47 protein-coding genes and 2 tRNA genes (1 of these 49 running past the window's edge) are annotated in these 57,671 nt (G+C 72.5%); 32 read left to right on the forward strand and 17 right to left on the reverse strand.

Translation table 11 applies throughout. The features are described from left to right. Positions 1-60: 60 nt before the first annotated feature. Together ACFTZC_RS33905 and ACFTZC_RS33910 are read right to left on the reverse strand one after the other, a co-directional pair. On the reverse strand, positions 61-1,677 hold the full coding sequence (locus ACFTZC_RS33905; protein WP_382896473.1) for an alpha/beta hydrolase: 1,617 nt from the start codon (positions 1,675-1,677) through the stop codon (positions 61-63). A gap of 207 nt (positions 1,678-1,884) precedes the next feature. Further along, positions 1,885-4,677 carry a lysylphosphatidylglycerol synthase domain-containing protein gene (locus ACFTZC_RS33910; protein ID WP_382896314.1) on the reverse strand — a complete coding sequence of 931 codons (2,793 nt, stop codon included), beginning with the start codon at positions 4,675-4,677 and terminating at the stop codon, positions 1,885-1,887. Between the two features lie 173 nt (positions 4,678-4,850). On the opposite strand from ACFTZC_RS33910, the gene ACFTZC_RS33915 reads away from it, so the two are divergent. From ACFTZC_RS33915 to nudC, 5 genes are all read left to right on the forward strand, one after another. Beyond that, positions 4,851-5,309, forward strand: a complete 459-nt coding sequence (locus ACFTZC_RS33915; protein ID WP_382896315.1) for an MGMT family protein — start codon at positions 4,851-4,853, stop codon at positions 5,307-5,309. Positions 5,310-5,647: 338 nt separating this feature from the next. Further along, positions 5,648-9,031, forward strand: coding sequence for an ATP-dependent helicase (locus ACFTZC_RS33920; protein WP_382896317.1), 3,384 nt, complete (start codon positions 5,648-5,650; stop codon positions 9,029-9,031). A 149-nt stretch (positions 9,032-9,180) separates the two neighbouring features. Further along, a complete protein-coding gene (locus tag ACFTZC_RS33925; RefSeq protein WP_382896319.1) occupies positions 9,181-12,978 on the forward strand; it encodes a UvrD-helicase domain-containing protein in 3,798 nt (1,265 codons plus the stop codon). 10 nt (positions 12,979-12,988) lie between these two features. Further along, positions 12,989-14,383 carry a dipeptidase gene (locus ACFTZC_RS33930; protein WP_382896321.1) on the forward strand — a complete coding sequence of 465 codons (1,395 nt, stop codon included), beginning with the start codon at positions 12,989-12,991 and terminating at the stop codon, positions 14,381-14,383. A 131-nt stretch (positions 14,384-14,514) separates the two neighbouring features. After that, positions 14,515-15,459, forward strand: a complete 945-nt coding sequence (nudC, locus tag ACFTZC_RS33935; RefSeq protein WP_382896323.1) for an NAD(+) diphosphatase — start codon at positions 14,515-14,517, stop codon at positions 15,457-15,459. 136 nt (positions 15,460-15,595) lie between these two features. On the opposite strand, the gene ACFTZC_RS33940 is transcribed toward nudC, so the two are convergent. Beyond that, positions 15,596-15,853, reverse strand: coding sequence for a mycoredoxin (locus ACFTZC_RS33940; RefSeq protein ID WP_382896326.1), 258 nt, complete (start codon positions 15,851-15,853; stop codon positions 15,596-15,598). Positions 15,854-16,059: 206 nt separating this feature from the next. Between ACFTZC_RS33940 and ACFTZC_RS33945 the strand changes: the two genes are divergently transcribed. From ACFTZC_RS33945 to ACFTZC_RS33960, 4 genes are all read left to right on the forward strand, one after another. Then, complete coding sequence (locus ACFTZC_RS33945; RefSeq protein WP_382896329.1) at positions 16,060-18,291, forward strand: ATP-dependent DNA helicase UvrD2; 2,232 nt, start codon at positions 16,060-16,062, stop codon at positions 18,289-18,291. A gap of 183 nt (positions 18,292-18,474) precedes the next feature. Continuing rightward, positions 18,475-18,810, forward strand: a complete 336-nt coding sequence (locus tag ACFTZC_RS33950) for a hypothetical protein (RefSeq protein WP_382896331.1) — start codon at positions 18,475-18,477, stop codon at positions 18,808-18,810. 172 nt (positions 18,811-18,982) lie between these two features. After that, positions 18,983-19,351 (forward strand): WhiB family transcriptional regulator, encoded by a 369-nt coding sequence (locus ACFTZC_RS33955; protein WP_365812136.1) that lies wholly within the window; start codon positions 18,983-18,985, stop codon positions 19,349-19,351. Further along, complete coding sequence (locus ACFTZC_RS33960; RefSeq protein ID WP_382896334.1) at positions 19,348-19,671, forward strand: hypothetical protein; 324 nt, start codon at positions 19,348-19,350, stop codon at positions 19,669-19,671. Before ACFTZC_RS33955 ends, ACFTZC_RS33960 begins: the two co-directional genes overlap by 4 nt. A gap of 174 nt (positions 19,672-19,845) precedes the next feature. Here ACFTZC_RS33960 and ACFTZC_RS33965 read toward each other — a convergent pair whose 3' ends face one another. Both ACFTZC_RS33965 and ACFTZC_RS33970 read right to left on the reverse strand, forming a co-directional pair. Then, a complete protein-coding gene (locus tag ACFTZC_RS33965; protein ID WP_382896337.1) occupies positions 19,846-21,336 on the reverse strand; it encodes an ABC1 kinase family protein in 1,491 nt (496 codons plus the stop codon). Between the two features lie 42 nt (positions 21,337-21,378). After that, complete coding sequence (locus ACFTZC_RS33970; RefSeq protein WP_382896340.1) at positions 21,379-22,524, reverse strand: ThiF family adenylyltransferase; 1,146 nt, start codon at positions 22,522-22,524, stop codon at positions 21,379-21,381. A 223-nt stretch (positions 22,525-22,747) separates the two neighbouring features. Here ACFTZC_RS33970 and ACFTZC_RS33975 point away from each other — a divergent pair, with 223 nt between their 5' ends. The 4 genes from ACFTZC_RS33975 (at position 22,748) to ACFTZC_RS33990 (ending at position 26,638) form a co-directional block, all read left to right on the forward strand. Further along, positions 22,748-23,380, forward strand: coding sequence for a M48 family metallopeptidase (locus ACFTZC_RS33975; protein ID WP_382896344.1), 633 nt, complete (start codon positions 22,748-22,750; stop codon positions 23,378-23,380). A gap of 175 nt (positions 23,381-23,555) precedes the next feature. Then, positions 23,556-25,169 carry a TerD family protein gene (locus ACFTZC_RS33980; RefSeq protein ID WP_382896347.1) on the forward strand — a complete coding sequence of 538 codons (1,614 nt, stop codon included), beginning with the start codon at positions 23,556-23,558 and terminating at the stop codon, positions 25,167-25,169. A 13-nt stretch (positions 25,170-25,182) separates the two neighbouring features. Continuing rightward, positions 25,183-25,863 (forward strand): AIM24 family protein, encoded by a 681-nt coding sequence (locus ACFTZC_RS33985; protein WP_382896350.1) that lies wholly within the window; start codon positions 25,183-25,185, stop codon positions 25,861-25,863. Positions 25,864-25,879: 16 nt separating this feature from the next. Beyond that, a complete protein-coding gene (locus ACFTZC_RS33990; protein WP_382896352.1) occupies positions 25,880-26,638 on the forward strand; it encodes an AIM24 family protein in 759 nt (252 codons plus the stop codon). 49 nt (positions 26,639-26,687) lie between these two features. Here ACFTZC_RS33990 and ACFTZC_RS33995 read toward each other — a convergent pair whose 3' ends face one another. Together ACFTZC_RS33995 and ACFTZC_RS34000 are read right to left on the reverse strand one after the other, a co-directional pair. Beyond that, positions 26,688-27,236 carry an NUDIX hydrolase gene (locus ACFTZC_RS33995; protein WP_382896355.1) on the reverse strand — a complete coding sequence of 183 codons (549 nt, stop codon included), beginning with the start codon at positions 27,234-27,236 and terminating at the stop codon, positions 26,688-26,690. After that, positions 27,233-28,729, reverse strand: coding sequence for a zinc-dependent metalloprotease (locus tag ACFTZC_RS34000; protein ID WP_382896359.1), 1,497 nt, complete (start codon positions 28,727-28,729; stop codon positions 27,233-27,235). The genes ACFTZC_RS33995 and ACFTZC_RS34000 overlap by 4 nt, the downstream gene beginning before the upstream one ends. A gap of 238 nt (positions 28,730-28,967) precedes the next feature. On the opposite strand from ACFTZC_RS34000, the gene ACFTZC_RS34005 reads away from it, so the two are divergent. From ACFTZC_RS34005 to ACFTZC_RS34020, 4 genes are all read left to right on the forward strand, one after another. Next, positions 28,968-30,080: an SDR family oxidoreductase gene (locus ACFTZC_RS34005; protein WP_365812154.1), complete on the forward strand. Its 1,113-nt coding sequence runs from the start codon at positions 28,968-28,970 to the stop codon at positions 30,078-30,080. Between the two features lie 75 nt (positions 30,081-30,155). Beyond that, positions 30,156-30,614, forward strand: coding sequence for a molybdenum cofactor biosynthesis protein MoaE (locus tag ACFTZC_RS34010; RefSeq protein WP_382896363.1), 459 nt, complete (start codon positions 30,156-30,158; stop codon positions 30,612-30,614). Between the two features lie 186 nt (positions 30,615-30,800). Further along, complete coding sequence (locus ACFTZC_RS34015; RefSeq protein ID WP_365812158.1) at positions 30,801-30,971, forward strand: hypothetical protein; 171 nt, start codon at positions 30,801-30,803, stop codon at positions 30,969-30,971. A gap of 103 nt (positions 30,972-31,074) precedes the next feature. Continuing rightward, positions 31,075-32,163, forward strand: coding sequence for a PDZ domain-containing protein (locus ACFTZC_RS34020; RefSeq protein WP_382896365.1), 1,089 nt, complete (start codon positions 31,075-31,077; stop codon positions 32,161-32,163). A 24-nt stretch (positions 32,164-32,187) separates the two neighbouring features. Here ACFTZC_RS34020 and ACFTZC_RS34025 read toward each other — a convergent pair whose 3' ends face one another. Then, entirely contained in the window at positions 32,188-32,748 is a 561-nt protein-coding gene (locus ACFTZC_RS34025) for a PPA1309 family protein (RefSeq protein ID WP_382896367.1), read from the reverse strand. Positions 32,749-32,873: 125 nt separating this feature from the next. On the opposite strand from ACFTZC_RS34025, the gene ACFTZC_RS34030 reads away from it, so the two are divergent. From ACFTZC_RS34030 to ACFTZC_RS34045, 4 genes are all read left to right on the forward strand, one after another. Next, positions 32,874-35,885, forward strand: a complete 3,012-nt coding sequence (locus ACFTZC_RS34030; RefSeq protein ID WP_382896476.1) for a UPF0182 family protein — start codon at positions 32,874-32,876, stop codon at positions 35,883-35,885. A 43-nt stretch (positions 35,886-35,928) separates the two neighbouring features. After that, positions 35,929-36,002, forward strand: a tRNA-Met gene (locus tag ACFTZC_RS34035). A gap of 194 nt (positions 36,003-36,196) precedes the next feature. Beyond that, positions 36,197-38,254, forward strand: a complete 2,058-nt coding sequence (locus ACFTZC_RS34040) for a tetratricopeptide repeat protein (protein ID WP_382896369.1) — start codon at positions 36,197-36,199, stop codon at positions 38,252-38,254. A 78-nt stretch (positions 38,255-38,332) separates the two neighbouring features. Then, positions 38,333-38,406: transfer RNA gene (locus tag ACFTZC_RS34045), tRNA-Met, on the forward strand. 107 nt (positions 38,407-38,513) lie between these two features. Here ACFTZC_RS34045 and ACFTZC_RS34050 read toward each other — a convergent pair. The 3 genes from ACFTZC_RS34050 to hisN all read right to left on the reverse strand — a co-directional run bounded on the left by ACFTZC_RS34050 (position 38,514) and on the right by hisN (position 40,529). Continuing rightward, entirely contained in the window at positions 38,514-38,930 is a 417-nt protein-coding gene (locus tag ACFTZC_RS34050; protein ID WP_382896372.1) for a Fur family transcriptional regulator, read from the reverse strand. A 198-nt stretch (positions 38,931-39,128) separates the two neighbouring features. Further along, positions 39,129-39,530, reverse strand: coding sequence for a cyclic nucleotide-binding/CBS domain-containing protein (locus ACFTZC_RS34055; RefSeq protein ID WP_382896375.1), 402 nt, complete (start codon positions 39,528-39,530; stop codon positions 39,129-39,131). Positions 39,531-39,728: 198 nt separating this feature from the next. After that, complete coding sequence (gene hisN / locus ACFTZC_RS34060; RefSeq protein ID WP_382896378.1) at positions 39,729-40,529, reverse strand: histidinol-phosphatase; 801 nt, start codon at positions 40,527-40,529, stop codon at positions 39,729-39,731. 136 nt (positions 40,530-40,665) lie between these two features. Between hisN and ACFTZC_RS34065 the strand changes: the two genes are divergently transcribed. Beyond that, positions 40,666-41,403, forward strand: a complete 738-nt coding sequence (locus tag ACFTZC_RS34065; protein ID WP_382896381.1) for a TetR/AcrR family transcriptional regulator — start codon at positions 40,666-40,668, stop codon at positions 41,401-41,403. On the opposite strand, the gene ACFTZC_RS34070 is transcribed toward ACFTZC_RS34065, so the two are convergent. The 4 genes from ACFTZC_RS34070 to ACFTZC_RS34085 all read right to left on the reverse strand — a co-directional run bounded on the left by ACFTZC_RS34070 (position 41,369) and on the right by ACFTZC_RS34085 (position 45,035). Then, positions 41,369-41,692 (reverse strand): multidrug efflux SMR transporter, encoded by a 324-nt coding sequence (locus tag ACFTZC_RS34070; protein WP_365812171.1) that lies wholly within the window; start codon positions 41,690-41,692, stop codon positions 41,369-41,371. The genes ACFTZC_RS34065 and ACFTZC_RS34070 overlap by 35 nt on opposite strands. A gap of 150 nt (positions 41,693-41,842) precedes the next feature. Beyond that, on the reverse strand, positions 41,843-42,853 hold the full coding sequence (rsgA, locus tag ACFTZC_RS34075; protein ID WP_382896479.1) for a ribosome small subunit-dependent GTPase A: 1,011 nt from the start codon (positions 42,851-42,853) through the stop codon (positions 41,843-41,845). 4 nt (positions 42,854-42,857) lie between these two features. After that, on the reverse strand, positions 42,858-44,207 hold the full coding sequence (gene aroA / locus ACFTZC_RS34080) for a 3-phosphoshikimate 1-carboxyvinyltransferase (protein ID WP_382896384.1): 1,350 nt from the start codon (positions 44,205-44,207) through the stop codon (positions 42,858-42,860). A gap of 114 nt (positions 44,208-44,321) precedes the next feature. Continuing rightward, positions 44,322-45,035 carry a M50 family metallopeptidase gene (locus tag ACFTZC_RS34085; RefSeq protein WP_382896482.1) on the reverse strand — a complete coding sequence of 238 codons (714 nt, stop codon included), beginning with the start codon at positions 45,033-45,035 and terminating at the stop codon, positions 44,322-44,324. A 149-nt stretch (positions 45,036-45,184) separates the two neighbouring features. Here ACFTZC_RS34085 and ACFTZC_RS34090 point away from each other — a divergent pair, with 149 nt between their 5' ends. The 8 genes from ACFTZC_RS34090 (at position 45,185) to def (ending at position 53,160) form a co-directional block, all read left to right on the forward strand. Next, positions 45,185-46,000 carry an SOS response-associated peptidase gene (locus ACFTZC_RS34090; protein WP_382896387.1) on the forward strand — a complete coding sequence of 272 codons (816 nt, stop codon included), beginning with the start codon at positions 45,185-45,187 and terminating at the stop codon, positions 45,998-46,000. A 123-nt stretch (positions 46,001-46,123) separates the two neighbouring features. Next, entirely contained in the window at positions 46,124-46,855 is a 732-nt protein-coding gene (locus ACFTZC_RS34095; protein WP_382896390.1) for an alpha/beta family hydrolase, read from the forward strand. Between the two features lie 249 nt (positions 46,856-47,104). After that, on the forward strand, positions 47,105-47,764 hold the full coding sequence (locus ACFTZC_RS34100) for a sigma-70 family RNA polymerase sigma factor (RefSeq protein WP_365812177.1): 660 nt from the start codon (positions 47,105-47,107) through the stop codon (positions 47,762-47,764). Beyond that, positions 47,761-48,117 carry a mycothiol system anti-sigma-R factor gene (rsrA, locus tag ACFTZC_RS34105; RefSeq protein ID WP_382896393.1) on the forward strand — a complete coding sequence of 119 codons (357 nt, stop codon included), beginning with the start codon at positions 47,761-47,763 and terminating at the stop codon, positions 48,115-48,117. Before ACFTZC_RS34100 ends, rsrA begins: the two co-directional genes overlap by 4 nt. Before the next feature lie 256 nt (positions 48,118-48,373). Beyond that, positions 48,374-49,912: an HD-GYP domain-containing protein gene (locus tag ACFTZC_RS34110; protein ID WP_382896396.1), complete on the forward strand. Its 1,539-nt coding sequence runs from the start codon at positions 48,374-48,376 to the stop codon at positions 49,910-49,912. Beyond that, complete coding sequence (locus tag ACFTZC_RS34115) at positions 49,909-51,207, forward strand: HD-GYP domain-containing protein (RefSeq protein ID WP_382896399.1); 1,299 nt, start codon at positions 49,909-49,911, stop codon at positions 51,205-51,207. Before ACFTZC_RS34110 ends, ACFTZC_RS34115 begins: the two co-directional genes overlap by 4 nt. A gap of 107 nt (positions 51,208-51,314) precedes the next feature. Beyond that, positions 51,315-52,319: a tetratricopeptide repeat protein gene (locus tag ACFTZC_RS34120; RefSeq protein WP_382896402.1), complete on the forward strand. Its 1,005-nt coding sequence runs from the start codon at positions 51,315-51,317 to the stop codon at positions 52,317-52,319. Positions 52,320-52,503: 184 nt separating this feature from the next. Beyond that, positions 52,504-53,160 (forward strand): peptide deformylase, encoded by a 657-nt coding sequence (def, locus tag ACFTZC_RS34125; protein WP_382896405.1) that lies wholly within the window; start codon positions 52,504-52,506, stop codon positions 53,158-53,160. Here def and ACFTZC_RS34130 read toward each other — a convergent pair. Further along, a complete protein-coding gene (locus ACFTZC_RS34130) occupies positions 53,136-55,424 on the reverse strand; it encodes a transglycosylase domain-containing protein (RefSeq protein ID WP_382896408.1) in 2,289 nt (762 codons plus the stop codon). The two genes, def and ACFTZC_RS34130, sit on opposite strands and share 25 nt — an antisense overlap. Positions 55,425-55,615: 191 nt before the next feature. Further along, positions 55,616-56,581: a helix-turn-helix domain-containing protein gene (locus ACFTZC_RS34135; protein WP_382896411.1), complete on the reverse strand. Its 966-nt coding sequence runs from the start codon at positions 56,579-56,581 to the stop codon at positions 55,616-55,618. A 92-nt stretch (positions 56,582-56,673) separates the two neighbouring features. Between ACFTZC_RS34135 and ACFTZC_RS34140 the strand changes: the two genes are divergently transcribed. Next, positions 56,674-56,976 carry a hypothetical protein gene (locus ACFTZC_RS34140; protein WP_382896414.1) on the forward strand — a complete coding sequence of 101 codons (303 nt, stop codon included), beginning with the start codon at positions 56,674-56,676 and terminating at the stop codon, positions 56,974-56,976. Positions 56,977-57,025: 49 nt separating this feature from the next. Further along, on the forward strand, positions 57,026-57,671 hold the 5' portion of the coding sequence (prcB, locus tag ACFTZC_RS34145) for a proteasome subunit beta (RefSeq protein WP_382896416.1). 209 nt of this gene lie beyond the right edge of the window; the window shows 646 of its 855 coding nt (coding positions 1-646); its start codon is at positions 57,026-57,028; its stop codon lies beyond the right edge, outside the window.

Genomic DNA, 57,671 nt, shown 5'->3' on the forward strand with positions numbered 1-57,671 from the left:
CGCGTGACGCGCGGTCCGGCCCCTCTCCGTTCTCCGCCTACTTGCAGACCCGTTCTCCGCCTACTTGCAGACCGTGCCCGCCGCCGGGACCTTCCCGTCCAGCAGATAGCCGTTCACCGCGTTCTGCACGCACCGGTCGCCGCTGTCGTACGAGCCGTGCCCCTGCCCGTGGTACGTCAGCTCGACCCCGACACCCTTGCCCAGCGCCGTCGCCATCGCCTTCGCGCCCGCGTACGGCGTCGCCGGGTCACCGGTGTTGCCGACGACCAGGATCGGCGCCGAGCCGGGCGCGCTCACGTCCGGCGTACGCCACTGCCCCTTCACCGGCCACCGGGAGCAGCTCATCAGCCCCCAGCCCAGGTAGTCCCCGAAGACGGGCGACGCCTTGCGGAACGCCGGCAGCCTCTCCTTGGTCTGCGCCAGGGTGTAGCGCTCCTTGGAGTCCGCGCAGTTGACGGCCACATTGGCGGCCTGGAGGTTGCTGTACTGACCGTTCTGGTCGCGCCCGTTCAGCGAGTCGGAGAGCGCGAGCAGCAGCGCGCCGTTGCCGCCGTCCGCCTCGTCGAGGCCCTGCTCCAGATAGGGCCAGAAGTCCTTCGAGTAGAGCGCCTGCGCCACCCCGTTGGTGGCCTGCGTCCCGGTCAGCTTCCGGGCGCCGATCCCCGGGATGGGATGCTTCTCGATCCGGTTGAGCAGATCGATGATGAACGTCTGGATCTCCTTCGGCGTCGAGCCGGGCAGCCGGCAGGCGGCGCCGCGCGCCAGACAGTCCTTCTCGAAGTTGTCGAGGGCGAGCTGGAACCCCTTCGCCTGGCCGAGCGAGCCCTGCTCGGAGTTCTGCGTCGGGTCGACGACGGCGTCGAAGACCGCCCGGCCGACGGACTTCGGGTACAGGTGGGCGTAGACGCCGCCCAGCTCGGTGCCGTACGAGATCCCGAAGTAGTACAGCTTCTTGTCGCCGAGGACCTGCCGCATCAGCTCCATGTCACGCGCGGCGTTGGTCGTACCGACGTACGGGAGGATCCTGCCGGAGTTCTTCTCGCAGGCCGCCGCGAAGTCGGCGAGCCCCTTCGTGAAGGTCTTCTCCTGGGCGGGCGTGGTGGGCGTGGCATCCTGGGCGAAGTACGCGTCGAGCTGCTTGGCGTTCTCGCACCGGACGCCGTCGCTGAGGCCGACCCCGCGCGGGTCGAAGCTCACCAGGTCGTAGCGGGAGCGCAGCTTCTCGTAGTCCTTGGCGAAGGCCGGCAGCCCGGTGATGCCGGAGCCGCCGGGGCCGCCGAAGTTGAAGATGAGCGAGCCGATCCGGTGCTTGGTGTCCCGCGCCCTGGCCCGGATGAGGGCGAGGTCGATCGTGGCACCGCCCGGCTTGGCGTAGTCGAGCGGCGCCTTCATCGTGGCGCACTGCCACCGTGTGCCGCCGGGCAGCGGCGAGGGTGCCGTACCGCCGCCCTCGGAGGCCGACGGGGCCCGGCACGCCTTCCACCGCAGATGCTGGGTGGTCAGGTCGCCGGGGATGCTCGTGGCCCGGGCGTTCCCGCCGGCCGGATTCCCGAGGGCGGCGTCCGAGGCGTCCGCCCGGTCGGAGCCCGGGGTGCTGGAGCATCCGGAGGCGGCCAGCAGGGCGACGGCGGTGACGGCGGCGAGGGCCGCGGACCGCCGTTCGGGGGAGAGGGACATGGCCCCATCGTGCGCCGGGTCGGCCCGCGCCGCGCGGGGCCGCGGTCCATGCGGGTGGCGGCGGCCTCCCGCGGCGGACTCCACGGCGCCCTCCGCGGCGGACTCCACCGCGCCCTCCGCGGCGGACTCCACGGGGCCGCTCCCGGTGCGGCGGGCCGTGGAGCCGCCCCCGCGGCGTGGACGGCCGGCCGCCGTGCGGTGCCGCTCCTACAGGGCGCCCTTGCGCGTGAGGTGGCTGAAGCTCAGCCACCCGGGCAGCACGGGCAGCCAGAGCGTCAGCAGCCGGTAGAGCAGCACCGCGGGCGCCGCCACCTCCTTGGGCAGGCCGACCGCGATCAGACCCAGCGTCAGCGCGCCCTCGACCGCGCCGACCCCGCCCGGGGTGGGCGCCGCCGAGCCCAGCGCGTTGCCCGCCAGGAAGACCACCGCGATGCTCGCGTAGCTGAGCTGCTGGTTGCCGTTGTCGAACGCCCGGATCGAGGCGTCCAGGCACATCACGAACACGCCCGTCAGCAGCAGCATCCCGCCGATGCCGGTGAGCAGCTTCAGCGGCCGCTGGAGCACGTCCAGCATGCGCGGCACCACCCCGGCGAACAGCGAGCGCAGCCGCGTCGCCACGAACTTCCGCAGGAACGGGATGGCGGTCACGACCAGGACCAGCACGGCGACGGTCAGCAGCCCCGCGATCACCGTCCTGGACGGGGTGAGCGACGCGGTCTTCTCCGTGCCGGTCAGATAACCGAAGGAGAGCAGCAGCAGGATGTGCGCGCCGAGCCCGAAGAGCTGGGACGCGCCGACGCTCGCCACCGCGAGCCCCGGCCGTACCCCCGCGCGCTGGAGGAAGCGGGTGTTCAGGGCGACCCCGCCGACCGCCGCCGGGGCGACGACCTTGACGAAGGACCCGGCGACCTGCGCCATGACCGTCCGCCCGAACGGCACCCGCTCCGGTACGAAGCCGAGCAGGCTCATCGCCGCCGCCACATAGCTCAGCGCCGAGAACACCAGCGCCGCGAGCACCCAACCCCAGTGCGCGTCGCTGACGACGGTGGCGAAGTCCACCTGGGTGAGCTGTGTCAGCAGGAAGTATCCGGCGACGGCCCCGGCGATGAAGCTGAGGAGCGTCCGCGGTTTGATCCGCTCCAGCTGGACCGGTTCGACCGGCGCCTGCGGCCTGATCAGCAGCACCTGCTGCCGCATCTGGGAGAGCAGGTCTTCTTCGCGGGCCTCGTCCAGCGCGTCGTCTATGGCCCGCTTCTCGGCCTGTTTCTCGGCGCGCAGGGACTTCCGTACGGCCTTGCGGTCGCCGCCCCTGTCGAGGGCTGCCACCTCCGCCGCCTTGGCCCGCTTGGTCCGCTCGGAGGCCGCGAGGACCGCCTCGCGTTCGCGCTGCGAGCGCTCACGGGCGAGCCTGCGCAGCGTCGCGCGGGAGGACCGGCTCAGCGCGATCGGCTGGAGCAGCGGCAGACAGTCGGCGATCGCGTCCGGTCCCAGCACCTCCACCGCCGCGGCGACGGAGCGCTCCGCGCCCACCCGCAGCCCCATGGTGGTGAGCATCTGCGCGGTGTCCATCCGCAGCACCAGATCGCCCGCCGCGATCTCGCCGCCGCGCAGCTCCGTCAGGATCACCTGGCCGGAACGATCCACCAGCAGGGCGTCGCCGGTGAGCCTGCGGTGCGCGATACGCCGCGACTGGAGCGCCTTGACCTGCCGCCAGGCCTCCCGTACCAGCTCGTCGGTGATCTCCTCGTCCGGCAGCGAGTCCAGCGACCGGCCGCCCAGGTGCTCGTAGACGAGCATGACGGCGTCGGGGCCCAGCTCGGAGGTGGCGATCAGCTTGGGCGCGTTGGCCCCGGCGGCGATGGCCGCGTACGCGAGCAGCGCCTCCTGTTCGAGGGCCTGGCGCAGGGAGGGGATGGATCTGCGGGTGGTGATGGAGCGCAGCGTGAGCTGGCGCCAGACCCGGTAGAAGAAGCCCTGCGCCTGCTGCTCGCGGTCGACGACGGTGACGTCGAGGGGCGGGCCGTCCTCCAGGGTGACCAGATAGCGCCGCCCCCGGTCGCCCTGTTCGGTCGCGTCGGCGGCGTCCTCGGCGCGCATCGCGTTGACGGGGCGGAAGCCGACATGGCGCAGACCCGCCATCAGGGTCTGCCCGGTCGGCCGTACGTTGGGCGAACCGACCGCGTAGAGCGTGCCGTACGCGACGGTCCAGCCGATCAGCACGGTCAGCATGATCGAGAACGGTGTGGTGTACCCGGCGACCAGCATCGCGAAGGCGTCGAGCAGCAGCACCACCCACAGGACCACCCGCCAGCGTGGTCTTCGGGCCATCCCCACGGCGGTCATGTAGGCGATGACGGGAGCGAGGTAGCCGTGGACGGGGTCGGTGGAACCGGCGCCGAGCTGGGGCCGCGTCAGGGCGTCCGTGATCGACTCGGGCGCGGCCCTGGCGACCCAGAGGTCGGTGGCGAGGGTGACGCCGTGCGCCAGTACGGCGGCGAGGACGCCGTCCGCGATGCGCAGCCCGTCCCGTTTGATCAGCCGCTCGATCGCGAAGGCGACCGGGACGAGCAGCACGGCGATGCTGGAGACCAGCCCGGCCAGCTTGACGATCAGGTCGGGGGCCTGGCCGGTGCCCTTGCTGATGTCCTGTTCCAGGCCGGAGGTGGTGCCGTGGGCGAAGGCGGAGAGGCCGAGGACGAGGGCGATGGCCAGCACGCCGATGAGCAGCCGCAGCAGGTCGGAGGGGCGGTGGACGCGGGCGGCGAGCAGCGGTTCGTCACCGGAGACGCGGTCGGCCCGGGTGGCGCCGCCGTCGGTGTCGTCGCCGTTGCCGTCGCCCTCCTGGTCGGTGCCGGTGCCGGGGGCGGCGTCCGGGCCGTTGTCCCGACCGGCGTCCGATCGTCCGGTGTCCTGATCGCTCTCCGGACCGGAGGACGAGGGCCCACCGGCCTCCGGGCGCGGCTCAGCGCCGGAGGTGTGTGCCGCCGCGGGATGCCGCACGGCCCCCTCCTCTGCCGAATCCGTGTCTTCTTGATCTCGTATCACCAGTCACCGCCCGGATGATGGTGGCACGAGCATCCGACAGAGGGGGGCATCAGGGTGCATTGCGGGGGCATCCGGTGCGCGGGTCCGGGGCGCCGCCGATGTCGGTGGCGTGCGGCAGGATGGTCCGGATGAGGAGCGAGGAACCCGAGGACCCCACGGCGCCCGACGGGTCCGGGCCGCCTGACCTGCCCGGACCGCCCGGACCGCCCGGCCCCCCGAGACTGCCGGAGTACGCGGAGCGGGTGCTGGACGTCGCCGAGCTGATCCCACCCGGCCGGGTGATGACCTACGGCGATGTCGCGGAGTGGCTCGGCGACGGCGGGCCGCGCCAGGTGGGCCGGGCGATGGCGCTCTACGGCTCCGCGGTGCCCTGGTGGCGCGTGGTCCGTTCCGACGGCGTGCTGCTGCCCGGGCACGAACTGCGCGCCCTGGCCCACTACCGCGAGGAGGGCACCCCGCTGCGCGAGGCCGCGCGGAGCGCCGAGGGCCATGTGCCCCGCCTGGACATGAGGCGGGCGCGCTGGGACGGCGAGGGCGGCGCGGGGCCGGGCACGGACACGGACACGGGCGATGTGACTCACAGATGACAGCTTCCGCCATCGGGGCGCGCGGCGGGCGATCCGGAGTCCGGCCCGCCCGCCGTACGGAGGACTCCACCGGCTGCTCCACAGCCCACGGGGCGGGAGCGGTGGAAGGGGCGGAAGCGATGCCCGCGACGGAAGCTCTCCCGGAGCGCGCGACGGAAGCCACACCGGAGCGTGCGCGTCCGGGCGGTCCGACGGCGTAGCGTCGACGGGACGCGCCCGCGGCGTCCCAGGCGTTCCGTACGCTCCATGCGTCCCCCGGGTCCCCAGGGTCTCCAGCGACCCGCGTAACCAGGCCAGCCCCGTCACCACCAGCACCTCCTCCAGGACCGGCGAACCACGTGAGCTCCTCCTCTTCCACCGGACGTACCCCGCACCGGCGGGTACGGCAGCGGCCCCCCGGCGGGTACCGGCTGCTGCGTACGCCGCCCGTGCCGGTGACCCCTCCTGTGCTGGACGCAGCGCAGCGCGCCGTGGTTGACCACCGGAGGGGGCCGCTCCTGGTGCTGGCGGGCCCCGGCACCGGCAAGACGACGACGCTGGTGGAGTCGGTGGCCGAGCGGGTCGCCCGGGGCACCGCCCCCGAACGGATCCTGGTGCTCACCTTCAGCCGCAAGGCGGCGGTGGAACTGCGGGACCGTACGGCGGTACGGCTCGGCGGCACCCGGGGCCCGCAGGCGACCACCTTCCACTCGTTCAGCTACGCCCTGATCCGCGCGCACCAGGAGGGCGAACTCTTCACGGAGCCGCTGCGGCTGCTCTCCGGGCCCGAACAGGACGTCGCCGTACGGGACCTGCTCGCCGGCGAGATCGAGCTGGCCCGCGACGGCCGGGGGCGCGTCCGCTGGCCCGACGAACTGCGCGCCTGCCTGACCACGCGGGGCTTCGCCGACGAGGTCCGCGCGGTGCTCGCGCGCAGCCGCGAACTGGGCCTCGGCCCTCGCTCGCTGGCCGCCTTCGCGCGCCGTACGGGCCGCCCCGACTGGTCGGCCGCCGCGTCCTTCCTCGCCGAGTACCTGGACGTCCTGGACATGCAGGGGGTGCTCGACTACGCGGAGCTGGTGCACCGCGCGGACCTGCTCGCCCGGCGTCCGGAGGTCGCGGAGAAGCTGCGGGCGCGGTACGACGCGGTGTTCGTCGACGAGTACCAGGACACCGACCCGGCGCAGGTACGGCTGCTGGACGCACTGGCCGGCGGGGGGCGCACGCTGGTCGCCTTCGGCGATCCGGACCAGTCGATCTACGCCTTCCGGGGCGCCGATGTGAACGGCATCCTCGACTTCCCGCACGCCTTCCCCCGTACGGACGGCACTCCGGCGCCGGTCGAGGTCCTGACCACCTCCCGCCGCTCGGGCGCCGGCCTGCTGGCCGCCACCCGGCTGCTGACGCGCCGTATGCCGTTGAACCGGCTGCCGGCGGAGAAGGTACGGGCCCACCGTGAGCTGGCGGCGGTACGGGAGGGCGGGCGGATCGAGACGTACACCTTCCCGACCCCGTCCACGGAGCTGGACAACATCGCCGACATCCTGCGCCGCGCGCATCTGGAGGACGGCGTGCCCTGGCAGGACATGGCGGTCCTGGTCCGGGCGGGAGGCCGCACGATCCCCTCGATCCGCCGCGCCCTGACCTCGGCGGGCGTCCCCCTGGAGGTGGACGGCGACGACGTACCACTGCGCCACGAACCGGCCGTCGCCCCCCTGCTGACGGCGCTGCGGGCGGTGGCGACGGCGTCGATCACCCCGCCGGAGGAGCCCCCCGAGCCCGTGGCGGAGCCCGCGCCCCTCTCCGAGCCTGTCCCCGAGCCCGCGCCCGAGCCGGTACCCACCCCCATCGCTGACCCCGCGCCCGCCACCTGGCTCGACGTGGAGACCGCGCTCACCCTCCTCGCCTCGCCCCTCGGCGGCATGGACGCCGCCGATCTGCGCCGCCTCGGCCGGGCCCTGCGGGACGAGGAACGGGCCGGCGGGACCCGGGTCCCGGCCGCCTCCGACGTGCTGCTCGCCCGCGCGCTCGCCGAGCCCGAGCGGCTGGTGGCGCACGACCCCGCGTACGCCCGGGGCGCGCAGCGGCTCGGCGCGCTGCTGCGCAAGGCGCGCGAGCTGCTGGCCGGCGGCGGCACCGCGGAGGAGGCGCTCTGGGAGCTGTGGGACGGCACGCCCTGGCCCGCGCGGCTCGAACGCTCCGCCCTGCGCGGCGGCGCCGGCGGCCGCAACGCCGACCGCGATCTCGACGCCGTGTGCGCCCTGTTCGACGCCGCGGCCCGCGCCGAGGAACGTACCGGCGGCCGGGGCGCGCTCAACTTCCTGGAGGAACTGGACGCCCAGGACATCGCCGCCGACACGCTCAGCCGCCGCGCCGTACGCCCCGACGCCGTGCGGCTGATGACGGCACACCGCGCCAAGGGGCTCGAATGGGGCCTGGTGGTCGTCGCGGGCGTACAGGAGGGCCTGTGGCCCGATCTGCGGCGCCGGGGCTCGCTCCTGGAAGCCGACCGGATCGGCCGCGACGGGCTCGCGGAACCGCTCACCCCGGGGGCCCTGCTGACGGAGGAGCGCCGCCTGTTCTACGTGGCGGCCACCCGGGCGCGCGACCGGCTCGTCGTCACCGCGGTCAAGGCCCCCGCCGACGACGGCGACCAGCCCTCCCGCTTCCTCCCCGAGCTGGGCGTCGAGCCCAGGGACGTCACCGGCCGCCCGCGCCGCCCGCTCGCCGTCGCCGCGCTCGTCGCCGAACTGCGCGCGACCACCGTCGACCCGGCCGCCTCCCCGGGCCTGCGCGACGCCGCGGCCCGCCGCCTCGCCCGGCTCGCGGCCCTCAGCGACGAGGAGGGCCAGGCGCTCGTCCCGGCCGCCCATCCGCACCGCTGGTGGGGCCTGTACGAGCCGACCCGCAGCGCGGTCCCGCTGCGCGACCGGGAGCAGCCCGTCGCGCTCTCAGGGAGCGCCCTGGACCAACTGGCGAACACCTGCGCCCTCCAGTGGTTCCTGGGCCGCGAGGTGAAGGCGGACGCGCCCGCCACCGCCGCCCAGGGGTTCGGCAACGTCGTCCACGTGCTGGCCGACGAGGTGGCCTCCGGCCGTACCCCCGCCGATCTCGCCGTCCTCATGGAGCGGCTGGACTCCGTATGGGACGCCCTCGCCTTCGACGCCCCGTGGAAGTCCCAGCAGGAGAAGACGCAGGCGCGGGCGGCTCTCGAACGCTTTCTGCGCTGGCATGTCACGGACCGCGGCGGCCGCACCCCCGCCGCCACCGAGCACGGCTTCGACGTGACGCTGGAGGCGGGCGCCTACGAGGTACGGATCCGCGGCTCCATGGACCGCGTCGAACAGGACGCACAGGGGCGGGCCTATGTCGTCGACTTCAAGACCGGCAAACAGGCCCCCTCCAAGGACGAGGTCGCCCACCACCCCCAGCTCGCCGTCTACCAGCTCGCGGTCCGCGCGGGCGCCCTGGACGAGGTCTTCGACGGCCACCGCCCCGAACCGGGCGGCGCCGAACTCGTCCAGCTCCGCCAGCCCGCGCCGAAGAAGGAAGGCGGCGACGCGCTCCCCAGGATCCAGGCACAGGAACCGCTCACGGGGGAGTGGGTCGGCGAACTGCTCACCACGGCGGCCGGCCGCGTCCTCGACGAACGCTTCACCCCCACCACGGGCCAGCACTGCGGCCACTGCGCCTTCCGCGCCTCGTGCAGCGCGCAGCCGGAGGGCCGCCAGGTCGTGGAATGAGACACCGGATCGACGGGTGACACCAGATCGACGGGTGGCACCGGATCGACAGGTGACACCGGTACGGACGGTGGTCCGGGCGGCCTGATCCGGCAGCCGCGGAACGGCCCCCGCCCGCGATGTCGGTGGGGCCGGATAGCCTTCCTGAGGTGTCCGTGCATCTCACCGATCCCGAGCAGCTCAAGGAGTTGCTGGGCATCCCCTTCACCCCGGAGCAGATGGCGTGCGTCACCGCGCCGCCCGCCCCGCAGGTCATCGTGGCCGGGGCCGGGTCGGGGAAGACGACGGTGATGGCCGCCCGGGTGGTCTGGCTGGTCGGCAGCGGACAGGTCGCGCCCGAGCAGGTCCTCGGGCTCACGTTCACCAACAAGGCCGCCGGCGAGCTCGCCGAGCGCGTCCGCAAGGCGCTGGTGCGGGCCGGCGTCACCGATCCCGACGCCCTCCCCGCGGTCCCGGCGGGCGCCGCCCACCCGTCACCCGGCCGCCACCCCTCGACGACACAGAGCGCCGACCCCTCCGATCCGCCGGGCGAGCCGCGCATCTCCACGTACCACGCCTTCGCCGGCCGGCTGCTCACCGACCACGGGCTGCGCATCGGACTTGAGCCCACCGCCCGGCTCCTCGCCGACGCCACCCGCTTCCAGCTCGCCGCCCGCGTGCTGCGGGAGGCGCCGGGACCGTACCCGGCCCTGACCAAGACGCTCCCGGCCCTGGTCAGCGATCTGCTCGCCCTCGACGCCGAACTGGCCGAACATCTCGTCACCCCCGGCCGCCTCGGCTCGTACGACACCGACCTGCTGCGCACCCTCGACGGCGCGCGGCTCTCCAACGCCGACCTGCGCAAGGTCCCCGAGACGGCCGTCGCCCGCCGTGAGCTGCTCGACCTCGTCGGCCGCTACCGCGCCGCCAAGCGCGCCCGCGACCTCCTCGACTTCGGCGACCAGATCGCCCTCTCCGCCGAACTCGCCACCACCCGCCCCGAGGTCGGCGCCCTGCTGAGGGACGAGTTCCGGGTCGTCCTCCTCGACGAGTACCAGGACACGTCCGTCGCCCAGCGGCTCCTGCTCTCCGGACTCTTCGGCGGCGGCACCGGACACGCCGTCACCGCCGTCGGCGACCCCTGCCAGGCGATCTACGGCTGGCGCGGCGCCTCCGTGGCCAACCTCGACGACTTCCCGGCCCACTTCCCGGGCGCCGACGGCGCCCCCGCCGCCCGCTTCTCCCTCAGCGAGAACCGCCGCAGCGGCGGCCGGCTCCTCGACCTCGCCAACGGCCTCGCGGAACCGCTGCGCGCCATGCACGAAGGCGTCGAGGCGCTGCGCCCCGCCCCCGGCGCCGAGCGCGACGGCTTCGTACGCTGCGCCCTGCTCCCGACGCACGCCGAGGAGATCGACTGGCTCGCCGACTCCCTCGCCCACCTCGTCCGCACCGGCAAGGAGCCCGGCGAGATCGCCGTGCTCTGCCGTACGGCGGGGGACTTCCCGGAGATCCAGGGCGCGCTGGTGGCCCGTGACATCCCCGTCGAGGTCGTCGGCCTGTCAGGGCTCCTGCACCTCCCCGAGGTGGCCGATCTCGTCGCCATGTGCGAGGTCCTCCAGGACCCCGGCGCCAACGCCTCCCTCGTACGCCTCCTCACCGGCCCCCGCTGGCGCATCGGCCCGCGCGATCTGGCGCTGCTCGGCCGCCGCGCCCGGCTGCTCGTCCACCGCGGCCCGGCGGAGGGCGCGCCGGACGACACCGAGGCGCGGCTGGCCGCGGCCGTCGAGGGCACCGACCCCGCCGAGGTGATCTCCCTCGCGGACGCCCTCGACACCTTCCTGGAGCCGGCCGGGGCCCCGGCGGACCACCTGCCCTTCTCCGCCGCCGCGCGGGTCCGCTTCGCCCGCCTCGCCACCGAACTGCGCGAGCTGCGCCGCTCCCTGGCCGACCCGCTGATGGACGTGCTGCACCGCGTCCTCGCCACGACCGGCCTCGAAGTCGAACTCTCCGCGTCCCCGCACGCGCTGGCCGCCCGCCGCCGGGAGACCCTGAGCAACTTCCTCGACATCGCGGCCTCCTTCGCCGCGCTCGACGGGGAGGCCGGGCTGCTCGCCTTCCTGGCGTTCCTCCGTACCGCCGTGCAGTACGAGAAGGGCCTGGACCACGCCCTTCCGGGCGGCGAGAACACGGTCAAGGTGCTCACCGCCCACAAGTCCAAGGGCCTGGAGTGGGACGTCGTCGCGGTCCCCGGACTGGTCACCGGGCAGTTCCCCAACACCAAGGCCCGCGAGGCCTGGACCGCCCAGCCGAAGGTCCTGCCGCACGCGCTGCGCGGGGACGCGCCGACCCTCCCCGAGGTCGCGTCCTGGGACGCGAAGGGGCTCAAGTCCTTCAAGGAGGAGCTGAAGGCGCACCAGCACACCGAGGAACTCCGCCTCGGCTACGTCACCTTCACCCGCCCGCGCTCCCTGCTGCTCGGCTCGGGCCACTGGTGGGGCCCCACCCAGAAGCGGACGAGGGGCCCGTCGGACTTCCTGTACGCGTTGTACGAGCACTGCGCGGCGGGGCACGGCGAGATCGAGGCATGGGCGGACGAGCCGGAGGAGTCCGAGGAGAACCCGTCCCTGGCGGCCGGGACCGCCCCGCACCCCTGGCCGCTGCCCCTGGACGCGGAGTCCCTGGCCCGCCGCCGGGAGGCCGCGGACACGGTCCTGGCCCACCTGGAGGAACTGCGACGCCAGGAGTCCGGGACCGCGAACGCCCCGGAGGAGCTGGGAGCCCCGGAGAGCGCGGACGACCCGGACGCCCTGGACGACCTGGACGACCCGGAATTCTGGAACGGCCTCTTCGACTCCGACCTCACCGACCCCGCTGATCCCGGGGGCCACTCCGACCACCCCGACCCCACCGGCGACGCGGGCGATGCGGGCGGCCCGAGCGCCTCGGGCCGGTCCGTTCCACCGGCCGTGTCCGACGAGGATCCTTGGGACTTCCCGGCCCCCTGGGACTCCCCGGACCCCGGGGAGGACTATCCGGAGGACGGCCCCTGGGAGGACCACCCCGGCCCCCGGGAAGCCACGCCCCCGCTCTTCCTCCCGGCCCCCCGGTCGCCGCTTCCCGGGCGGGGCGGGGCGGGGGAGGGGCCGACCCCCGAGGAGGCCCGCACCCTCGCCTCCTGGGACCGCGACCTCGACGCCCTCGCGGGCGAACTCGCCCGGGCCCGCGCCACCGTCCGCGACGTCCCCGTACCGCCGTCCCTCTCCGCCTCCCAGCTGCTGCGCCTCGCCGCCGACCCCGACGCCTTCGCCCACGAACTGGCGCGGCCCATGCCCCGGCCCCCGCAGCCCGCCGCGCGCCGGGGCACCCGGTTCCACGCCTGGGTGGAGTCGCGGTTCGAGGAGCTGCCGCTCCCGATGCTCGGCCCCGACGAGCTGCCCGGCGGCGCCGAGGACGAACCGGAGATCGCCGACGAACGAGACCTCGCCGCCCTGAAGGAGGCGTTCGAGCGCACCCCGTACGCCCGGCGCACGCCGTACCGCGTGGAGGCGCCGTTCCATCTCACCCTCGCGGGCCGGATGATCCGCGGCCGTATCGACGCCGTCTACCGCCACCCCACGGACGCGGACGCATCCGTGCAAGGCGCCGACGCCGACGCCGAGCCGTACACGTACGAGATCGTCGACTGGAAGACCGGCCGCACCGGCGGCGACCCCCTCCAGCTCGCCGTCTACCGCCTCGCCTGGGCCGAGCAGCACGGGATTCCGCCCGAGGCCGTGTCGGCCGCGTTCCTCTACGTACGGACCGGCGAGGTCGTCCGCCCCGGCCGGCTCCCGGGCCGCGCGGAGCTGGAACGGATTCTCACCGCCGAGGCTCCTCACGACACCGGGGGCGGCCACGACGGTCCCGGCACCCCCACGGACGAGCGATCTGCGCGACAGGCAGACGAGACAGTCCGCCGGGCCCGTTAGGCTCGACGTCATGAGCGACATGCCGGACAGCGTCGTCCGTACGTACATCCAGACCCACCGCACGGCCTTCCTCGACGACCTCGCCGACTGGCTGCGCATCCCTTCCGTCTCCGCCGACCCCGAACACGACGCTGACGTGCGGCGCAGTGCCGACTGGCTCGCCGCCAAGCTCAAGGAGACCGGCTTCCCGGTCACCGAGATCTGGGACACCCCCGGCGCCCCCGCCGTCTTCGCCGAGTGGCCCTCCGAGGACCCGGACGCCCCGACCGTGCTGGTCTACGGCCACCACGACGTGCAGCCCGCCGCCGTCGAGGACGGCTGGGACACCGACCCCTTCGAGCCGGTCGTACGGGACGGCAGGATGTACGGGCGGGGCGCCGCCGACGACAAGGGCCAGGTGTTCTTCCACACGCTCGGCGTGCGCGCCCATCTCGCCGCCACCGGCCGCACCACCCCGGCGGTCCACCTGAAGCTCCTCGTCGAGGGCGAGGAGGAGTCGGGCTCCCCGCACTTCCGCGCCCTCACCGAGCAGCGTGCCGCGCGTCTCGCCGCCGATGTGGTGATCGTCTCGGACACCGGAATGTGGTCCGAGGACACCCCGACCGTCTGCACCGGCATGCGGGGCCTCGCCGACTGCGAGATCGAGCTGTACGGTCCCGACCAGGACATCCACTCCGGCTCCTTCGGCGGGGCGGTCCCCAATCCGGCCACGATCGCCGCCCGCCTCGTCGCGGCGCTGCACGACGAGGACGAACGCGTCACGGTCCCCGGCTTCTACGACGGCGTCGCCGACCTCGGCGACGCCGAGCGCGCCCTCATCGCCGAGCTGCCCTTCGACGAGGCGGAGTGGCTCCGTACGGCCGCGTCCCACGGCACCCTCGGCGAGGCCGGCCACTCCACCCTGGAGCGCGTCTGGGCCCGCCCCACCGCCGAGGTCAACGGCATCGGCGGCGGGTACCAAGGCCCCGGCGGCAAGACGATCATCCCGTCCTCCGCCCATCTGAAGCTCTCGTTCCGGCTGGTCGCCGGGCAGGACCCCGACCAGGTGGAGCGGGCCGTGCGGGCCTGGGCCGAGGCCCGGATCCCGGCCGGGATCCGGCACAAGATCAGCTTCGGCGCGGCCACCCGCCCCTGTCTGACCCCGCTGGACCACCCCGCGCTCCAATCGGTGGTCCGGGCCATGACCCGCGCCTTCGGGCAGAAGATCCGCTTCACCCGCGAGGGCGGCTCGGGACCGGCCGCCGATCTCCAGGACGTGCTGGGTGCACCCGTACTGTTCCTGGGTATCTCCGTGCCGTCCGACGGCTGGCACGCGCCCAACGAGAAGGTCGAGATCGACCTGCTCCTCAAGGGCGTGGAGACCACCGCCTACCTGTGGGGCGACCTCGCGGCCACCCCGCGTTGACCCCGCGCCCGCCACTCCACCGCCCGCCAAGCCACCGCCCGTCCCTCCACCGCCCGCCTCACCACCGACGACTCCACCGACCACTCCGCTGACCAGACACCCACACCGCCCCGGGGGAGTAGAAAGAACCAGTGAGCACCATCAGCAGTGACGCCACCGCACACCAGCCCATCGGCCTGACCGCGCACAGCGGCATCGACCGCGCGGCGCACCACCGTCTCGACGAGGCATGGCTTGCGGCGGCCTGGAGCCACCCGACGACCAGGGTCTTCGTGGTGTCCGGCGGCCAGGTGCTGATCGACGACACCCCTGACGGGCGGACCGAGCTGGTCATGACCCCGTCCTTCGAGGCCCCCCTCACCGAGACCCACCGCTACTTCCTCGGCACGGACGGGGACGGCGTACGCTACTTCGCGCTCCAGAAGGACTCGCTCCCCGGGCGGATGGACCAGTCCGCGCGCGCCGCGGGGCTGCGTGAGGCGGGCCTTCTGCTCTCCGCGCGTGACGCGGGTCTCATGGTGCACGCCGTGGCGCTGGAGAACTGGCAGCGGCTGCACCGCTTCTGCTCCCGCTGCGGCGAGCGTACGGTCATCGCGGCGGCCGGCCACATCCGCCGCTGCCCGGCGTGCGGGGCCGAGCACTACCCGCGTACCGACCCGGCGGTGATCATGCTGGTGACGGACGAGGAGGACCGCGCGCTGCTGGGCCGCCAGGTCCACTGGCCCGAGGGCCGGTTCTCCACGCTCGCCGGCTTCGTCGAGCCCGGCGAGTCGATCGAGCAGTCGGTGGCCCGTGAGGTCTTCGAGGAGGCGGGCGTCACGGTCGGCGAGGTCGAGTACATCGCCAGCCAGCCGTGGCCCTTCCCGTCCAGCCTGATGCTGGGCTTCATGGCCCGCGCCACCTCGTCGGAGATCACCGTGGACGGCGAGGAGATCGAGGAGGCACGCTGGTTCTCCCGCGAGGACCTGCGCACCGCGATCGAGACGGGCGAGATCCTGCCCCCGCTCGGCATCTCCATCGCCGCGCGTCTGGTGGAACTGTGGTACGGCAAGCCGCTGCCGAAGCCGCTGAACTGACGCTGCCGAAGCCGCTGAACCGACCCCGTCGCGGCGGGCTCCGAGGCACCCGCCCCACCGGCCCCCGGGGCACCCGGCACAGCAGAGACCCCCGGCCGCCGTCCACGAGGCGACCGGGGGCCGTGCGGTGCGAGGATCAGGCGCTGAGGGCCTGCTTCACCTGGGCGAGGCTCGGGTTGGTCATCACGACCTCGGCGCCCCCGCCGACGGGCACCACCTGCACCGTCGGCACGGTCTGGTTGCCGCCGTTCGCCTTCTCGACGAAGGCCGCCGACTCCGGGTCGTGCTCGATGTTGACCTCCGTGTACGCGATGCCCTCGCGGTCCATCTGGCCCTTGAGCCGACGGCAGTATCCGCACCACGTGGTGCTGTACATCGTCACAGTGCCCGGCATGGTCTCGCACTCCTCTGTCTCGCCTGTCCCGCTGGATGCGCCGTCCGTCGTACCGGTACGGCGCCCGCAGAATGCTGAACGTAACCGATCCGGCGGCCATTCCCGAGGCCGGTATCGCGGGCGGATGATCTGATCGGTACGACCGGTGCGGCAGCCCTGTGGACAACCGCCGCACCCGCCCCGGGGGGACCTGGCAGCATGGCGGGGTGACAGCAGCAACGCACTCCTCACTGTTCCCGCGGGAATCCGCAGGCGGCCAGATCGTGGCTCCGCCGCGTGACGCCGACGCCGTGCTCGACGGGCTCGACCCCGAGCAGCGCGAGGTCGCGACGGCCCTGCACGGCCCGGTGTGCGTGCTGGCGGGGGCCGGCACGGGCAAGACGCGCGCGATCACCCACCGGATCGCGTACGGGGTGCGCGCGGGGATACTCCAGCCCGCCAGCGTGCTCGCCGTCACGTTCACCAACCGCGCCGCGGGCGAGATGCGCGGGCGGCTGCGGCAGCTCGGCGCGGGCGGTGTGCAGGCCCGGACGTTCCACGCGGCGGCGCTGCGTCAGCTCCAGTTCTTCTGGCCCAAGGCCGTCGGAGGCTCGCTGCCGCGGCTGCTCGACCGCAAGGTCCAGCTCGTCGCGGAGGCCGCCGCGCGCTGCCGGGTCCGGCTCGACCGTAACGAACTGCGCGATGTCACCGGCGAGATCGAGTGGGCGAAGGTCACCCAGACCGTGCCCGCGGACTACCCGGCGGCCGTGGCCAAGTCCCACCGCGACGCCCCGCGCGACGCGGCCGAGATCGGTCAGATCTACGGGATGTACGAGCAGCTCAAGCGCGAGCGCTCGGTGATCGACTTCGAGGACGTCCTGCTCCTCACGGTGGGCGTCCTCCAGGACCGGCACGACATCGCGGACCAGGTCCGCCGCCAGTACCAGCACTTCGTGGTGGACGAGTACCAGGACGTGAGCCCGCTCCAGCAGCGGCTGCTCGAACTGTGGCTGGGCGACCGGGACGACCTCTGTGTGGTGGGGGACGCCAGCCAGACGATCTACTCCTTCACCGGCGCCACCCCCGACCACCTGCTGAACTTCCGCACCCGGCACCCGGGCGCCACCGTGGTCAAGCTGGTCCGCGACTACCGCTCCACCCCCCAGGTCGTCCATCTCGCCAACGGGCTGCTGGGCCAGGCGCGCGGCCGGGCCGCCGAGCACCGCCTGGAGCTGATCTCGCAGCGCGACCCGGGCCCCGAGCCGGTCTGTACGGAGTACGCGGACGAACCCGCCGAGGCCGAGGGCACCGCCCGCCGGATCCGCGATCTGATCGCCGCGGGCGTCCCGGCCGGTGAGATCGCGGTGCTGTACCGCATCAACGCGCAGTCGGAGGTGTACGAACAGGCGCTCGCCGACGAGGGCGTGCCGTACCAGCTCCGGGGCGCCGAGCGGTTCTTCGAGCGCCAAGAGGTCCGGGAGGCGGGCGCGGCCCTGCGCGGTGCCGCGCGCTTCGGGGGGAACGACGCGCTGCTGGACGATGTGGTGGAGCTGCCCTCGCAGGTGCGGGCCGTGCTCTCCACCAAGGGCTGGACCACCGAGCCGCCCGCCGGGTCCGGCGCGGTCCGGGACCGCTGGGAGTCGCTGGCCGCGCTCGTCCGGCTCGCCGAGGACTTCGTACGGGCCAAGCCGTCGGCGACCCTCGCCGACCTCGTCACCGAACTGGACGAACGAGCCGCCGCCCAGCACGCGCCCACGGTGCAGGGCGTCACCCTCGCCTCGCTGCACGCGGCGAAGGGGCTGGAGTGGGACGCGGTGTTCCTGGTCGGCCTCACCGAAGGGATGATGCCGATCACCTACGCCAAGACGGACGAGCAGATCGAGGAGGAGCGCCGGCTGCTCTATGTGGGGGTCACCCGTGCGCGGCTCCATCTCAGCCTCTCCTGGTCCCTCTCGCGCTCTCCGGGCGGCCGGGCCTCCCGGCGGGTGACCCGCTTCCTGAACGGGCTGCGGCCGGGCTCCACGGCCCCCGGAGCCCGCGCCGCGGGGCCGGGGGCGGACGGCTCCGTCGAGCGCGGCGGCGCCACCGCCGACGCGCCGATCGGTGCCACCCGGCGCAAGCGGCGGGGCCCGGCCCGCTGCCGGGTGTGCGGCAGGACCCTCACGGACGCCGGCGAGATGAAGCTGATGCGCTGCGAGGAGTGCCCCTCCGACATGGACGAGGGGCTGTACGAGCGGCTGCGGGACTGGCGCGCAGGTCAGGCCCGGCGGATCGGTCAGCCCGCGTACTGCGTGTTCACCGACAAGACGCTGATGGCGATCGCGGAGGCCGTGCCCGGCAGCGCGGGAGAGCTGACCGGTATCCCGGGCGTCGGGGTCCGCAAACTGGATCGCTTCGGAGCCGATGTGCTGGCCATCTGCGCAGGTGAGGAAGGTGTGGGCGAGGACGGCGACGACTGAGCCAAACTCGTCGGAAAAATAGTTTGCGCCCGCGCGGGGAATCCCCATAGGTTCTTAACCACGGAACGGCGGGCTTCTCCGAAGCCCGGTCCCCGTGCTCTACTTGTCAAGCAGTACACGTCCACACATACGTGTGACAGATCTTCGGACCTGTCCTTGAGACGCCGAGAGGAGGCGATTCCAGTGATCAGCATCGACTTCAGCTTCATCAGCACCGTCAAAATGACCGATCGTCCGATCGCCTCCGCCTGCTCGCTCGGCCTCTCCCGCACCGAACTCATCGCCAGTGGTCTGTCCGGCGTCTCCGCCGCCAAGCCCGCCGGTCTCTCGGGTCTGCTGACCCGTGAGCGGCCCGTCATGGTCCGCGATGAGCGACCGACCGAGGCACTGGAAGCAGGAGTAGCAGCGGCAGCAGGCAATGCCTATGCCTTTGCGGCGACCGGTGCCGAAACGAAGCAGCAGACGCATCACCTGATGTGGGCCTTCCGTGGGCTCGAACCCTGGAGTGATCCAGCCTGATCGACGATCAGGCCGGCGCCTTCAGGGCCGCGGAACCCCACCCGGGATCCGCGGCCCTTCTGTTTGTCCCGAACGGGACAGCCGGAGCGAAGGGGCCTCGGGACACGCACCACCCGGTACCAGCCGACAACTGGCCGACCAGGCCGGACCGACCAGACGAGGAACGAAACCCGTGCAACTCGAAGCGCACGCCCCGTCCGTACCGCCTTCCGAATCGATCTCCCCGCCCGTCCCCACGGAGGACTCCACCTTGACCCCGCTGACCGCGCTCACCGCGCTCGACGACGCCATCGAGAACCTCGGCGTACCCGTTCCCTGCCGTGCCTACGACCCGGAGGTCTTCTTCGCCGAGTCCCCGGCCGACGTCGAGTACGCCAAGGCGCTCTGCGGCACCTGCCCGCTGATCGAGGCCTGCCTCGCCGGCGCGAAGGAGCGGCGTGAGCCGTGGGGTGTCTGGGGTGGCGAACTCTTCGTCCAGGGGGTCGTCGTGGCGCGCAAGCGGCCGCGTGGCCGTCCGCGCAAGAACCCGGTCACGGCATGAACGCCGCCGGAACGATCGACCGTCCCTTCACGCACGATCCCCAGAAGCAGGCCCCGATGACCTCTTCCCTGAGCGAGCCGTCCGGCTCCGCCACCCCAGTTGTCTCCACCATGGGCGCGAACGACTCGCGTCAGAACAGGACCCGCGAGATGCAACTCATCCCAGAAGCCCTGGCTCGCGCGCATATGAACGAGCGCCTGCGTGAGGCCGACGCGGAACGCCGGGCCGTGCGCCTGGTCGCCGCGAGGCGCATGCAGCGCCGTGCCGAGCGCGTGTCCATGCGCGCGCGCCGCGCGCTGGCCATGGCCGTCATGCAGTAACACGGCCTCACCAGGCCACAGGCGTCAGTCACCACCACGCACGGCGGGGGCCGGTCCCGAGGGACCGGCCCCCGCCGTGCGTGGTCCTGCGCCGGTACTCCCGACGGGGCTGTCGGGACCCCGCCCCGCGCCGAGCAGACTCGACCCGCCCGCCGGTGACACACACGAGGCCGCTCAGGCCCCCGCGTCCACCACCGCCCCGGCGGCCCCGGTAGCCCCGGTGGCCCCGGCCGTCTTCACCTCGTCGACGGCATCCCTGCTCTCCGCGTCCTCCGCGGTATCCGTTGCGTCGGTGGTCTCCGTGGCTTCCGGCTCCGGCAGGAACCCGGGCAGCCACTCCTCCAACTCGTCCCTGAGCCGTACCGCCGCGTCGAGCTGGCAGAGCACCCCGATCGTGCTCAGTGTGACGCGGTGGATCAGCAGATACGACGGCGGCAGATTGAGCTGCTTGCCCAACTGGTGCGCGGGCGACCGCGGATCGGCGATCCTCGCCGCCTGCGTACGGATCCAGCTCCGGGTGAAGGCGAACTCCTCCACCGCGGCCGGCTCGATGATCGGCAGCAGATACTCCAGTACGGCATCCGGGTCGAGAGCGATGGACTCCTTGACGAACCCTTCCTCACGCAGCCGGTCGTACACCGCCTCGGCGTCGCCCGCCAACGCCAGCCGCAGGGCCTCACCTATGATGTCGGGCAGCCCGCCCGGGAGCCGGTCCACCGTCCCGAAGTCCAGCACCCCCAGCCGGTACGCGCCCTCCCGCTTCCCGCTCGGTGCCTCCCCGCTCTCCACGGGCGGCAGCAGCCGGAAGTTACCTGGGTGCGGGTCCGCGTGCAGCAGCCCTGTGCGCGCCGGCCCCGAGAAGAGGAACCGCGCCAGGAGCTGGCCCGCCCGGTCCTGCTGCTCGGGTGTGCCGTCCGCGATCACCTCCGACAGCGGAACCCCGTCGATCCACTCGCTCACCAGCACCTGCTCGCCCTGGTGCACCACCTCGGGCACGACCACGTCCGGGTCGTCCGCGAACTCCGCCGCATGCGCCCGCTGAGCCTCCGCCTCCAGCGCGTAGTCCAGCTCCTCGGAGACCCGGTCACGCAACTCGGCGATCAGCGGCTTGATGTCCATCCCCGGGATCAGCGGCCCCAGCAGCACCGCGAAGCGGCTGAGCTGCGTCAGATCGGAGAGCAGTGCCTCCCCGGCCCCCGGATACTGCAGCTTCACCGCGACCTGGCGTCCGTCGTGCCACACCGCCCGGTGCACCTGGCCGATCGACGCGGCGGCCGAGGGCTTCTCCTCGAACTCCAGGAACAGGTCACGCCACTCCTCGCCCAGCCGCTCCGCCAGCACCGCGTGCACCGTGCGCGTGGGCATCGGCGGCGCCGCTTCCTGGAGCTTGGTGAGCGCCGCCCGGTAGGGCCCGGCGATCTCCTCGGGCAGCGCCGACTCGAAGACCGACAGAGCCTGCCCGAACTTCATCGCGCCGCCCTTCAGCTCCCCGAGCACCTTGAAGAGCTGGTCCGCCGTGCGCTGTTGGAGCTCCCGGGTGACGATCTCGGCCGACTTGCCGCCGATCCGTTTGCCCAGCCCCCATGTGGCCCGGCCCGCGAAGCCCAGTGGCAGCGTGGCCAGCTTCGCGGTGCGGGTGACCGCCTTCCGGGGAAGATCAGACATGAAGCCCCTCCTAATCCCAGACAGCCGCGCCGCGTACGGCGGTTACCCGGCCATTGTGTCGTGTGGCGCGCCCGTCCCGGCGACGCGCTCCCCTCTTCGCGGTCCGGCCGCCCCGCACGGGCAGTCCTGATGAGGGGTGATCCGGTCCGGACGCCAGTCCAGCAGCGGCAGTGCCGCCTCCCATCGTGCACCCGTACTCGCCGGAAGCTCCCCGTCGAGGAACGAAAGAGCATGAGCCGCCGTCAGCCCGGCCACCGTGGTGGCGAGCGCCAGATCACACGCAGGAACGGCCCGCGCCCCGCGCCCGGAGCGCCACTGGGCCAGCATCCTCGGCCACCCCGCGTCATGATCGGCCCGGACCCGCGCGAGACACCCCGCGCACGCCGTCCCGCCGGGCAGCACCAGCGGCCCCACCAGCCCCGTGGCCTCGATCACCCCGGCGTAGAGGTGCGGCGTGCCCGTGGCCATCCAGGGCTCGGCCGTCACCGGATCGGGCGCGTACGCCGCGAGCCCGTCCCGCGGCGCGACGATCACCAGGGAGAGCGGCGGCTCTCCCGTCGCGGACTCCCGCGACTCCCCGGGTCCCGGTGGCCGGCCGGGTGCGGACCGCCTGACGAGCTGCCGGGCCGCCAGGTCCCTCCGCTCGCCGACCGAGTGGTCCGGCAGCCCGCCGGGCGTCACGTCCCCCGCCGTCGCGCAGCCGCCGTCCAGCACATCGACGCGCCCCACCCCCGAAGCCGCCAGGACCGCGGCGACGGCCGCGCCGACCCGGCCCGCACCTCTGACCTGCACCCGCGCGAGCCGCCGCTCGGCCAGTTTCCGCGCCGCCGCGCCCGGCTCCTGATGCAGGACGGAGAGCGACGCGAGATCGGGCCGCAGCCGCTCGACCTCCCCCGTCCTGCCGCGCAGCGCGTCGGCCGCCGGGCCGCCCGCCCCCGGGTCGTCGAGCACCCCCGCCGCGGTGAGCCGCCGTACCAGCGCCTCGACCAGCCCGTCCGGCAGCCCCATCGCGCGGGCCTCCTCCCGCAGCAGCGGCAGCCCGCGCGTCCCGTCCAGCAGCTCCAGAAAACTGCCCGTGGCCGTGTCGACCGGGCCCATCACCACCGCGTGCGCGGGCGTCACCCCGAACTGCACCGTCTGCCGGTCCCGCCAGGCGCGCCGCAGCGCGGGCTTCATCATCGGATGCATGTCGGCCTCCCCGTTCCCGCTGATCCGTGTTCCGCGTTCGTGATCTCAGCGTGCAGGACGGCGGCCGGCGGTGCCGAAAGTTATCCACAGCCCCGGGTATTAGTCGTTCGAATGGTGCGCTTCTCGCGGGGAAGAAGGGGATCCGGCGCGGCAATCACGGGGATCACGGGGGAACCCTCCAGGAGGCGGGACTTCCGCCACACCGAGCGGGTAACGTCGGGGCGTGCCCGCCGACCCCTCCGTCAGTCGCCCGCTCCGTGGCTCGGGGACGAGCGCTGTCGAGGTCCGCAGAAGCGCCCGCCGCAGCAGAACGGTCTCGGCGTACCGCGAGGGCGACCGCACGATCGTGCTCATCCCCGCCCGGATGTCGGAGGCGGAGGAGCGCCGCTGGGTCTCGGTCATGCTCGACAAGCTCGCCGCCCAGGAGAGCAGACGGGTCCTCGGCGACAGCGCGCTGACCGAGCGGGCCGAGCGGCTCTCCACGCAGTATTTCGGCGGCAGGGCGCGGCCCGCCTCCGTCCGGTGGGTCACCAATCAGAACACCCGCTGGGGCTCCTGCACCCCCGCCGAGGGCAGCATCCGGCTCTCGCACCGGCTCCAGGGCATGCCGGAATACGTCGTCGACTACGTCCTCGTCCACGAACTGGCCCATCTGCTGGTGCCGGGGCACGGCCCGCGCTTCTGGCGGCTGCTGGAGGCGTACCCCCGCACCGAGCGGGCCCGCGGCTATCTCGAAGGCGTGGTCGCGGCGGAACGGCTCCCGCATCTGCCCCTCGCGCGTGCCGGGAGCGGAGAGGACGGCGCGGTCGAAGCGGGCCACGCGGTCGAAGCGGGTGACGGCGAAGCCCGTGCGTGAGCGCCGGCTCCGTCCGGAAGAGCACCTTCCACGCGGGTCGGGTCGCTGACCGCCGCCGGAGGGGCGCCCGTTCACCGTTCCTGTCCCGAGTCTGTACCGGCTTGGCCGATTGTCCGAGGCAGCCGTTAGCCTGGCGCGACGCATTGACATTCCGGATGGGGGACGGTCGTTACGTATGGCACGGGAATTCCAGCGTGGCCACAAGGCCAAGATCAGTGATCTCACGGCGGGGACGGATCTGTACGTAGGGGTGCAGATCGCGGGCCCGGGACTGACCTTCGACATCAGCTGCTTCGGGCTCGACGCCGACGAAAAGCTCTCCGACGACCGGTACTTCATCTTCTTCAACCAGCCGAAGTCCCCCGAGGAATCCGTCCAGTTGCTGGGCCCGCAGGCCGGCGACACGGAATCCTTCCGGGTCACGCTGGACCGTGTCCCGGCCGCCGTCCAGAAACTGTCGTTCACCGCCACGATCGACGGCGCGGGACAGATGTCGCAGGTCGGCCCCGGATACATCCGGATCGTCGCGGGCGGCGAGGAAGTCGTCCGATACGCCTTCACCGGCTCGGAGTTCACCACCGAGCGCGCCGTCATGCTCGGCGACTTCTACCTCAAGGACGTCTGGCGGTTCGCCGCCATCGGCCAGGGGTTCGACGGCGGACTCGACGCGCTCCTGAAGAACTTCGGCGGCGAGGTCGCCGAGGAGGAGCCCGCCGCCCCGCAGCCCCCGGCCGCCGGCGGCCCGGTCCCGGGCTTCGCCCCGCCCGCCGGGCCCGCCGCGCCCGCGCCGTCCTTCGGCGCCCCCGTCGCACCACCGGCCCCGGCCCCGGCACCGCAGCCCGTGCACGCCGCGCAGACCATCGTGGCGCCGATGATCCCGCCGGGCGGCACCGTACCGCCACCGCCCGCGCCGTCCCCGTACGGCCAACCGCCCCCGCAGCCGCAACAGCCCCAGTTCGGCCAGGTGCCCGGCCAGGCCCCGGGACAGTTCGGCCAGGCCCCGGGAGGGTTCCCCGGCACGCAGCCGCCCGCCGCGCCCTCCCCGTACGGCGTGCCCGCCCCTGTCCCCTTCGGCCAGCAGCCGCCCGGCGCGCCCCAGGGCATCCCGCAGGGCGTCCCCGCGGGCGGCGCCGGTCTCGCCGCGGCCCTCCAGCCGTACAAGGAAGCGCCCACCGGCCAGCGCTGGACCTCGCAGAACGGCCAGCTCGTCCGGGTCGACCTCGGTGAGGACGGCAGCCCCGTGCTCGCCCGGCAGGGCAGCATGGTCATGTACCAGGGCAAGGTCGACTTCGGCTACAAGGGCGCCGGTTTCGTCGGCCGGGTCGTCGGCAACGCCACCGGCCAGGAGATGCAGCTCATGCGCTGCACCGGACGCGGCCAGGTCTTCCTCGCGGAGGAGGGCGCGCACCTCCACCCCGTCGAACTCCAGGGCGACGGCATCTGCGTCTCCGCGGAGAACGTCCTCGCCTTCGACGAGAGCCTCCAGTACGAGGTCCGCCGCATCGAGGGCCACGGCATCCCCGGCGGCGCCCTGTTCACCATGCAGTTCCAGGGCACGGGCACCGTCGTCGTGAAGACCCACGGCACCCCGGTGGTGCTGCCCGTCACGCCCACGACCTTCGCCGACAGCAACGCCGTCGTCGCTTGGTCGTCGGCCGCGCAGGTGATCATCTCCAGCCAGGTCAGGCTGCGCCGCAACGCCTACCCCGGCCACAGCGGCGAGACCGTGAACCTCCAGTTCCGGGGAGCGCCCGGCAATTTCATCGTCGTCCAGCCGTACGAGGTCTGAGGGAGCCCGGATCATGAACCAGCAACTCGCGGGCTTCGCCCCGACCCCCGTCGCGGCCCGGATGGAGAATCACGGCCGCTCCATGCTCAAGGTCGCCATGGCCTCGGGACACGACCTCTACGCCCGCACCGGCTCGATGGTCGCCTACGAGGGCTTCGTCCAGTACGAACCGAACCCGCCCGCCGTCCGCCAGATCGCCTCGCAGTGGGTCACCGGCGAGACCACGCCCGTGATGAAGTGCGCGGGTGACGGTCTGCTCTATCTCGCCGACTACGGCGCGGACGTCGTCGTCATCAACCTCGACAACGACGCGCTCTCCGTCAACGGCTCCAACCTGCTCGCCTTCGACGCCCACCTCCAGTGGGGCGTCGAACGCGTCAAGGGGCTGGCCAAGTTCGCCGGCCAGGGCCTGTGGAACGTACAGATCTCCGGAACGGGCTGGGTCGCCCTGACCTCGCGCGGCACCCCGGTCGTCGTCGACTGCGGACGCGGCGAGGACGAGACCTATGTCGACCCCGACGCACTCGTCGCCTGGTCACCCGCGCTCAAGGTGAAGGGCAAGCGCAGCTTCACGATGTCCTCGCTGATCGGGCGGGGCAGCGGAGAGGCCTACCAGATGGCCTTCTCCGGCCAGGGCATCGTCGTCGTACAGCCCAGCGAGGACAGCACCGACCGCCTGCGGGCCCGGGGCTGAGGGGAGCGAGGAACCCATGCAGAGTCCGCTTTTCGCCTACACGGAACAGCAGTCCCAGGACCGCTACGCCGTCCAGAACCCGCAGCTTCTGCGGGTCGCGCTCACCGGCCACGACGATGTCCTCGCCCGCAAGGGCGCGATGGTCGCGTACCAGGGGCTCATCGAGTTCGACGGCGAGTACGAGTCGCACGGCCGGCGCCAGACGCGCGCGGTCACCGGCGAGGGCCTGGACCTGATGCGCTGCTCCGGGCAGGGCACGGTGTATCTGGCCAACCTCGCCCAGTACATCCATGTGGTGGATGTCGACCACGACGGGATGACGGTGGACAGCGCCTATGTGCTGGCGCTCGACTCCACGCTGCACAGCGAGGTCGTCGCCGTGGACAGCGAGTACGGAGTCTCCGGATCCGGCAAGTACCAGCTCAACATCTCCGGGCGGGGCCAGGTCGCCCTGATGACCTCGGGACAACCGCTGATGATGGAGGTCACGCCGGACAAGTACGTCAACGCCGACGCCGACGCGGTCGTCGCCTGGTCCTCCGCCCTGCGGGTGCAGATGCAGGCGCAGACGCACTCCTCGGGCATACGGCGGCGGCGCGGCTCCACCGGCGAGGGCTGGGAGCTCAGCTTCCTGGGTCAGGGGTTCGCGCTCGTCCAGCCCAGTGAGGTAATGCCGCCGCAGCACGCGGAGATCGGCCAGGGCCTGGCCGCGCAGTACGGCGTCGGAGGGAACGGCGCGTACGGGCAGAACCAGGCCAACGACTGGAGCAGGTGACCCGAGGGGGCGGGCCCGGCGGCGGGACCCGCCCCCTCACCGGTTCAGGTCAGGTGCCCAGGAGCGCGCGCGTACGCTCCAGCAGCCGGACGACCGAGCCGTCGGCCACCCCCGCCACCTCGTCGTACGCGAACCAGCGCAGGTCCAGTGATTCCTCGCTGATCGACTCGACGGCCCCCGGCCGGGTCAGCGCCGTGTACTGGACATCGAGATGCCAGTGACAGGGCGCCGGGATCGGGTGCCGGTCGAGCTGTACGGGGCCGCCCGCCAGGGGAGTCAGCTCCAGGATCCCGGACTCCTCCCTGGCCTCCCGCAGCGCCGCGCCCTCCAGCGTCGTGTCGCCGGGCTCGTAGTGGCCGCCCATCTGGAGCCACATGCCGAGCTTCTTGTGCAGGGTCAGCAGGACGCGGCCGCGCTCCGGGTCGACGACCAGCGCGCTCGCCGTCAGGTGCCCGGCCTCGCACGCCTTCCACATCCCGTCCGGACGGGCCGCGAGATGGTCCAGATAGAGGCCGCTCAGCTCGCGCTGCGCGGGGGCGGACCCCTCGGACCCCTCGTACGCCTTCAGGACGAGGACCGCGTTGTCGTGCAGGCTCACTTGTCGGTGTCGTCCTTGTCGTCCTTGTCGTGCTTGTTGCCCGTGCCGCCGTTGCCCGTGCCGCCGTCACCCGCGCCGCCGGTGCCGTCCTTCTGGAGGTTCGGCCCGCTGCCGGCCGCCTCACCGAGCATCTTGTCCAGCTCGGAGAAGTCGAGCTGCTCGTGGTGGACAAAGCCGTCCGGGTCGTCCAGGTCGGAAGCGGTCGGCAGCATGTCCGGGTGCTCCCAGAGCCGGTCGCGCCCGTCGACCCCCCGCGCGTCGGTGAGGGAGGCCCACAGCCGGGAGGCGTCCCGCAGCCTGCGGGGCCGGAGCTGGAGCCCGATGAGCGTCGCGAACGTCTGCTCGGCCGGACCGCCCGAGGCCCGGCGCCGGCGCAGCGTCTCGCGCAGCGCGCCCGCCGCCGTCAGCCGGTCCTTCGCGGCCTCGTGGACCACCGCGTCCACCCAGCCCTCGACCAGCGCCAGCGCCGTTTCGAGCCGGGCGAGCGCGGCCTTCTGCTCCGCCGTGTCCTCCGGCTGGAACATGCCCTGCTGGAGTGCTTCCTGGATCTCCTCGGGGTGGCTGGGGTCGAACTGGCCGACCACGTCCTCCAGCTTGGAGGTGTCCACCTTGATCCCGCGGGCGTACCCTTCGACCGCGCCGAACATGTGCGACCGCAGCCAGGGCACATGGGCGAAGAGCCGCTGGTGAGCGGCCTCGCGCAGCGCCAGATAGAGCCGGATCTCGTCCTTGGGCACGCCGAGGTCCTTGCTGAACGCCTCGATGTTCAGCGGAAGCAGCGCGGCCCGGCCCGCCGGGCCCAGCGGCAGCCCGATGTCCGTCGAGCCGACGACCTCACCGGCCAGCACGCCCACGGCCTGCCCGATCTGCTGGCCGAACATGGCGCCGCCCATGGAGCGCATCATGCCGATCAGCGGACCCGCCACCGACTGCATCTCCTGGGGCAGCACCTCGCCCATGGCCGTGCCCACCCGCTCCGCCACGGGGTCGACGAGCTGCTGCCAGGCGGGCAGCGTCGCCTCGACCCACTCGGCGCGGCTCCACGCCACGGAGGCGTTGGAACCGGAGGGCAGCGAGGTCACGCCGTCCAGCCAGATGTCCGCCAGCCGCACCGCCTCGTCCACCTGCGCGCGCTCCGAGGGGCCGACGCTCGCGTCCTTCGTGCCGTCCGGGGTGCCCTGGGCGACGGTCTGGCGGGCGATCTGCTTGGCCATGTCCCAGTTCACGGGACCGCCCTCGTAGCTCAGCATCTGGCCGAGCTGCTGGAACGCGGCCCCCAGGTCGTTGGGGTTCAGCGAACCGAACATCGCGGCGAACGGATTGTCCGCGCCGCCCGGCCCGCCGCCACCGGGCATCCCGAATCCTGCGAAGGGGTTGCCCTGGCCGCCTTGGCCACCGGAACCCTGACCACCTCCGGCAGGGTCCTTCTTCTTGCCGTCGCCGTCCTCCGGCTCCTCCGGCGGAAGGCCGAATCCGAATGGTGTGTCACTCACGGGGTTCCTCGGCTCGTAGGGCCACCGGCTTCCTGCCGGCGGCGGCTGCCCGACTGCACCTCCCAGCCTAAGCGGCACAGCGGGTGCGGGGGCGGTGCCGCGGGTCGGAACGGGACCGACACCCCGGTGGCTTCCGGGCTCGGTGCTCCGTCGGCCGGTGGCCTGCGGCAGGATGGACGTCTCCTGGTACGTACGCGTCATTCGCGTACGTATTGAAGACAACCGCTGGAGACGCCCGGTGAGTTCCCCAGATCCGCAGGTTCGCGCAGCGCGAAACCGCTCAACCCCGACCTCGTCCCGCGGCCCCGTTGTCGCGGTCACCGGCGCCGCCTCAGGCGTCGGTGACCTGCTCACCCGGCGCCTGGCGGCGTCCGAGGAGATCAAGCAGGTCATCGCCATCGACGAGCGCCGTGGGGAGGTCTCCGAGGCGCAGTGGCACATCCTCGACGTCCGCGACCCGGCCATCGCGGAGAAGCTGCGCGGGGCGGACGTCGTGGTGCACCTCGCGCTCGACCTCGACCTGGAGACCGACGCCGCCGCCCGTACGGCGTACAACGTGCGCGGGACCCAGACCGTGCTGACGGCCGCCGCGGCGGCGGGGGTGCACCGGGTCGTGCTCTGCACCTCCGCCATGGTCTACGGCGCGCTGCCCGACAACGACATCCCGCTCTCCGAGGACGCCGAGCTGCGGGCGACCGCCGAGGCCACGGGCGTCGGCGACCTGCTGGAGATCGAACGCCTGGGCCGCCGCGCGCCCCGCGCGCACCCCGGCCTGAATGTGACGGTCGTACGCCCCGCCGTTCTCGTCGGCGGTACGGACACGGCGCTCACCCGCTACTTTGAGTCGCCCCGGCTGCTCGTCGTCGCCGGATCCCGCCCGACCTGGCAGTTCTGCCATGTCGAGGACCTGGTGAGCGCGCTGGAGTACGCCGCGCTCGAAAAGGCCGACGGGGAGTTCGCGGTCGGCTGCGACGGCTGGCTGGAACAGGAGGAGGTCGAGGAGCTGAGCGGCATCCGCCGCATGGAACTGCCCTCGGCGGTCGCCCTGGGCGCCGCGGCCCGGCTGCACCGGATCGGCCTCACGCCCTCCCCGGCCGGCGATCTCGCGTACACGATGCACCCCTGGGTGGTCAGTGTGAGCCGGCTGCATGACGCGGGGTGGCGGCCCCGCTGGACCAATGAGGAGGTGCTCGCCGCCCTCCTCGAAGAGGTCGAGGGCCGCCACACCGTCGCCGGCCGCCGTCTGGGCCGCAAGGACGCCACCGCGGCGGGTGCGGCGGGGGCGACCGTCGCACTGCTCGGTACGGCCGCGCTGGTACGGCGGGCCCGCAAGGCGCGGCGCCGGATCTGAGCCCACCGCGCAGCCGGCCCGCCCCGGGGGGAACGGCTGTTCCATGGCGCCGCTGCGGTACGGCACGATGGCCCCATGGCGAGTACGCGTTCCCACCCGGGCGAGCAGGCGGCGCAGGACCCCATCCGGCTGCTCGCGATCCGTGAAACCCCCCTGACCGTCGACGAGGTCTTCCGCGCGGTGGGGGACGACGCGGCGGGCGGCACGGCGCTCTTCGTGGGCACCGTGCGCAACCACGACGGCGGCGCGGACGTCGACTCCCTCGGCTACTCCAGCCATCCGTCCGCGGAGGCGGAGCTGCGGCGGGTCGCGGAGAAGATCGTCGCCGGTCACCCGGTGCGCGCGCTGGCCGCCGTCCACCGTGTGGGTGATCTGGAGGTCGGGGATCTGGCGGTCGTCGTCGCGGTCTCCTGCCCGCATCGGGCCGAGGCGTTCGAGGCGTGCAGGAAGCTGATCGACGACCTCAAGCACGAGGTGCCGATCTGGAAACACCAGAAGTTCTCGGACGGTACCGAGGAATGGGTCGGCGCGTAGCGCCTCGTTGAGGGGTGGTGGTCGGGCGACGGGAGGGCGGGTGGGCGCGTAGCGCCCCGTCCCGGGACCCCGCGCACCCGTCCACTCGATTTGCGTAACCGCCTCCCGGCCAGCAGCGTTGGTGCTGCAGATGATTAATCTGCTGATCGGTCAGTTCGCAGACACTCATTCGGTCGGGAGGTCGGTATGGCCGTACTTGCCTGGTTGTTGATCCCGCTGTTCGCTGTCATTGGCGCGGCGATATGGGGAAGCTGGGTCTCCAGGGACCGCACGATAGGGGACATAGCCGAGCTGAACGGCTATGCCCGGTTCCGTGACGCGATGGAGAAGGCGGAGACCAGCTCCGATCCGGTCTGATCCGGCGGCCCGCGGGCCGATCGGTCCGGGGTCACGCCCCCTGTGACCTCGTACGGACCGGCCCCGGGGGTGCACTGACAGAGGCTTCCCGTACTGTCGTTCCATGCCACGCCGCACCGCGACGATGCTCGCTTCCACCCTCGTCCTCATCGCGCTGCTCTGCGCGGGTGTGCTCATCAAGGTCCCGTATTCGGAGATGAGCCCCGGGCCGACGGTGAACACGCTGGGTGAAGCCGGTGGTGAGCCCGTGCTCCAGGTCTCCGGTCGCAAGACATACCCGACGTCGGGCCATCTCAATATGACGACGGTCAGGGTCACCGGCGCGGACTACAACATGAACATCGTCGAGGCGGTCTACGGCTGGCTGGCCCACGACAGCGTCGTGGTGCCGCACGACACCCTGTATCCGGACGGCAAGACGGAAGAGCAGTCCACGCAGGAGAACGCCGAGGAGTTCAGCCAGTCCCAGGAGAGCGCCAAGGTCGCCGCCCTGGCCGAGCTGGGCATCCCGGTCTCCTCGCGCACGATCGTCTCCTCGGTGGTCAAGGACAGCCCCTCCGAGGGCACCCTGCACGCCGGGGACGTGATCAAGGCCGTGGACGGCACGGAGGTCAAGGCCCCCGAAGATGTCGCGAAGCTCGTCACGAAGCACAAGCCGGGCGAGGACGTCGACTTCACCATCGTTCCCGCCAAGGAGGCCGCGGCCGCGGAGAAGTCCGGCAAGGAGCCGACGGCCACCGAGAAGGTCACGATCACCACACGGAAGTCCGACGAGGGCGACCGGGCGATCGTCGGCATCCAGGCGGGGACCGATCACACGTTCCCGTTCACCGTGGACATCAAGCTGGCCGACGTGGGTGGTCCGAGCGCCGGGCTGATGTTCTCCCTCGGCATCGTCGACAAGCTCACGCCCGGCTCGCTGACCGGCGGCAAGTTCGTCGCGGGGACGGGCACGATCGACGACAAGGGTGTGGTCGGCCCGATCGGCGGCATCGAGATGAAGCTCGTCGGCGCGCGGAACGCGGGGGCGCGCTACTTCCTCACGCCCGACGAGAACTGCGCCGCCGCGGCCTCCGACATCCCCGACGGCCTCACTCTGGTCCGGGTGAAGACGATCAAGGACGCGACGGCGTCGATGGAGAAGATCCGCACCGGGGACGCGGCCGGCCTGCCGAGCTGTTCGGCAAGCTGACCGGCCGCGCCCACGGAAGGGCTCCTACGCCTCGAAGGTGGCCGACAGCGCCTCCGCCAGCCCCGGGACCAGCCCGGAGCCCGTGAGGACCTCGTTCGGGGAGTCCTTCTCGCGCAGCCGCAGCGCGGACTCCCGGGCGCCGTCGCGCAGCACCGCCACGGTCATCCGGACCTCCTGGCGCTCCGGGTGGGAGGCGACCCACGCGGCGAGCGCCGTTTCGTCCAGATTGTCCGGTACGGATGCTTCTGCCGACGGCGGCAGCATCAGCCGCTCCACGGTCATCGCGCACCCCACCACCGCGTCGGGCCACGCGATGGTGCCGAGGAACTCGTCCAGCGGGGTGCCCGCCGGGATCTCGTCCTGCTCGACGGGGGTGAGGGGGGCGGCGGGGGCGCCGTCCTCGTCGAGCCCCAACTGGGCGGCGAGAGCGGGTTCGTCGGCGCGCAGCCGTGTGGTGTCGACCAGCGCGAAGAGCCGGGCGGGCTGATCCCAGCCGAGCGTGGAGGCGTACTCGTCGATTTCGAGCACGGCGCGGGTCAGAGGGCCGGCGGCCATGGGCGTACCTGAAGGAGAAACAGTGGACATGGTCAATATCCTGCCTCCTTCGGACCCGGGTGCGGGAACTAGGTAAAGCCTCAGTAAGTTGAACCAGCAGAACCCTACGAATTCACACGACCGCGAACTTTGAGGTGCGCACGTTGGCTTTCCAGATGCCGGACCGCGGCGGAGGCCCGACCGGGCCACGGATCAGAGTGGGCCGGCCCTCCCGTCGGGCCCGGACCCTGCTCATGACTTTGGGCGTGCTGGCCGTGCTGGCCATGCTCTTCGTCATGTTCGCGGGGTTCTGGACCGACTGGCTCTGGTACCGCTCGGTGAAGTATTCATCGGTGTTCACCACCACTCTCTGGACCAAGATCGGTCTTTTCGCGGTCTGCGGGCTGCTGATGGCCTTCGCGGTGGGGCTGAACATCTGGCTGGCGCACCGGCTGCGGCCGCCGCTCAGCGCGATGTCCATGGAGCAGCAGAACCTCGACCGGTACCGGATGGGGATCGCTCCGTACAAGAAGTGGGTGCTCCTCGGGATCACCGCGCTGGTCGGGCTGATCGCCGGAGCCTCCGCCGCCGGTCAGTGGCGTACGTGGCTGATGTGGATCAACGGGGTGCCGTTCGGGCAGAAGGACCCGCAGTTCCAGCTGGACGTGGCGTTCTACGCCTTCGACCTGCCCTGGTACCGCTTCCTGCTGGCGTTCGGCTTCGCGACGACCGTGCTGTCGCTGATCGCCGCCGCGCTCACCCACTACCTGTACGGCGGGCTGCGGATCACCAGCCCCGGCGCGCGGGCGACCGCCGCGGCCACCGGGCATCTCTCGGTGCTGCTCGGCGTCTTCGTCTCGCTGAAGGCCGTCGCGTACTGGCTCGACCGGTACGGCCTGGCGGTGAAGTCCAGCGACTTCAAGGCGACGGGCAACTGGACCGGCCTGAGGTTCACGGACGCGAACGCGTTCCTGCCCGCCAAGACGATCCTCTTCTGCATCGCGGTCATCTGCGCCCTGCTGTTCTTCGCGACGCTCTGGCGCCGTACGTGGCAGCTTCCGGTGATCGGTTTCGGCCTGATGGTGCTCTCGGCGATCCTGATCGGCGGCCTCTACCCGGGGATCGTCCAGAAGTTCCAGGTCGAGCCGAACGAGCAGGCCAAGGAAGCCCCGTACATCAAGAAGAACATCGACGCCACGCGCCAGGCGTACGGCATCGATGCCGCCGATGTGCAGGACTACGGGGGCAAGGGCGACCCGGACAAGAAGGCCGAGCAGCGCCAGGCGGCCGACACGGCGGCCAGCTACCGGCTGGTCGACCCGAATGTGGTCTCGCCCGCGTTCCAGCAGCTTCAGCAGGAGCGTAAGTACTACCAGTTCCCCTCCACGCTCGACGTCGACCGGTACCCCGGTCCCGACGGCAAGCCGCAGGACACGGTGGTCGGTCTGCGCGAGCTGAACATCACCGGTATCCCGAAGCGCAACTGGATCAACGATCACTTCACGTACACCCATGGGTACGGACTGATCGCCTCCAAGGGCACGAACACGGTGACGGACGACAACGAGGGCACGATCGGCGCCCCCGACTTCACCGAGTCGGGCCTGCCGACCAGCGGCGAGCTCCCGAAGTACGAACAGCGCGTCTACTACGGCGAGAAGACCGAGCAGTACTCGATCGTGGGCGGTCCGCAGAAGGAGCTGGACTACGAGAAGAACGGCGAGCAGACCACGAGCTACAAGGGCAAGAGCGGCGTCGACCTCTCCAACCCGCTGAACCGCGCGGCGTACGCCGTTGCCTTCAGCGAGCCCCAGATGCTCTACTCCGGCGCCATCGGCGACGGCTCGCGGATTCTCTACAACCGCACGCCCAAGGAGCGCGTCGAGGCCGTCGCGCCCTGGCTGACCATCGACGGCGACGCGTACCCCGCCGTGGTCGACGGCCGGATCCAGTGGATCGTCGACGCGTACACGACGACGAACGGATACCCGTACGCGTCCCGTACGACGCTCGGCGACACGACCGCCGACTCGCTGACCGACAGCCAGCGCGCGGTCGTCGCGCAGCAGAACCAGGTCAACTACATCCGGAACTCGGTGAAGGCGACCGTCGACGCGTACGACGGTTCGGTCAACCTGTACCAGTGGGACACCAAGGACCCGGTCCTCAAGACCTGGATGAAGGCGTTCCCCGGCACGGTGAAGCCGAAGGGCGACATCGACTCGACGCTGCTGTCGCACCTGCGCTACCCGCAGGACATGTTCAAGGTGCAGCGCGAACTGCTCACCCGCTACCACGTCACGGACCCCGCCCAGTTCTACAGCGGCAGTGACGCGTGGCAGGTGCCGGACGACCCGACCACCAAGGACAGCAACTCGGTCCCGCCGTACTACCTCAGCCTGAAGATGCCCGGCCAGGACGATCAGAAGTTCTCGCTGACCACCACCTTCACGCCCAACGGGCGCCCCAACCTGGGCGCGTTCATGGCGGTGGACGCCGATGCCACCAGCACGGACTACGGCAAGATCAGAGTGCTGAGAGTGACGTCCACGGTCCAGGGTCCGCAGCAGGTGCAGAGCGAGCTGAACGGTGTGCCGGAGGTCGCCGAGTTCGTGCGGAACCTGAGAGGCACCGACTCGGACATCGAGTACGGCAACCTCCTCACGGTGCCGCTCGACGGGGGCTTCCTCTACATCGAGCCGGTGTACGCGCGAGGCGGCAGTGCCAACTACCCGCTGCTGAAGAAGGTGGCCGTCTCCTACGGAGGCAAGCCGGTCTTCAAGGACAGCCTGCCGGAGGCGCTGAACGCGGTCTTCGGGGAGGAGAGCACGTCGCCGCCGTCAACCGAGCCGCCGGGCACCACCACCCCGCCGGCCACCGGTGACCAGGCCCTCCAACAGGCCATCTCGGACGCCCAGAAGGCGTACGACGCGGGCGAGGAGGCGCTCCAGAAGCAGGACTGGACGGCGTACGGCAAGGCGCAGAAGGACCTTCAGGACGCGCTCCAGCGGGCCGCCGACGCGGAGGCCGCGGCGAAGTCGGGATCCGCCGACAAGCCGGGTGACAAGGCCGCCGACAAGGCTGCCGACAAGTCCGGCGACCAGCCGGCCGACAAGGCCGCTGACAAGTCCGGTGACCAGGCCGGGGGAGACTCCGGCAGCGCGGACGGCGGTGGCGATACGAGCTGACCTGGCATCACCTCCACCCCGTGGTACGGTTGGCACACAACGACGCGGGGTGGAGCAGCTCGGTAGCTCGCTGGGCTCATAACCCAGAGGTCGCAGGTTCAAATCCTGTCCCCGCTACGGCGAAGTCAAGGGCCCGGATCCTTCTAGGATCCGGGCCCTTGCCATGTGTCCGTCCCCAACTGGGTTTCAGCTCGGCCCAGTTGGTCTCCAGTGGGTTTGATGTGTCTCTCTGTGGGCATGTCGACAAAACGCTGTAGTGACCTTGTGGGGCGCGGTATACCGGCTGTACGCGGCCGGCGGGTGGTGCGACGATGGAAAATATGGGGGATAGGGCAACTCTGTTGGAGACAGGGCGGTATGTGCAGCCACACGTGAACGACGCGACCGGTGGGACCGGCGCCGCGGACGGGGCCGACACCGAGGCCGAGGAGAGACACCGCCGCGCCGCCGACGCCGGGGACACCGCGTCGATGAGCGTCCTCGGCGCGCTGCTGCTGCGCCGCGGCGATCTCGACGGCGCCGAGCCGTACCTGCGGGCCGCGACCGCCGAGGGCGAGCGCGCCGCCGCCAACAATCTGGGCGTGCTGCTGCACCAGCGCGGCTACGTCGACGAGGCCGCCGGCTGGTGGCGGATCGCCGCCGTCGCCGGCTCCGCCCCGGCGGCCCACGCGCTCGGCCGCCACTACCGCGAGCTCGGCGACGAGCCCGCCGCCGAGTACTGGCTGCGCCAGTCCGCCGAGCAGGGCCACGCGCTGGGCGCCTACGCCCTCGCCGATCTGCTGGAGCACCGCAGCGACGTCGGGGCCGAGCGCTGGCTGCGCGCCGCCGCCGAGCAGGGGCACCGCGAGGCGGCCTACCGGCTCGCCCGCGCGCTGGAGCGCAGAGCACGCGAGACGGCCCGCTCCGGCGCCGACGTGGTCTACCGGACCGGTCCGGTGGCCCCCGGCGCGCGAGGCCGCCGTACGGGCCAGGAGCCGCTGCTCTCCCTGGACCCCGTGACCAGCACCGACCCCCGGCTGCCCGCGTACACCGGGACGCGGGGTTCCGGGGCCTGGGGTTCCGGGGCGTGGGGTCCCGGGACGCCGGGGCCGCACGGTCCCAGGACGGCGGGCCCCGGGACGTCCGGCTTCGCGACCATGAGCTCCGGCCCCGCGGCCTCCCTGATCAGCGAGGCCGCCCAGTGGTACCGGCAGGCCGCCGCGCGCGGCCACCGCCGCGCCGCCCTGCACCTCGGCGCGATCCTGGAGCGGCGCGGCGAGCTGAAGGAGGCCGGCCGCTGGTACCTGAGCGCCGCCAAGGACGGCGAGGCGCGGGCCGCCTGCGCCCTCGGCTTCCTGCTGCGCGACGCCGGGGACGAGGAGAGCGCCGCCGTCTGGTGGCTGCGCGCCGCCCAGGAGGGCGACGGGAACGCCGCCAACGCCCTCGGCGCGCTCCACGCGGCCCGGGGCGAGTCGCAGACCGCCGAGCGCTGGTACCGCGCCGCCATGGACGCGGGCGACGTCAACGGCGCGTACAACCTCGGGCTGCTCTGCGCCTCCCAGGACCGTACGGTCCAGGCCGAGCAGTGGTACCGCCGCGCCGCCTACGCGGGCCACCGCGAGGCCGCCAACGCGCTCGCCGTCCTGCTCCTCCAGGCCGACGACCCGACGGGCGCCGAGCCCTGGTTCTCCAAGGCCGCCGAGGCGGGGAGCGTGGACGCCGCGTTCAACCTCGGCATCCTGTACGCGGGCCGTGACGACGACGGCGCGGCCCTGCGCTGGTACGAGCGCGCCGCGGCCGCCGGGCACACCGAGGCGGCCCTCCAGGTCGGCATCGCCTGCCTGCGCGACGGCGACGACCGCACCGCGGAGCGCCACCTGCGCTGCGCCGCCGGCGGCGGCAGCGCGGAGGCCGCCTTCCGGCTGGCCACCGTCCTCGACTCGCGCGAGCCGCCGCCGGGGCCGCCCGCGCTCGGCGAGCCGTACGGGGTGAAGAGCGAGTGCGAGCAGTGGTACGAGCGCGCCGCCGAGCAGGGCCACCGCCGCGCCCAGGTGCGCGTCGGCATGCTCGCGGCCGGCCGCGGCGACATCAACGAGGCCGCCCGCTGGTACCGGGAGGCCGCGGAGGCCGGCAGCCGCAACGGCGCCTTCAACCTCGGGCTGCTCCTGGCCCGCGAGGGCGGCGAGCGGGAGGCCGCGCTCTGGTGGACCAGGGCAGCCCAGGCCGGACACGGCAGGGCCGCGCTGCGGCTCGCGCTGCTGGCCGCCCGCCGGGGCGAGCTGACCGAGGGGCAGCGCTGGTGCGCCCGCGCCGTCGAGCTGGGCCCGGCCGAGGTCGCGGAGCGCGCGGCCCGGCTGCGCGAGGCACTGCACCAGGAACTGACCGCGTGACCTGCGTGGATGGCCGTCGCGGGGGACGGATACGAATTTGCGCTGCTCGGCACCGTGACGTAATGTTGCATTCAACGGCGCGGGGTGGAGCAGCTCGGTAGCTCGCTGGGCTCATAACCCAGAGGTCGCAGGTTCAAATCCTGTCCCCGCTACTGAAAGTCCTGAGGCCCGGATCTCGATCACGAGATCCGGGCCTCAGGCGTGTAAGCCGAAGCCGCGGACAGCCCTCAGTTCCGGGAACCCCGGCGGGCAGGACCCGTCACGCGGAGGCGCAGCCGGGGCACGTGCCGCGGTACGTCATCTCGACGTCCGAGACCGTGAAGCCGAAGCGCTCGCCCACCGGCAGGTCGGCCAGCGGGTCGCCCGACGGGTGCACGTCCCTGATGGCGCCGCACCGCGCGCACACCAGGTGGTGGTGCGGCCGGTGCGCGTTCGGGTCGTACCGCTTGGCGCGGCGGTCCGTCGAGACCTCGATGACCTCGCCCAGCGTCACCATCTCGCCCAGCGTGTTGTAGACGGTCGCGCGGGAGATCTCCGGGAGTCTCGCCACGGCCCGTTCGTGCACCTCGTCGGCGGTCAGGTGGACATGGTCCCCGTCGAGGACCTCGGCCACGACGCGCCGCTGCGCCGTCATGCGCCAGCCGCGGTCGCGAAGTCGTTCCAGCAGGTCACTCATGAAAACCAGCCTAACAGTGACGAACACCAGGTCACGAATGAGTGTGACTTTGGATGCTCACCTGAATTGGACGAAGTCCAGTTCGCGCGGCTGTAGGCGGTAGGCCGCAGGCTGAAGACGGAAGGGGTCGGCCCTCCTCCGGGGGCCGGCCCCTTCCGCCGCCCTCGGGGGCGTACGGGGGAGGCGCCCTCCCTGGGCTCAGCCGGCCAGGACGGCGGTCTCGTGCCGGGACGGGGCCCAGCAGCGGATGATGTCGCGTACGGAGACGATGCCGACGGGCTCGCGCTCGTCGAGCACGATCAGATGCCGGAAGCCGCCGGTCGACATGGCCGCCGCGGCCTCCTCCAGCGTCCATGCCGGTGCGGCGAAGACGACGGCGGTCGTGGTGTGGGAACAGGCGGTCTCGACATCCGGGCTCTGGCCCGCGCCGAGCGAGTTGAGGATGTCACGTTCGGTGAGGATGCCGATGCCGCAGTGATCGGTGTCGAGGACGACGGCGGCGCCGACGTGCCGGGCCGACATCAGCCGGGCGGCCTGGCGGAGCGTATGCGTGGGGCCGATGGTCAGAACCACCGAACTCATGGCGTCACGGACAAGCATGGGGTGGAGCCACCTCCTTGGTGAGCCGGCTTCCGGGGTCCCGCGGGGAGCGGAGGGACCTGGAGAAACGATTCACAAGTTCACAAGTGGGGGGACTCTCAGAGTGACACGGTTGCCCTGAGTCAACAAGGGGGCGGGCGGCGCGGGGGCGGGGGCGCCCGTAAAGCGGACAAACAACCCCTCGCCGGTGGCGCCGGGCTAGTAGCGCTGGTTCAGGTAGCCGAGGAGTTCCTCGTGCAGGACCCCGTTCGACGCCGCCGCGTTGCCGCTGTGCGGGCCCGGACGGCCGTCGAGGCCCGTGAAGCTGCCGCCCGCCTCCTGGACGACGATCGCGGGCGCGGCCATGTCCCACAGCGACAGTTCCGGTTCCGCGCACATGTCCACCGAGCCCTCGGCGACCATCATGTAAGGCCAGAAATCGCCATAACCGCGCGTCCGCCAGCACGCCCGGGACAGATCCAGGAAACCGTCCAGCCGGCCCTGCTCCTCCCAGCCGGTCAGCGAGGAGTACGCGAACGACGCGTCCTGTACGCGCGACACGTCCGAGACACGCAGCCGCGTCGCGGACGACAGACTGCGCCCCGTGTACGCGCCGCCGCCCTTCGCGGCCCACCAGCGGCGGCCCAGCGCCGGCGCGGACACCACGCCGACGACCGGTTCGAAACCGCCCTCACCGGCCACCATCAGCGCGATCAGCGTCGCCCAGACCGGTACCCCGCGTACATAGTTCTTGGTGCCGTCGATCGGGTCGACGACCCAGCGGCGCGGGCCCGTGCCCTCGACGCCGTACTCCTCGCCCAGGATCGCGTCGCGCGGCCTCGCCCGCTGGAGGTTGCCCCGGATCAGCTCCTCGGCCGCCTTGTCGGCCTCGCTCACCGGGGTCATGTCCGGTTTTGTCTCGACCTTCAGGTCCAGAGCCTTGAACCGGTCCATCGTCGCGGCGTCGGCGGCATCCGCCAGTACATGGGCGAGACGCAGGTCATCGTGGTAGTCGGGCATGGGCGCCACAGTATCCACCGGGGCGGTGGAGCTGCCACGGGCCCCTCGGCCCGGTCGGCCGGAACCCGACGACGGTCTTGACAGTGAGCGACGGTCCGTCAACTCTGTGCGCAGAGCCACGGCCCCGGAGGCGATGATGCCCAGCGCGCGTGAAGCCCTGCTCAGTGCTGCCCTTTCGGCCCTCGCCGACCAGCCGTGGTCCGCGGTGCGCATGGTCGACGTGGCGGCGGCGGGCGGGGTCTCCCGGCAGACCCTGTACAACGAGTTCGGCAGCAAGGACGGCCTCGCCCGCGCCCTGGTACGGCGTGAGGCGGACCGCTACCTGCACGGAGTGGAACGGCTGCTGCGCGAACGCGCGGACGCCGCCGACCGGCTGGTGGCGGTCGCCGAGTGGACCGTGGGGGAGGCGCGCGCCCGGCCGCTGCTGCGGGCGCTGCTCACCGGCTGCTGGGGCGAGTGGCTGCCCGCCCCGCGCCCCGCACGGCCCGACGCGATCCCGTCCGGCATCCCGGCGCAGCGCCGCGCCGACGCGGGACCGCCCGCCACCACCGAGCTCGTGGCACTCGTACGGGACAGATCCGCGGCCGCGCTCGACCCCACCCGCAAGGATCACGGGCGCCCGGACCCTGGCCGTCCGGAGCACGGCCGTGGCGAACACGGTCACGCGGGCCACACCGGCCCCGTCGGCCACAGCCGGTTCACCGCGTACGGGCGTACGGAACTGCTCTACCGATGCGAACTGGCCATGCGGCTCGCGCTCGCCCATCTCGTCGCGCCCGGCGCCGAACCCGTGGGACCGCTGGTCCGTACCGCCGTCACGGCCCCGCCGTCCGCGCTGCTCAGTGCGCCGAGCCCGAGAGCTGGAGCCCGATGACGCCCACGATCACCAGCGAGATGGAGATCAGTTTGAGTACGGACACGAGGTCGCCCAGGAAGACCATGCCGTAGATCGCCGTACCGGCCGCGCCGATGCCCGTCCACACCGCGTACGCCGGGCCCACGTCGAGCTTCTTCAGGGCGAGGGTCAGCAGTCCGAAGCTGCCGAGCGCGAAGGCCGCGAAGGCGATCGTCGGCCAGAGGCGGGTGAATCCGTGGGAGAGCTTGAGACAGACGGCGAAGCCCGTCTCCAGGATTCCCGCCACCACAACCAGCAGCCACGCCATGTCAAACGTCTCCCCACGTCAGTGACCGCCCGGCGCGTCGGGTCTGCCGCCGACCGTCTGTGACCAACTGTGACAGGGCTGTCCCTCCTGATGGTGATTATGCCCTTACCAGTCGCGTCGGCCCGCAAACACGGCCCTGGCCCGGCGCCGTCAGTCGCCCTCGCGCCGCTCGCGTGTGGCGAGCAGCCGCCGGAGCGAGTACAGCCGGGCCGGATCGGCGTGCCCCTTGGCCACCCACGCGTCGAGCGCGCACTCCGCCTCGTCGTGGCTGCACGCGCGCGGACACCCCTCCGTACCCGGCACCAGGTCGGGGAAGGCCAGGATGACCCGCGAGGGATCGACATGGTGCAGGCCGAAGGAGCGGATGCCGGGGGTGTCGATCACCCAGCCCTCCGCCTTGGCCAGCGGCAGCGCCAGCGCCGAGGTGGTGGTGTGCCGGCCGCGCCCCGTCACGGCGTTGACGTCACCGGTGATCCGCTGCCTGTCGTCCGGCACGAGGGCGTTGACCAGGGTCGTCTTGCCGACGCCCGAGTGGCCGACGAAGGCTGTGACCCGGCCGTCGAGGTATTCCCGTACGAGATCGGCCGCGTGACCGCTCATCAGCTCGTCCCGGCGCGTGACGACATGACGGATGCCCAGCGCCCGGTAGGTCTCCAGCAGTTCGTCCGGCGGCGCGAGGTCCGACTTGGTCAGGACCAGCAGCGGTTCGAGCCCGCCGTCGAACGCGGCGACGAGACAGCGGTCGATCAGCCGGGGGCGCGGCTCCGGGTCGGCGAGCGCGGTGACCACGGCGAGCTGGTCGGCGTTGGCGACGACCACGCGCTCGTACGGGTCGTCGTCGTCCGCCGTGCGCCGCAGCACGGAGCGGCGCTTCTCGATCCGTACGATCCGGGCGAGCGTGTCCTTCTTGCCGGACAGGTCCCCGACGAGAAAGACCTGGTCCCCCACCACGGCGGCCTTGCGGCCCAGTTCGCGCGCCTTCATCGCCACGACGGCCCGGTCCTCGACGAGACAGGTCAGCCGCCCCCGGTCGACGGTCAGGACCATGCCCTCCGACGCGTCCTCGTGCTTGGGCCTGATGTTCGTACGCGGCCGGTTCCCCTTGGGATTGGGGCGGGAGCGGATGTCGTCCTCGTCGGGGTTCTTGCCGTAGCGCCGCATGCCCTCAGGCACCCGCTCCCGCGAGCATCTCTGTCCACATCCGCGGGAAGTCGGGCAGGGTCTTGGCGGTCGTGCCGACGTTCTCGATCTCCACACCGGCCACGACGAGGCCGATGATCGAACCCGCCGTCGCCATGCGGTGGTCGTCGTACGTGTGGAACACGCCGCCGTGCAGCGGGCGCGGGCGGATGTGCAGACCGTCCGCGGTCTCGGTGACGTCACCGCCCAGCTCGTTGATCTCCTTGGTGAGCGCGGCCAGCCGGTCCGTCTCGTGGAGCCGCAGATGGGCGACGCCGCGCAGGGTGGACGGCGAGTCGGCGAGCGCGGCGACCGCCGCGATGCCGGGCGTCAGCTCCCCGACCTCGCTCAGGTCGAGGTCGACGCCGTGGATCCGGCCCGTACCGGTGAAGGTGAGGCTGGTGCCCCCGGCCGTCTCGGTGAACTCGCAGGAGCCACCCATGGCGGTGAAGATCTCGCGCAGCGCGTCGCCCGGCTGGGTGGTCCGTACCGGCCAGTCGGGAACGGTCACCCGGCCGCCGGTGACCAGCGCGGCGGCCAGGAACGGCTGGGCGTTGGACAGATCGGGCTCGACCGTCAGGTCGCGGCCGAGGAGCGCGCTGGGGGAGACCCGCCAGACGTTCGGCTCGCCGCCCGTCTCGGGCTCGTCCACCTGCGCGCCGACCCCGCGCAGCATGTCGACGGTCATCCGGATGTGCGGCAGGGACGGCAGCCGGGAGCCCGTGTGGCGCACCTCCACGCCCTGGTTGAAGCGCGGCCCCGAGAGCAGCAGCGCCGAGACGAACTGGGAGGAGGCGGAGGCGTCGATCTCCACCGTGCCGCCGTCCAGCGCGCCGCTGCCGTGCACGGTCAGCGGGAGCGAGCCGCGGTCGTCGTCGTCGATCCGGGCGCCGAGGGCGCGCAGCGCGTCGATGACGCTGTGCAGCGGACGCTCGTACGAACGGGGGTCGCCGTCGAAGCGGACGGGCCCGTCGGCGAGGGTCGCCACGGGCGGCAGGAAGCGCATCACCGTACCGGCGTTGCCGACGTCGACCGCGGCGGGGCCGCTCAGCCCGGCGGGGATCACGCGCCACGCCTCGCCGCTGGGGCCGCCGCCGGAGCTGGACGAGACGGTCTCCTCGATGCCGACGCCCATCGCGCGCAGCGCCTCGGCCATGAGCAGCGTGTCGCGGGAGCGCAGCGGACGGCGCAGCCAGCCGGGCTCGGCGGCCAGCGCGGCGAGGACGAGGCCGCGGTTGGTGACCGACTTCGATCCGGGCACGGTGACCGTCGCGTCGACGGCCCCGCTCGCGTAGGGGGCGGGCCAGAGGGCGGACTGCACGGAGCTTTCGGTCATGACCCACACTTTAGTGGCTCTTGACGGTGCCGGATCCTGATCAAATACGCAGCAACCCGGGCGTAATGTGAAGGTGATAGGCGGTTCGGCGCCGCAGTGCTCACAGGTCCGGGCTCACAGGTCCAGCAGCCAGCGTCCGCCGCCGATCAGGGAACAGAGCGAGACGGCGTGGAAGAAGAGCAGCCACAGCGTCGGCGGCGTGTGGGTGAGCCGGCCGAGCTGGTCCGCGTCCGAGTCCCCGGCGCCGTCGTACCGTCGCTTCGACTGGAGCTCGAACGCCGGGCGCACGCCGCCGAGCAGCAGGAACCAGACGGCGGTGTACGCGAAGGCCGCCTGGACGTCGGGGCTGGTCAGCCAGGAGATGAGGAGGAAGGCGGCACCGGTGACGATCACGGTGAGTGCCCCGTACGCGTTGCGGATCATCACCAGCATCGCGAGCAGCAGCGCGGTCGTCAGCCAGAGCAGGAGAGTGATGTGGTCCGCGGCGAGCAGCCAGGCGCCGCCGAGCCCCAGCAGGGGCGGCGCGGTGTAGCCGGCGGCGGCGGTGAGGATCATGCCGAGGCCGGTGGGCTTTCCCCGGCTGACGGTGAGGCCCGAGGTGTCGGAGTGCAGCCGTATCCCGTCGAGTCTGCGCCCGGTGCACAGGGCTATCAGCCCGTGGCCGCCCTCGTGCGCGATGGTGATGGCGTTACGGGAGAGCCGCCACAGCGCGCGCGGGACCACGGCGACGAGCGCGACGGCCGCCGTGGCGATCACCAGCCACTCGTCCGGTGCCGACTGGGTGCCGAAGACGCGATCCCAGAGATCGCCGAGCGAGGTCGGGTCGATGCTGGCCATTTCTCGGGCGGCTCCTCAACTGGGGGTACGTCGTGGCAGTCTGGCACTCATACGCGGTACGGGGGAAAGACGCTCAGCCGCCGCCCACCGTTCCGGCGGACGGGAAACGCACAGGCAGTTCGTAAGGTGGTTGATGGGGAATGTGCGGCAGGTACGCGGCGAGCCGCCGGCCCGAGGACCTTCAGGGGATCTTCGGCATCGAGAAGTGGGAGCCGGAGGAGACGCTCGCCCCGGACTGGAACGTGGCGCCCACCAAAGAGGTCTACGCGATCCTTGAGCGCCCCCTGAAGGACGCGCCCACGCCCCGTCCGGTACGCCAGCTGCGACGGCTCAGGTGGGGGCTCGTCCCGTCCTGGTCGAAGACGCCGGAGGGCGCCGCCCGGATGATCAACGCGCGGGCCGAGACCGTCCACGAGAAGCCGTCCTTCCGCCGGCCCTTCGCCTCGCGGCGGTGCATCCTGCCCGCCGACGGCTACTACGAGTGGGTCACCGGCTCCGACGAGCGGCAGCTGGAGGAGCAGGGCAAGAAGAAGCGGACGCGGAAGCAGCCGTACTTCGTCACCCCCGCCGACGGCTCGGTGATGGCGCTGGCCGGGGTGTACGAGTTCTGGCGCGACCCGACGCTGCCGCCCGACCACCCGCTGGCCTGGTGGGCGACCTGCTCGGTGATCACCACGGAGGCGGAGCGGACCCCGCTCGCGGTGGCGCCCGCGGAGGGGCCGGGGGCGCTGGCCGACATCCACCCCCGGATGCCGCTGATGCTGACCCCGGAGCGCTGGGACGCCTGGCTGGACCCGGCCCGTACGGACCCGGACGACCTGCGGGGGCTGCTGGAGCCGCCGCCGGCCGGGCTGATGCGGGCGTACCCGGTCGCGACGGCGGTCAGCAGCGTCCGCAACAACGGGCCCGAGCTGCTGGAGGAGCTGGCCGCGCCGGAGGAGAGCACGCTGTTCTGAGGAGCGTGCTCTGGCCCGGGGAGGGGCCCAGGGGTGGGGAGGGCCCGGGGGCGGCAGGATGGCTCTGTGACTCAGGATGACCGTGTGGCCCAGGACCGCCTTGTGACCCGTGTGAATCGTGACATGCCTCGGGAGCCGACGGCCGAGACCGTGGAGACCCCCGCCGGGGACGCCAGGATCACCTGGCACCCCGCCCCCGACCCGCACCTCGTCCTCGCCCTCGGCCATGGCGCGGGCGGCGGGATCGAGGCGCGGGACCTGCGGGCCCTCGCCGTGGCGCTGCCGCCGCTCGGGGTGACCGTCGCTCTGGTGGAGCAGCCCTGGCGGGTGGCGGGGAAGAAGGTGGCGCCCGCGCCCGCGACCCTCGACACCGGCTGGCGGGCGGTGTGGCCCGCGCTGGAGCGGCCGGGGCTCGGCCTCGTCGCGGGCGGGCGCAGCGCCGGGGCGCGCGTGGCCTGCCGTACGGCGCGCGAGCTGGGCGCCCGCGCCGTACTGGCGCTGAGCTTCCCGCTGCACCCGCCCGGCCGTCCCGAGAAGTCCCGGGCGGCGGAGCTGCTGGGCTCCGGGGTGCCCACCCTGGTCGTACAGGGAGGCAACGATCCCTTCGGAAAGCCGGCGGAGTTCCCCGAGGGGGCGGTGGAGTGGGCGCCCGGGGAGACAGGGGAGACGCCGGAGGGGGTGACGCGGTCGCCGGAACCCTCCGGAGGCGGTTACGGGCTCCTTGAGGTGCCGTACGGCGATCACTCCTTCGCCGTACCCAAGAAGGCACCGCTCGGACCGGACGGCACCCTGGAAGTGATCACCGGGGGCGTCGCCCGGTGGCTGGCGGCCCTGGGCGGTTCCCGGCGGGAATGATGCGCGAGGGGTCGCTGTTGTGACGAACGTCGGTACACAGCGCATCGAGAGGGAGTCCGTCGTATGGGTTCGACCATCTGCCCGCGCCGCAAGGACGCCACTGACCTGGAGTGGACGGTGCTTTCCGCGGCCCGGAACGCCCCGGGTCGGGCCGGCGCCGGAGCGGACCGACAGGCCCCGTCCCGGCAAGGTCGACTATTCTCCGATTCGAGTGGGTCCGCTTTTGGATCCGCCGGGGCATTGGAGGAGGTGGGTCCGGTCACTGGGACCGACGGAGCGACGGACGACGGCCACATCGAAGAGACCACTGCCGAGCGCAACGCCCGCTTCGAGCGGGACGCCCTGGGCTACCTCGATCAGATGTACTCGGCCGCGCTGCGCATGACGCGCAATCCGGCCGACGCCGAGGACCTGGTGCAGGAGACCTATGCCAAGGCGTACGCGTCCTTCCACCAGTTCCGTGAGGGCACCAACCTCAAGGCGTGGATGTACCGCATCCTCACGAACACCTTCATCAACTCGTACCGCAAGAAGCAGCGCGAACCCCAGCGCAGTGCCGCCGAGGAGATCGAGGACTGGCAGCTCGCGCGCGCCGAGTCGCACATGTCGACCGGGCTGCGCTCCGCCGAGTCGCAGGCGCTGGACCACCTCCCGGACTCCGATGTGAAGTCGGCGCTCCAGGCGATTCCGGAGGAGTTCCGGATCGCCGTCTATCTCGCCGATGTAGAGGGCTTTGCGTACAAGGAGATCGCGGACATCATGGGGACACCCATCGGTACGGTGATGTCACGACTCCACCGTGGCCGCCGCCAGTTGCGCGGCATGCTGGAGGATTACGCCCGTGACCGCGGGCTCGTCCCGGCAGGTGCCGGGGAGTCGTCGGACGATCGGAAAGGTTCGGGCTCATGAGCTGCGGAGAGCCGCATGAGACGGATTGCGCCGAGGTTCTCGACCACCTCTACGAGTTCCTCGACCGGGAAATGCCCGACAGCGACTGCACCAAGTTCGAGGTCCACTTCGAGGAGTGCTCCCCGTGCCTGGAGAAGTACGGCCTGGAGCAGGCCGTGAAGAAGCTGGTGAAACGGTGCTGCGGCCATGACGACGTACCGGCCGACCTGCGCGCCAAGGTACTGGGGCGGATCGACCTGATCCGCTCGGGCGAGGCGGTGCCCGACCACGACGTGACATCGACGACGGCCGTGACCACGGCGGCCGGCGGCGAGCTGCCGGGGACCGGCCTGCCCGGAGTCGCCAAGGAGTGACGCGTCCCCCTCGGGACCGTCCCCCCCTCGGGACCGTCCCCTCGTCGGGACCGTGTCCTTCGGGACGCGGGTGGACTCGGGACGCCGGTGGACCATGACGGGGGCGTATCGCGCGCTGCGCGGTGCGCCCCCGTCATGGTCCATAGCACCTTATTCACCCGAAGGTGCTAATCAGCGCCAATTACCCGATGATCGCCCCCCAACTCGCTAGCCTGACCCTCTGTTTGGGCGGCGTCGAGGGAGGGGGCTGGGACGCGTGAGGGCCATACCGGGTGCGGCGCGCGCGTACATTCTGGTGACCGCGCTCTGCGCCGCCGCCTGTGTCCAGCCCGCCCTGCGCGAACCCGGCTCCACCCCCTGGCTCGCCGCCGGGCTGCTCGCCGTGGTCTACGCCCTCTGCGAGCTGCCCGCCCGCTGCCGCGTCCTCGGGCGCTCGCTGAACGGCTCCGTACCCGTCGCGGCCGGGTCGTTCTTCCCCGTGCTGCTCGCCGCCGCCCTGCTGCTGCCGCCCGCCGCCGCGGCGCTGGTCGCCGTGCCCGGCGCGCTGCTCGGCCGGATCGAGCAGCGGCCGCGGAGCGCGCGGCGGATCTGGCGCGCTGCCCAGCTCGCCCTCGCCACCTGGGCGGCGTCCCGGGCGCAGGCGGTCTTCGGCGGCCCCGTCGCGCTCGGCGGCGGGGGGTACGGGCTGACCGTGCCCGACTTCCCGTACGTCCTGCTCCCCGCGGGCGCCGCGGCCCTCGCCTTCTGCCTGGTGGTCACCGCGCTGGACGGCTCCATCCTCGTCGTCGCCGAGCGGATGGACCCGCGCACCGCCTGGCGCGGACTGCTGGCGAGCTCCCTCGCCCCGCACGCCGCGCACGGGCTGGCCGGACTGATGATGGCCGTCCTGTGGCGCAGCCCGTACGGGCCGCTGTCGGCGCTGCTGGTCCTGCTGCCGATGTACATCTCCTGCTGGGTCTTCGCCCAGTACCACCGCGAGCGCGCCGCCCACCAGGCCACGATCAGGGCGCTCGTCCAGGCCGTCGACATCAAGGACACGTACACCCGGGGACACAGCGAGCGCGTGGGACACGCCTCCGTGCTGATCGCCCGGGAGATGGGCATGGAGCGGGAGCGGATCGAGGTCCTCCGCTTCGCCGGGATCCTGCACGACGTCGGCAAGCTCGGCGTACCGACCCGGGTGCTCCGCAAGGACGGCCCCCTGACCCCCGAGGAGCGCCGCGTCATCGAACTGCACCCCGAGTACGGGCACGAGATGGTGCGGGGCATCGCCTTCCTCGGCGAGGCGCGCGGCGCGATCCTCCACCACCACGAGCGGCTGGACGGCAGCGGATACCCGTACGGGCTCGCCGGGGACCGGATTCCCGAGTTCGCCCGGGTGGTGGCGGTGGCGGACGCCTTCGACGCGATGACCTCGACCCGTTCCTACCGGCGCGGGCGGCCGGTCGCGACGGCGGTGGCGGAGCTGGAGCGGTGCGCGGGGACGCAGTTCGACCCGGCGATGGTGCGGGCGCTGGTACGGGCCCTGGACCGGCACGGCTGGCGGACGGCGGTCACGGCGGACGAGGAGACCGCCCCGTCCACCCCGTCCGCCCCGCCTTCCCCACCAGCCCCCGGGCCGCGCGGAAACGTCCCTTCGGCGCACACCACCGCACCGGGCGCGGCGGCCGGGGCGTACCGCACGGCCGGCCCGCGCACGACCGAGACCCGGACGACGGGAACCTGTACGACCACCGGGACCCGGGCGCCGGACACCGGGGCGCCCGGTGGCGTGCCCCGTGGCGGTCGACGATGACCGCCGCCACCACCGTCCAGGCGCCGCCGGACCACGCCCGCACCCGCGCCCTCCCCCTCACCGTCGTCGCCCTGTACGGCGCGGCCGGGCTGCTCACCGCCGCCGGCCTCGGCTCGACCCTCTGGCACGGCCTCGCGGAACCCCGGGTCGCCCTCGCCTTCGGCGTCCTCGTCGCCGTCGGCGAACTGGCCCGCTGGGGCGCGCTCCCCGGCGAACGGGAACCCGCGCCGCTCGCCGCCGCCGGGGCGCTCGGCTACGCCCTGCTCGGCGAGAACGCCGGGCAGGAGACCACGCACGGCGTCCTGCAGACCGTCGCCGTCGTCCTCGCCGCCACCCTCGCCGGCGCCGCCCCCCATGTCGCGCGCGGTCACGGCCCCACCCCCGACCAACTGGTCCGGCGGGTGCTCACCGTCGGCTTCGCCGCCGTCTGCTTCCAGCCGCTCTACAACTCCGGCGAACTGCGCGAACACGTCGGCGCCGGACCCGGCCACGCGCTCCTGCTCCTCCTCCTGCTGGTCCTCACCGCGCTCTGCGACGCCGTACTGGCCGCCCTGATGGTGCGCGCCCGTACCCGCCACCCCTTCGGCCCGCTGCTCCGCGACGAGCTGCGGGCCCTGCTGCACATCGGCTCCGCCGTCTGTGCCACCGGCGCCGTGATCGCCCTCGGCGTCGCCGTCGCCGGACTCTGGGCGCTGCCCGTGTTCTGCGTACCGCTGCTGCTCACGCAGCTCTCCTTCCGCCGGTACGCCGCCGTACGCGCCACCTACGCCCAGACCATCGCCTCGCTCGCCCGCGCCACCGAGATCGCCGGCTACACCCGGCAGGGACACGCCCGCAGGGTCGCCGACCTCAGCCGGGCCGTCGGCCGCGAGCTGGGGCTCTCCGGGCCCGAGCTGACCGTCCTGGAGTACGCCGCCCTCATGCACGACATCGGCCAGCTCTCCCTCGTCGACCCGGTGCCCGAGGGCGCCACCGCGCCGCTCCCGGTCGCCGAACAGCGCCGTATCGCCCTGCTCGGCGGCGCCGTGGTCCGGCAGACCGGAGTGCCCGCCGCCGTCGCGATGGTGGTGGAGCGCCAGGCGGATCCGTACCGCGAACAGCCCCTCCCCGCCCGGATCATCCGCGCCGTGAATGCGTACGACGACCTCGCCGGGGAAAGTGCCAGTGCGGGTGGGCCGCTCGGAGCGCTGGAGCGGCTGCGGCTCGGCACGGGGCACGACTACCAGCCCGAGGTGGTCGAATCCCTGGCGCGCGTGCTCTCCCGGGGCGGCCCGGCCGCTGGTGGGGCGGGGTAACCCATGGGTAATGAGCGGGCGTCCGACCGGGCATGGTTGGATGCGAAGAAGAGGGTGGAAGAAGAGGGTGTCAGGGGGCACTGCCCGACGACCGGCAGGCGGGAATCGTGAAGATCTTCGGGAAGGTACGGCATCGGCCCTCCGCCTCGTGGCGGCAGGCCACCGACCGCGCGTTCACGCTGATCGGTGACGGCCGGTACGAGGACGCGGGCGCGCTGCTGACGCGCGCCGCCGATCTGGAACCGTGGCTCTCCGAGTCCTGGTTCAATCTGGCGCTGCTGCACAAGTTCCGGCACGACTGGGAGCAGGCGCGTGCCGCCGGGCTGCGCGCCGTGGCCCTGCTCGACAAGGAGACCGGCGCCCCGGACTGGTGGAACGTCGGGATCGCCGCGACGGCGCTCCAGGACTGGCCGCTGGCCCGCCGCGCCTGGCAGGCGTACGGGCTGCGCGTGCCGGGCGATCCGCACAGCGTCCAGGCGAACGGCGAGCCCGAGGGCATGGCGCTGGGCAGCGCGGCCGTCCGGCTCTCCCCGGAGGGCGAGGCCGAGGTGGTCTGGGGCCGCCGGATCGACCCGGCGCGGATCGAGGTGCTGTCGATCCCGCTGCCCTCGTCGGGGCGCCGCTGGGGCGAGGTCGTCCTCCACGACGGCGTGCCGAACGGGGAGCGCACGACCTCCGCGAGCCCGGACGGAGCCGTCCGCGCCTACCCGGTCTTCGACGAGATCGAGCTGTGGGCCCCCTCGCCCGTACCCACCTGGGTGGTGCTGCTCGAAGCGGCCACGGAAGGGGACCGGGACGCCCTGGAACGGCTGGCCGCGGACGCCGGTTTCGCCGCCGAGGACTGGTCCTCCTCCGTACGGCTGCTCTGCCGCTCCTGCTCGGAGTCGACGATGCCGAGCGCCGAGGGTGACGGCGAGCACCTCGATCCGCACGACCACAGCGAGCCGGGCCACCCGGGGCCGCTGGGGCACCGTACGGCCGGCGAGCTGTGGGCACCGGAGCGCGAGTGCGGGATCGCGGCGCCGCCCGGGCTGGTGCGCGGCCTGCTCGACGGATGGGTGGCCGACAGCCCGGACAGCCGGGAGTGGCGCGACCTCGAAGAGGTGTGCTGACCGCAGGGCGGGGACGGCCCCCGGGGGAGCGCCGGAGGGCCAGGTCCGCTGCCCTCCCGGTCACCCGCAGGGTCCGGGAACCTGGTGAGCCTTGCGTGGGCTGCCCTTAGGCTGTACGGGCACACCGGCACACCGCCCGGGATCGTGCAAGCAGCATCGGTACCGAGGAAGGCGTACTGCGGACATGGCGCAGCAGGAGACGGACCAGGGATACGAGAGCGGCACCTCGGTGGCGGAACCGGGGGACGGGTTCGTCGTGGACACGGAGGACGCGGCGGCGCGTGAGCTGGCGCACCGCGAGCGCGGCACGTCCCGCCCGATCACCGTCGTCGGGAACCCGGTGCTCCACAAGGAGTGCCGGGACGTCACGGAGTTCGACGACGAGCTGGCCCGGCTGATCGACGACATGTTCGCCAGCCAGCACACGGCCGAGGGCGTGGGCCTGGCGGCCAACCAGATCGGCGTGGACCTGAAGGTCTTCGTCTACGACTGCCCGGACGACGACGGCGTACGGCACGTCGGCGCCGTCTGCAACCCGGTGCTGGAGGAACTACCCCCGTCGGAGCGCCATCTCGACGACTCCAACGAGGGCTGCCTCTCCGTGCCGACCGCGTACGCCGCGCTGGCGCGCCCCGACTACGCGGTGGTCCGCGGTCAGGACGCGCAGGGCAGGCCGATCAGGGTCGCGGGCACCGGCTACTTCGCGCGCTGCCTCCAGCACGAGACGGACCATCTGTACGGCTACCTCTACATCGACCGGCTGTCGAAGCGCGACCGCAAGGACGCGCTGCGACAGATGGCGGAGAACACGCCGCGCTACGAGGTCGTCCCCAACTCCTGAGCGGTGCCGGGCTCCTGGGCGGTGTCCGCTTCCTGGTCCGTGCCCGGTCCCTGGGCCTGCTGCGGGTCGTCCGGGTCGTCCGGGGCGTCAGAGGTATCCGGGGCGTCCGGGTCGTCCGGGGTGTTCCGCGCGCCGCCGGACGTCGCCCCGTCCCGTGGCGGGAGGAGGCCGGCGGAGGGCTCCAGCGACCCCGGGTCCACCGTCCGCAGGTACGTGCCCCAGATCCGTACGGGGAAGACGTTGCCGCGCTCGGTGTCCGGGCCGCCGACGCCCTGCATGCCCAGGAGTTGCGGGGTGTCCGGCTTCGTACGGAACATCGTGATCGCCGTCGACAGCTTCTCCGTGGAGCCGATGAACCACGCCGAGCGCATGTAGTCGCCCGCGTTGGTGCCGCCCGCCCAGACGGGCGCGCCGGCCGGCCGGGGCGCCCGTACACCCTGGTCCTCGCCGGCCGCCGGGTCACCTGGGTCCCCCCGGTCCTCCCGCTCCACCAGTTCCTCCTTCGCCAGTGCGGCGAGGGCGTTCTGCCCTGTGTTCAGCAGTGAGGCGGAGACCTCCGCGGCCACCTCGGTCCTCATCGCACGGAGCGGCTCCGGCCTGGTGAATCCGTCGACGGGGACGCCGTCGCGCTCGACCGAGGCCACCGAGTACGGCTCGGTCCTGCTGCCGTGGTTGACGAAGGTCGTGTAGGCGCCGGCCAGCCGGACGGCGCTGGGGGTCGAGGTGCCGATGGAGAATGTCGGCTCCAGCTTCGCCATGGACTCCTCGCGCAGCCCGGCCGAGACGGCCATCCGCCGGACGTTCCGCAGCCCGACCTTCTTGCCCGCGTTCACGAACGGGGCGTGCCCCGTGCCCAGCATCGCCCTGGCCAGCGGCGACCCCATGAACGCGGGGACGGCCACCGGGGTGTCCGGCGCGAGCGGGCCCGGTGGGGCGGTGTCCTTACCGCTCGGCTCCGGGCCGGAGCCGTACTCCAGTGCGGCGGCGTACACGAACGGCTTGAACGCGGACCCGGCGGGCACGCCCGAGGTGTCCGCGTTGTTGCTGAAGTGGGTGATCGCGTCGGCGCCGCCGTACACCGCGACGACCGCGCCGTCCTCGGGCCGTACGGACGCGGCGCCGACCTCCACATGGCGGTCGGCCGGGCGCTTCTCCGGGTCGAGGCCGTCCTTCCGTACCTTCTCGACCGCCTTGGCCAGCGCGTCCACCGTGTCCTTCTCGAAGGTGGTGTGGACGCGGTAGCCGCCGCCCGCGAGATCCTTGTCGGTGATGCCGCCGCGGCTCTTGAGGTACTTGTTGGCGATGTCGACCAGATAGCCGGTCTGCCCGGCCTGGCTGGTCGGCTTGACCGGCTTCCTCGGCTCGGGGAAATCCTTGTACGTGGCGCGTTCGGCGGCGCTCAGCACGCCCGTCTCGACCTGACGGTCCAGCACCCAGCTCCAACGGTCCACGGCCCGGCGGTGGTTGGCGGGGCTGAGGGAGGGGTCGTAGCTGTCCGCGCCCTTGAGGAGGGTGGCGAGCAGCGCGGCCTGGCCGGCGTCCAGATCCTTGGCGGGGACGCCGTAGTAGGCGTACGCGGCGGCCTGGACGCCGTACGAGTCGCGGCCGAACCAGGAGGTGTTGAGGTAGCCCTCCAGGATCTCCGCCTTGGTCTTCCGGTTGCTGATCTTCAGCGCGAGGACGAGTTCCTTGACCTTGCGGCTGACCGTCTGGTCCTGGGTGAGGTACGTGTTCTTCACGTACTGCTGGGTGATGGTCGAGCCGCCCTGGGTCTCCTCGCCCTCGATGATGCTGAGGGCGGCGCGGCCGATGCCGGTGAAGGAGACGCCCGAGTCGGAGTAGAAGTCGGCGTTCTCCGCGGCGATGACGGCGCGCTGCACGGAGGCGGGGACCTGGGCGAGCGTGACGTCCTGCCGGTTGACGTCGCCGACGCTCACCATGCGGCTGCCGTCGGCCCAGTAGTAGACGCTGGCCTGGCGGCGGGCGGAGTCGTGTGCGCCGGGTATCTCTACCTGGGCGTAGACGACGGCGAGCAGGCCGCCCAGGGACACGGCCGAGAGCAGGGCGACGCCGGAGACGAGCTTCCAGGACGGTGTCCAGCGCCGCAGGCCGCGCCGTCCGTGGCGGGGGTAGTCGATGAGCCGTCTGCGGGCGGGAGCGGGGGGCTCGCCGACTTCTCCCGTACGGGAACGCTTATGTGAACGTTTTGTGCGCGTTGGGGACTGTGTGGTGCGGCGCGACCGGGGCGCGTGGGGCAGTCTCATCGGTGCGGACCTCCTCCTCGGTCAAGAGCCCCACCGTGGGGAGGTGGTGGCTCGGACTCTGGAATGGAGAGTTCCGGCGGGTGGTGGAGGTTGTTGCTCTCCATGGAATCTTCACAACTGGCAGGTTTGAATATCCGGAAGGTCGGACCTAAGGATCCTGTCACCCAGGGTGTTCAGGCCATGCGTGACGTTCACGCCACGTGGGAGGGGCCCCGGAAGGTGCGGCGGTACGCGTGCGGCGTCGTCCCGAGCGTGCGGAGGAAGTGGTGGCGCAGCCCGGCCGCGTTCCCGAACCCGGAGCGCCCGGCGACGCTGTCCACCGTCTCGTCCGTCCCCTCCAGCAACTCCTGTGCCAGCAGTACGCGCTGGCGCAGCAGCCAGCGGTACGGAGTCGTCCCCGTCTCCTGCTGGAAGCGGCGGGCGAACGTACGCGGCGACATGTGTGCCCGGGTGGCGAGCTGTTCGACCGTCATCTCCCGGTCGAGGTGGCGCTCCATCCAGCCGAGGACCTCGCCCACCGTGTCGCAGGGTGAGGCGGGCAGCGGGCGCTCGATGAACTGCGCCTGCCCGCCGTCCCGATGCGGCGGTACGACCATGCGGCGGGCGATCGCGTTGGCGACCTCCGGCCCGTACTCCTTCCGTACGAGATGGAGGCAGGCGTCGATGCCGGCCGCGGTGCCCGCCGAGGTGATGACCGGGTCCTCGTCCACGTACAGCACATCCGGTTCGACGACCGCCCGGGGGAAGGCGCGGGCCAGCTCCTCCGCGTGCCGCCAGTGCCCGGCGCAGCGCCGCCCGTCCAGCAGCCCGGCGGCGCCGAGCACGAAGACCCCGGAGCAGACGCTGAGCACCCGCGCCCCGCGCCCGACGGCGCGGCGCAGGGCGTCCAGCAGCTCGGGCGGGTAGGCGCGGTTGACGTACTCCTGTCCGGCGGGCACCGCGATCAGATCGGCCTCCTCCAGCCGGTCGATGCCGTGCAGGTCGCCGATGGTGAACCCGGCGTGGGTCCGCAGGACGGGCCCCTCCGCCGACACGACGGCGAACTCATGGACGGGCAGGCCCTGGTCGCTGCGGTCGAGGCCGAAGACCTCGCAGAGGACCCCGAGTTCGAAGGGGTGCACGCCGTCGAGGAGGACGGCGGCCACATTGGTCAGCATGATTCCAGTGTGCCAGGGCGTTGGCAGTAATTCGATGGTCGATGACAGTCCTGCCACTGCCGCCGGGGGTGCGGGGCGGCGACAGTAGGGGCATGGACATTTTCGTGACGGTTATCGCCCTTATCGCCCTCTTCGCTCTGGTGCTCGCACCGCCGCTGTACTGGCACCTCAAGGACCTGGCCGTCGACCGCCAGCTGCACCGCGCGGAGCACCCGACGGAGCACCCGACGGAGCAGCGCTCGGAGCACGAGCGGCGCCAGGGGCCACGGGCAGCGGGGAGGGCCGGATTGACGGCGAGTCCGTTGAGGACGGCGGGAGTTGGTGTCGCCGCCGGTTCCATGGCGCCCGTCGTTCGTACGGGCGTTTCCCCGTTCCGCGCCCATGGTAGGAAGTGAGGCGGGGGACCACGGCCGTAGGGGTCGTAGGGGTCGAAGGGGGAGACGCATGGCGAGCACGGGGACCGGCTCCATGCCGGGGGACGAGTTCTTTCTTCCGGGGAACTCCTCCTTCACCGATTTCCTGACGGCCCACCGCCCGGAGCTGCTGGCCACGCGCCGCTTCCTGCCCCCGGGCGCCCGGCCCGCCGCGGACCAATTCCCGCACGGTACGACGGTGTTGGCGCTCACCTACCGGGACGGCGTACTGATCGCCGGTGACCGGAGGGCCACGATGGGGAATCTCATCGCGCAGCGCGATCTGGAGAAGGTGCATGCCACCGACGACTTCACCGCCGTGGCCTTCGCGGGCACGGTCGGGCTCGCGGTGGACATGGTCAGGCTCTACCAGGTCGAACTGACGCACTTCGAGAAGATGGAGGGCATCCCCATGACCCTCAACGCGAAGGCGAACCGGCTGGCCGGGATGGTCCGGGAGAACCTCGACCAGGCGATGCAGGGCCTCGTCGTGGTGCCGCTGCTCGCCGGGTACGACGAGACGGCCCCGGAAGGCGCGCGGGGACGCATCTTCAGCTTCGACGTCGCCGGCGGCCCGTGGGAGAAGCGGGACTTCCACGTGGAAGGGTCCGGATCCCCGTTCGCCCGGGGCGCGTTGAAGAAGCTGTACCGCGCGGGGATGGACCGCCGCGACGCCG

It is taken from the genome of Streptomyces sp. NPDC056987, assembly GCF_042673865.1.
GTDB lineage: Bacteria > Actinomycetota > Actinomycetes > Streptomycetales > Streptomycetaceae > Streptomyces.

Excerpts from the sequence above, each read along its gene's own strand:
- ACFTZC_RS34050 (WP_382896372.1), bottom strand. The coding sequence starts at position 38,930 with ATGAGTGACCTGCTGGAACGACTTCGCGACCGCGGCTGGCGCATGACG.
- ACFTZC_RS34065 (WP_382896381.1), top strand. The coding sequence starts at position 40,666 with ATGCCCAGCGCGCGTGAAGCCCTGCTCAGTGCTGCCCTTTCGGCCCTC.
- aroA (WP_382896384.1), bottom strand. The coding sequence starts at position 44,207 with ATGACCGAAAGCTCCGTGCAGTCCGCCCTCTGGCCCGCCCCCTACGCG.
- ACFTZC_RS34010 (WP_382896363.1), top strand. The coding sequence starts at position 30,156 with ATGGCGAGTACGCGTTCCCACCCGGGCGAGCAGGCGGCGCAGGACCCC.
- ACFTZC_RS33990 (WP_382896352.1), top strand. The coding sequence starts at position 25,880 with ATGCAGAGTCCGCTTTTCGCCTACACGGAACAGCAGTCCCAGGACCGC.
- ACFTZC_RS34020 (WP_382896365.1), top strand. The coding sequence starts at position 31,075 with ATGCCACGCCGCACCGCGACGATGCTCGCTTCCACCCTCGTCCTCATC.
- rsrA (WP_382896393.1), top strand. The coding sequence starts at position 47,761 with ATGAGCTGCGGAGAGCCGCATGAGACGGATTGCGCCGAGGTTCTCGAC.
- ACFTZC_RS33940 (WP_382896326.1), bottom strand. The coding sequence starts at position 15,853 with ATGCCGGGCACTGTGACGATGTACAGCACCACGTGGTGCGGATACTGC.
- ACFTZC_RS33980 (WP_382896347.1), top strand. The coding sequence starts at position 23,556 with ATGGCACGGGAATTCCAGCGTGGCCACAAGGCCAAGATCAGTGATCTC.
- hisN (WP_382896378.1), bottom strand. The coding sequence starts at position 40,529 with ATGCCCGACTACCACGATGACCTGCGTCTCGCCCATGTACTGGCGGAT.
- ACFTZC_RS33915 (WP_382896315.1), top strand. The coding sequence starts at position 4,851 with ATGAGGAGCGAGGAACCCGAGGACCCCACGGCGCCCGACGGGTCCGGG.
- ACFTZC_RS34040 (WP_382896369.1), top strand. The coding sequence starts at position 36,197 with ATGGAAAATATGGGGGATAGGGCAACTCTGTTGGAGACAGGGCGGTAT.
- ACFTZC_RS33960 (WP_382896334.1), top strand. The coding sequence starts at position 19,348 with ATGAACGCCGCCGGAACGATCGACCGTCCCTTCACGCACGATCCCCAG.
- ACFTZC_RS34115 (WP_382896399.1), top strand. The coding sequence starts at position 49,909 with ATGACCGCCGCCACCACCGTCCAGGCGCCGCCGGACCACGCCCGCACC.
- ACFTZC_RS33970 (WP_382896340.1), bottom strand. The coding sequence starts at position 22,524 with ATGCATCCGATGATGAAGCCCGCGCTGCGGCGCGCCTGGCGGGACCGG.
- rsgA (WP_382896479.1), bottom strand. The coding sequence starts at position 42,853 with ATGCGGCGCTACGGCAAGAACCCCGACGAGGACGACATCCGCTCCCGC.
- ACFTZC_RS34135 (WP_382896411.1), bottom strand. The coding sequence starts at position 56,581 with ATGCTGACCAATGTGGCCGCCGTCCTCCTCGACGGCGTGCACCCCTTC.
- ACFTZC_RS33985 (WP_382896350.1), top strand. The coding sequence starts at position 25,183 with ATGAACCAGCAACTCGCGGGCTTCGCCCCGACCCCCGTCGCGGCCCGG.
- ACFTZC_RS33930 (WP_382896321.1), top strand. The coding sequence starts at position 12,989 with ATGAGCGACATGCCGGACAGCGTCGTCCGTACGTACATCCAGACCCAC.
- ACFTZC_RS34055 (WP_382896375.1), bottom strand. The coding sequence starts at position 39,530 with ATGCTTGTCCGTGACGCCATGAGTTCGGTGGTTCTGACCATCGGCCCC.
- ACFTZC_RS34095 (WP_382896390.1), top strand. The coding sequence starts at position 46,124 with ATGCCTCGGGAGCCGACGGCCGAGACCGTGGAGACCCCCGCCGGGGAC.
- ACFTZC_RS34140 (WP_382896414.1), top strand. The coding sequence starts at position 56,674 with ATGGACATTTTCGTGACGGTTATCGCCCTTATCGCCCTCTTCGCTCTG.
- def (WP_382896405.1), top strand. The coding sequence starts at position 52,504 with ATGGCGCAGCAGGAGACGGACCAGGGATACGAGAGCGGCACCTCGGTG.
- ACFTZC_RS34130 (WP_382896408.1), bottom strand. The coding sequence starts at position 55,424 with ATGAGACTGCCCCACGCGCCCCGGTCGCGCCGCACCACACAGTCCCCA.
- ACFTZC_RS34025 (WP_382896367.1), bottom strand. The coding sequence starts at position 32,748 with ATGTCCACTGTTTCTCCTTCAGGTACGCCCATGGCCGCCGGCCCTCTG.
- ACFTZC_RS34030 (WP_382896476.1), top strand. The coding sequence starts at position 32,874 with ATGCCGGACCGCGGCGGAGGCCCGACCGGGCCACGGATCAGAGTGGGC.
- ACFTZC_RS34015 (WP_365812158.1), top strand. The coding sequence starts at position 30,801 with ATGGCCGTACTTGCCTGGTTGTTGATCCCGCTGTTCGCTGTCATTGGC.
- ACFTZC_RS33965 (WP_382896337.1), bottom strand. The coding sequence starts at position 21,336 with ATGTCTGATCTTCCCCGGAAGGCGGTCACCCGCACCGCGAAGCTGGCC.
- ACFTZC_RS34090 (WP_382896387.1), top strand. The coding sequence starts at position 45,185 with ATGTGCGGCAGGTACGCGGCGAGCCGCCGGCCCGAGGACCTTCAGGGG.
- ACFTZC_RS34070 (WP_365812171.1), bottom strand. The coding sequence starts at position 41,692 with ATGGCGTGGCTGCTGGTTGTGGTGGCGGGAATCCTGGAGACGGGCTTC.
- ACFTZC_RS33905 (WP_382896473.1), bottom strand. The coding sequence starts at position 1,677 with ATGTCCCTCTCCCCCGAACGGCGGTCCGCGGCCCTCGCCGCCGTCACC.